We start from the raw sequence: 54249 nt of genomic DNA, 5'->3' as shown, positions 1-54249 counted from the left end.
AGATCGAGACGATCGGCATCATCGGCGCGGGCCAGATGGGTGGCGGCATCGCCCATGTGTCGGCGCTGGCGGGCTATAAGGTGCTGGTTTACGATATTTCGCCCGACCGCATCGAAAAGGGCATCGCTACGATCAGCGGCAACATGGCCCGTCAGGTCGGCTCCGGCAAACTCGAGGAAAAGCTGCGCAATGAGGCGATGGCGCGCATTTCGGCGGCACCGGTCATGGCCGACCTTGCGGGCGCCGATCTGGTGATCGAAGCAGCGACCGAGGACGAGACGGTCAAGCGCAAGATCTATGCCCAGCTCTGCCCGCAGCTCAACCCCGAGGCCATCCTGGCGACGAACACATCATCGATCTCGATCACACGGCTGGCTTCGCAGACCGACCGGCCGGAACGCTTCATCGGCATACATTTCATGAATCCGGTTCCGGTGATGAAACTGGTCGAACTGGTGCGCGGCATCGCCACCGAGGACCAGACCTTCGAGGCGGCAAAAACCTACGTGAAGCAGCTCGACAAGACGATCACCGTCTCGGAGGATTTCCCGGCCTTCATCGTCAACCGCATCCTGCTGCCGATGATCAACGAGGCGATCTACACGCTCTATGAAGGTGTCGGCTCGGTCGACGCCATCGATACCGCCATGAAGCTCGGCGCCAACCATCCGATGGGGCCGCTGCAGCTTGCCGATTTCATCGGGCTCGATACCTGCCTGTCGATCATGCAGGTGCTGCATGACGGGCTGTCGGATTCGAAATACCGCCCCTGCCCGCTGCTGGTCAAATATGTCGAGGCCGGCTGGCTCGGCCGCAAGACCGGGCGCGGCTTCTACGACTATCGCGGCGAGCATCCCGTTCCGACACGCTGATCGCCTCGCTACCAGCGCACATAAAGTCGTCCGCCGAGCGCCCCGAGCACGGCAAGGATGGCGACCGCGATCGTATACCAGGTGCCGACGAAAAGCGGCGAATCGTCGAAGCAATGCGCCGCATAGAAGGTCGCCGCCAGCCCGCCGGCAAGCAGGCCCGCGGCCGCACCGGCAAGCACCGGCCTTGTCGGCGCGCCATGGCGCAGCACCGCGAGAAAGACGGCAAGCGGGCCGATCCCGATCAACGGAATGAAGGTCATGCAGATGACCATGTTCGTGCCGACCAGGCGCGTGCCCCAGTCGGACGCAGGCACGGCGAAGAGTTCGAGAATCACAGCCACAATCACCAGCAGCGGCGCGGCGACCATCCAGCTCACCGCCCGGCCGGTCGATGCACCGGGCGTCGACAGCCCACGCACCAGGACAAAGGCGCTGGCGGCAAGAGCAATCGTGAAGACGAATTTGGACAGGAACCGCATCGTGTGCATGGCGATCGCAATGTCGGGGCGCGGGCCGATCGTCAGCCAGAAAACCGCGGCCGCGATCACGATGGCCGCGCCGGTGGCAAGCCACCAGGTGGTGCCTAGCGGCAGCGCCTTGCTGCGGGCATCGGCGTCGAGCGCCTTGATGAGATCTTCGGTCCTCATGTTATTCCCGCCCCGCCCTGAACCGTTTGGCAATGGCGGCAAGCCCGCGGTGCAGTGACACCCGCACAGCCGTCTCGCTGATGCCGAATTTGGCCGCGGTCTCACCGATTGACCGGCCTTCGACCGATACGGCCGAGACGACGGAACGCTGTGCCGGCGACAGGCTGTCGAGCGCCCGGTTGATGTCGCGCTCGCTCACCGTCTCCGATTCCGGCTCGGCAAAGGTCTCGGCGATTTCGTCGATCTCGATCTCGATCCGCCGACCGCGCCGCCGGAACGCATCGATCAGCTTGAAGCGGGCTATTGCATAGACCCAAGGCAGCACCGGCGCATCATGGCGCCAGGTGTGTCGTTTCACATGAATGGCCAGCAAGGTTTCCTGCACGACATCCTCGGGATCCACCCCGCCCTGCACGATCTTGCGCCGGGCAAAGCCACGAACGAGCGCGGCGATCCGGTGCAGAAAGTCGGCATAGGCCCTTTCGTCTCCGGCGATCGCGGCCCGCAGCAGGCGTGAAAGCTCGGCTTCGTCCTTGCCGCTCACAAGAGTTCACTCCCCGATATTCGCGTCTCGGCGCTGATTTGTTACGGGGCCGGCGAAATAATGTCCAAGGCAAATTAGCTGAGCATCACGAAAGTTTGCTCCTTTTGAGCGATTGAGTGGGCCAGCAATGTTGACTGCACCAGTCAGGTATTGGTAGGTGCAGCGTGCCAAGCCAAAGACCATCGAAATCGAGGACGACGCCATGAAATATGCTCTTTCCGCCCTTGCCGGTGCGACAGCACTTGCAATCAGCCTGATCGCCGGCCCGGCAATAGCAGAGGACGAGGGCATCGTCGTCTACAACGCCCAGCACGAAAACCTGACCAAGGCCTGGGCGGAGGGATTCACCAAGGAAACCGGCATCAAGGTTACCGTCCGCAATGGCGGCGACAGCGATTTCTCCAATCAGATCGTTGCGGAAGGCACCGCTTCGCCCGCCGATGTATTCCTGACGGAGAATTCGCCGGCCATGGCATTAGTCGAGGCGGCCGGCCTGTTCGCACCGGTCGGCACCGAGACGCTGGCCCAGGTTCCGCAGGAGTACCAGCCGGCGAGCGGCAAATGGGTCGGCGTCGCCGCGCGCAGCACCGTCTTTGCCTACAACAAGACCAAGCTGAGCGCCGACCAGCTGCCCAAATCGCTGCTCGATCTCGCCGATCCGAGCTGGAAGGGCCGCTGGGCCGCTTCGCCCTCCGGCGCCGATTTCCAGGCGATCGTCAGCGCGCTTCTGCAGCTCAAGGGTGAGGCGGCGACGGCCGAATGGCTGAAGGCGATGAAGGAGAATTTTACCGCCTATAAGGGCAACAGCACGGTGATGAAGGCGGTCAATGCCGGCGAGGTCGAAGGCGGCGTGATCTATCACTATTACTACTACGGCGATCAGGCCAAGACCGGCGAGAACAGCAAGAACGTCGAGTTGCACTATTTCAAGCATCAGGATCCCGGTGCTTTCGTCTCGATTTCCGGCGGCGGCGTGCTGGCCTCGAGCAAGCACCCGAAGGAAGCGCAGGCTTTCCTGAAATGGGTCACCGGCAATGGCGGCCAGGACGTGCTGAAAACAGGCGATTCGTTCGAATACGCAGTCGGCAAGGGCGCCGAGTCCAATCCGAAGCTGGTGCCGCTGGCCGATCTGCAGGCGCCGAAAGTCGACCCGACGACGCTGAACTCGAAAAAGGTGACCGACCTGATGACGGCGGCCGGCTTGCTTTAGCCGGCGTTCGTCCTAAAAGGGCAACCGACTGCGCTCCTGTGGGAATTCGCTTTCCACAGGAGCGCTCTGTTTTCAAGATGGCATTTGCCTATGACCACAAGCTACCCGCGAGATTATCCGCCGCCGATCGTTTCCGCCTCCGGGCGGAGCTGGCGCAACGTCTGATCTGATGCAATCCGCGATCGATCTCGCACGCCCAGGCTTGCCGGCCGACGCCAAGGCCGTGCGGGCACGTCGTTGGTCGGTCTCATGGATTGCGTTGGCTGCCGTCTTTGTCTCGCTTTTCGCGCTGCTGCCGCTTGCCTTCATCGTCTGGGTGGCGGTGCAGACCGGCTGGGAAACGGTGGCGGCGCTGGTGTTCAGGCCGCGCGTCGGCGAACTTCTGGTCAACACCAGCCTGCTTGTGGTGTTGGCGGTGCCGATCTCGATCGTGCTGTCGGTCATGCTGGCCTGGCTGACCGAGCGCAGCGATCTGCCGGGTGCCCGCCTATGGGCCTGGCTGTCGGTGGCGCCGCTCGCCATTCCGGCCTTCGTCCACAGTTACGCCTGGGTCACCATGGTGCCCAGACTGCACGGGCTGTGGGCCGGCGTGCTTGTGTCGGTCATCGCCTATTTCCCCTTCCTTTATCTGCCGGTGGCGGCGGCATTGCGCCGGCTCGATCCCGCTCTCGAGGATGCAGCGGCAGCCCTTGGTCTCGGCCCGTGGCGTGTGTTCAGGCGTGTCGTGCTGCCGCAGCTCCGGCTCGCCATTTGCGGCGGCTCCCTGCTGGTCGGCCTGCATCTCCTGGCCGAATACGGGCTCTATGTCTTCATCCGCTTCGACACCTTCACCACCGCGATCGTCGACCAGTTTCAGTCGACCTTCAACGGTCCCGCCGCCAACATGCTGGCCGGCGTGCTGGTGACCTGCTGCCTTGTGCTGCTCGGGCTGGAGGTGCTGGTGCGCGGCGAGGAGCGCTATGCCCGCGTCGGTTCGGGTGCTGCGCGCCAGCAGCAGCGCACGGGCCTTGGGCGCGCCACCATTCCTTGCCTGCTGCTGCCTGCCATTACCACGCTGCTGGCGCTCGGCGTGCCGTTCGCCACTATCGGCCGCTGGCTCATGGCCGGCGGCGCCGATGTCTGGCGGCTCGACGAGATCGGCCTGGCGCTTGGCCAAACGCTGTTCCTAGCAATTGCCGGCGCGCTGCTCGCCACCGTCGCGGCAATGCCGATGGCGTGGATTTCGATCCGCGCGCCGGGGCGGCTGCAACGCGTCCTGGAGGGCTGCAACTATATCGTCGGCGCGTTGCCCGGCGTTGTCATCGCCCTGGCGCTGGTCACCATCGCCGTGCGTATCGCCATGCCGCTCTACCAGACCCTGTTCACCATCCTGGTCGCCTATGCGCTGATGTTCCTGCCGCGCGCCCTGATTAGCCTCAGGGCGTCGATCGCACAGGCGCCGGTCGAGCTCGAACGCGCCGCCTCCAGCCTCGGCCGGTCGCCGCTCAAGGCGCTGTGGTCGACGACCATCCGCCTGTCGGCGCCGGGCGCCGCAGCCGGCATGGCGTTGGTCGCGCTGGGTATCATGAACGAATTGACCGCAACCCAGATGCTGGCGCCCAACGGCACCCGCACGCTGGCCATGGCGTTCTGGTCCTATAGCGGCGAGATCGACTATGCGTCGGCGGCGCCTTATGCCCTGATCATGGTGGCGATGTCGCTGCCTTTGACCTGGTTGCTCTACGTCCAGTCGAAGCGGATGGCCGGGCGATGAGCTTTCTCGAGCTGAGCGGCATCCACAAGCACTACGGGCCGGTCGCAGCACTTGCCGGCGTCGACCTCAGCGTGGCCAGCGGCAGCCGTACGGCTGTCGTCGGGCCGTCCGGTTGCGGCAAGACCACCTTGCTGCGGCTGATCGCCGGCTTCGAGGCGCCGGACCAGGGCCGCATCGTGCTTGATGGCGAGGTGCTGGCCGAAGGCGACACGGCCGTGCCGGCGCATCGCCGCGGCATCGGGCTGGTGGCGCAGGACGGCGCTCTATTCCCGCATCTGAGCATCGCCGCCAATATCGGCTTCGGCATGGGGCGTCACGAGGAAAAGCGCAGTGAGCGCATCGCCGAGCTCGCCTATGTCGTCGGGCTGGACAAAGGTATCCTGAAGCGCCGTCCGCACGAACTCTCCGGTGGCCAGCAGCAGCGCGTCGCGCTCGCCCGCGCCATGGCCATGAAGCCGCGGCTGATGCTGCTCGACGAGCCGTTCTCGGCGCTCGACACCGGCCTGCGCGCCTCGATGCGCAAGGCCGTGGCCGAGCTCCTTGAAACCGCCGGCATCACCACCATCCTGGTCACCCACGACCAGGCCGAGGCGCTGTCATTCGCCAGCCAGGTCGCGGTGATGCGCGACGGCAAATTCTCGCAGGTCGGCACGCCGCGCGAGCTCTATTTCAAGCCGAAGGACAGGATGGTCGCCGAGTTCCTTGGCGACGCCATCGTCCTGCCGGCAAGGATCGCCGATGGCTTCGCCATCTCGCCGCTCGGCCGCATCGCTGTCGACAGCTCGGAGCGGCGCGACGTCGCCCGCATCATGCTGCGGCCGGAGCAGGTGTTGCTGAAACGCACATCGCGTGAAGGCATGTCCGGCACGCCGGACATGCTGTTCGGCGAGGTGACGGAATCGGAGTTCGCCGGCTCGATGTGCACCATCGCGGTGCGTCTGTTGAACAGCCCCGATCCGCCCGACGCCGCCGCCATCGGCAATACGCCGTTGATCCTGCGCAAGCCGGGCATGGACGCGCCGGCGATCGGCGAGATCGTCCGGCTGACCGTGTCGGGCAAGGCGCATGTGTTTGCCTGAACGGTTTTGCGCAAGGCCGACTTCAATCGACCCGTTTGCCCGCCTGATCGAACCAATGCAGCTTTTCGGACCTAGCCACGACGCGCAATTGGTCGCCTGGCTTGGCGCTGGCGCGGCCTGAGACGCGCACCACGATGCGGCTGCCGGCTGCCACGCAATGGAGAAAGCTTTCGGCACCGACCGGTTCGACCGCTTCCACTGTTGCCGGCAGCGCGAGCGCGCCGGCCGGCGCCTCTGCCGCGAAGGTGATATCGGCGTCCTCCGGACGAAAGCCTAGTGTCACTGCCTTGCCCTGTCGAGGCGCCAAGCCAATCACAGTACCGTCCGCCAATACCGAGCTTGGGGAGGCCCCTGTGAGCGCCAGCAGATTCATCGGCGGTGCGCCTATGAACGAAGCGACGAAGGTCGAGGCCGGTTTCTCGTACACATCAAGCGGCGCGCCGGTCTGCTCGACCAGGCCGGCGTTCATGACGACGAGGATGTCGGCCAGCGTCATCGCCTCAAGCTGGTCGTGCGTGACATAAACCGAGGTGACGCCAAGCGAGCGCTGCAGATTCTTGATCTCGATGCGCATCTGCCCGCGCAATTTCGCATCGAGGTTGGACAGCGGTTCGTCGAACAGGAAGACCTTCGGGTTGCGCACGATGGCGCGACCCATGGCGACGCGCTGGCGCTGACCGCCGGAAAGCTCGCGCGGGCGCCGGTCGAGCAGCGCCGAAAGCTCCAGCACCTTGGCAGTCGAGCGTACCCTGCTGTCGATCTCGTCATTCGGCGTGCCGCGGTTGCGCAGGCCATAGGCCATGTTGTCATAGACCTTCATATGTGGGTAGAGCGCGTAGTTCTGGAACACCATGGCGATGTCGCGCTCGGTCGGGCCAATGGCGTTGACCACCTTGCCGTCGATGGCGACTGTACCGGCAGAAATCGTCTCCAGCCCGGCGATCATCCTCAGCAGCGTAGACTTGCCGCAGCCGGAGGGGCCGACCAGCACGCAAAGCTCCTTGTCGGGAATGGCGATGGAAACGCCCTTCACGGCCTCGACGCCGCTGGGATAGATTTTCCTGACATCCTTCAGATCCACGGTCGCCATCGGCTTCTCACTTTTCGGATTCGACCAGACCGCGCACGAACCAGCGTTGCATCAGCACGACCACCAGGATCGGCGGCACGATGGCCAGCATTGCCGTGACCATCACCAGGTGCCATTGGGTGTCGGCATCGGCGAAGGAAACCATCTTTCTCAGCGCGATGACGATGGTATTCATGTCGTTGCTGTTGGTGACGAGCAGCGGCCAAAGATACTGCGTCCAGCCATAGATGAAGAGGATCACGAACAGCGCGGCGATGTTTGTCCGCGACAGCGGCACCAGAATATCGAAAAAGAAGCGCCATGGCCCGGCACCGTCGACACGCGCCGCCTCGACCAATTCGCCCGGTATGGTCATGAAGAACTGGCGAAACAGCAGCGTTGCGGTGGCTGAGGCGATCAGCGGGACGATCAGGCCGGCATAGGTGTCGATCATGCCGAGATCGACCATCACCTTGTAGGTCGGCAGGATGCGCACCTCGACTGGAAGCATCAAGGTGATGAAGATCAGCCAGAAGAAGGTCATGCGCAGCGGAAAGCGAAAGAACACGATCGCGTAGGCCGACAGGATCGAGATGAAGATCTTTCCCACCGCAACGCCGAGCGCCATGATCGTGGTGTTGAGGAGCAGCCTGCCGACGCTGACCCCGCCGATACGACCGATGCCGCCGAACAGCGCCTCGCTGTAATTGTTCCATAGCTGGCCGCCGGGCAAGAGCGGCAGGGGCGGCCTGAGGATCGTTTGCAGCGTGTGCGTCGAGGCAACGAAGGTGTAGTAGATCGGAAAAGCCACGATCAATATGCCGAGGATGAGCACGGCATGGGCGATGAAGGTGCGGAGCGGGGACTGGCCGATCATCGCTACCCTCAGCCGTAATGGACTTTGCGTTCCACATAGCGGAACTGGATCGCTGTGAGCGCAATGACGATGGCCATCAGGATGACCGACTGCGCCGCCGAATCGCCCAGGATCAGATTGACGAAGCCGTCATTGTAGACCTTGTAGACCAGCGTCTCGGTCGTCTTGCCCGGCCCGCCGCCGGTGACGGCATGAACGATGCCGAACGTGTCGAACAGGGCATAGACGGTGTTGACGACCAGCAGGAAAAAGGTTGTCGGCGCAAGCAGCGGGAAGACGATGGTCCAGAAGCGCTTGGTTTCGCCGGCGCCGTCCATGGCCGCCGCTTCGATCAGCGTTTTCGGCACCGCCTGCAGGCCGGCGACGAAGAACAGGAAGTTGTAGCTGATCTGCTTCCAGGCAGCAGCCGACACCAGCAGGATCATGGCGTGGGTGCCGTTGAGCAGCGGGTCCCATACGATGCCGAGGCTTCTCAGCAAATAGGCCAACGAGCCGATCGAGGGATTGAACAGGAAAAGCCAAAGCATGCCGGCAATCGCCGGCGCCACGGCGTAAGGCCATATCAGCAGTGTGCGGTAGAGGCCTTTGCCGCGCACGGCCTTCTCGGCCATGACCGCGAGCAGCAGGGCCACAACCATGGCAACGATCGCGGTCGCAAGAGAGAACACTACTGTGACCTTGATCGAGTTGAGGTAGGCCGGATCGGCCAGCACCTTCCGGAAATTGGCAAACCAGACGAACCTGCTCTTCAGCCCGAACGGGTCTTGCCTGAGCATCGACTGGTAAAGCGCCTGACCGGCCGGCCAGTAGAAGAAAACCAGGGTGATGGCGAGTTGTGGCGCCACCAGCAGGTAGGGCAGGATCTTGTTGGGAAAGACGACGCGTGGAGACAGGCTGATTTCCCTCGCTATCCAGGTATCGCCCACGCGAGCTCGCGTGGGCGATATTCCAACCGACTAACCGAGATAATCCCGTCAGTTCTCCAGCGCTTCCTTGATCGCCGCGTTGCCGCGCGCAACCGCATTGTCGAGTGCCTGCTGGGCGGTTTGCTGGCCGGCCAGCATCTTCTCCAGCTCCTCGTTCTGGATATCGCGCACCTGCGGCAGATTCGGCAGGCGCACGCCCTTCGAATTGTCGGTCGGCGACTTGCCGATCATCTGCAGGATGGGTGTCTCGCGGCCGGGGTTCTTGTCATAGAAGCCTGATTTCTTCGTCGCCTCATACGCGGCGAGCGTCACAGGCAGGTATCCCGACTTCTGGTGCAGATATTCCTGCACATCGGTCTTGGACAGATAGGCAAAGAAGGCGGCGACACCCTTGTATTCCTCGTCCGACTTGTTGCCGAACACCCAGAGGCTGGCACCGCCCGGCGTCGTGTTCTGCGGGGCACCCTTGGCGTCACTGTCGTAAGGAAGCTGGCCGATGCCATAGTTCATGCCGGACTTGACGATATCGCCGAGGCCGCCCGACGATTCGGTGAAGATGCCGCATTCGCCGGCGAGGAATATCTGCTTGGCTTCGGAGGTGCGTCCGCCATATTTGAATGTGCCGTCCTTGGCCAGGTCAGCGAGCGCCTGGAAGTGGTTGACGAAAATCGGCGCATTGATCTTGAGTTCGACATCACCGCCGGCCAGGCCATTCTGCTGGGTGGCCCAAGGCACGTCATTCCACCCCGCGAAATTCTCCAGGTGGATCCAGGTCAGCCAGGTCGAGGTATAGCCGCAAGGGGAGGCGCCGCTCGTCTTGATCTTCTTGGCAGCTTCCCACACCTCGTTCCACGTCTTGGGCGGATTGTTCACGTCGAGGCCTGCCTTCTGGAAGATGTCCTTGTTGTAGTAGAGGATCGGCGAGGAAGAGTTGTAGGGGAACGATAGCATGGTGCCGTCCGGCTTCGAATAATAGCCGACGATGCCGGGCAGATACTGGCTCTTGTCGAAAGTCATCCCGGCGCCGGTCATCACATCGGCCACCGGCTTTATCGCACCCTCGGCCGCCATCATCACGCCGGTGCCGACGTCGAACACCTGGAGGATATCGGGCGCTTGCCCGGCACGAAAGGCAGCGATGCCGGCATTCAGCGTCTCCGGATAGGTGCCCTTGAACACCGGAACGAGCTCATAGTCGCTCTGGCTGGCGTTGAAATCCTTGGAGATCTTGGCGACGACCTCGGCGTTGGCGCCGGTCATGGCGTGCCACCAGCTGATCTGCGTGACGGCGAAGGCGGAGGTGGTGGAAAGCAGGGTCACGGTCGCGGCGATACCGGCCGCAAAGCCGAAGAACTTCATGTTTCATCTCCCGTTTGTCATTGGCGAAAGGGGCACTTCCGCAAAGCCAATATGTGGCGCTGATGACAATCGGACAACGGTTTTATTGCGGATCAATGAACATCATTCCTTCCTAAAGTGCACTCGCTACCGAAACCGGGCGCCAGAAATCACATCACCGTCTTTTCGGCGCAGCGGCGCGTCGGTTTTCCCCCGAAAAGACCCGCCTCATGGCCCGCGGGTTAACCATTCGTTAAAATCTCCAAGAGCTAATCAGTCACACCTCCCCTGTTAGTTTTGGCAGACCGAGTGAACCAGGATGCTGACGGTCTATAATTGTATTGTAAGTCAGCACGATCCGAGACTGGTTGCGCTCGCCGCACTCGTCTGTGGAATTTCTTGCTTCTCAGCGGTTAATCTCCTTAAGCATGTCGGCCGATCGACCGAGCGAAACCGGCTTGTCTGGCTGATGATCGCCGCGGCCTCGACCGGGTTCGGCATATGGGCGACGCATTTCATCGCCATGACCGCGTTTACGCCGGGAATCCCGAACGCATACAATCCGGGATTATCCGCCTTTTCGCTTGCCGCCGCCGTTATCATGACCGCGCTTGGGATGTGGGTCGCCACCTTGCGCCGCGGCATCGACCATTTCCTCGTCGGTGGCGCCATTCTGGGCGGCGCCATCGCGACGATGCACTACATCGGCATGGCAGCTTTCGAGGTCGAAGGCCGGGTCGTATGGAACCTGCTCCTTGTCGCGATATCGCTTCTGGCCGGCGTGACCCTCGCGGCACTGGCGCTCCTTGTCGTCTTGCGCCGTCCGTCAGCGCTCGCGACTTTCGGCGGCGCCGCGCTTTTGACGCTGGCGATTTGCAGCTTGCATTTCATCGCGATGGCCGCGGTGTCGATCATTCCGGACTCCTCGATTGAAATATCCGAACATTCCATCGAGCCCATTTCCCAGGCCTTTGCCGCAGCGGTCGCCAGCCTGATAATCCTTGTGCTATCGGGTGCCGCGCTATGGATCGACCTGCGCTTTCGCCGCCAGAAGCTCGAGGCCGATCGCATGCACGATCTCGCCAATGCGGCGGTGGAAGGTCTGATCGTTTGCGATGGCACCCGCATTGTCAGCGCCAATGACAGTATGGCGAAGCTGACCGGAACAGCGACAGCCACCCTGAACACGATGCAATTCGGCGAGCTTTTCGACGGACAGAGCGCAGCCGATATGTCCGGCTTCGGCGAACAGGCGCAGGAAGCGAAGTTAAGAGGCAGCGACGGGGCGAGAATTCCTGTCGAGCTGATCGCCAGGAAAATAACCTACTGCGGCAGGCCTCATACGGTGCTTGCCGTTCGCGACATCCGTGAGCGCAAGAAGGCAGAACAAGAGATCCTCCGCCTCGCGCATTTCGATCCGCTTACCGGGCTTGCCAATCGGCGGAGCTTTTCTTCCCGGCTGGAAGCAGAATTCGCCTCGATGGATCGTGGCGGCAAGGATGGACATCTGGCGCTCCTGCTGCTTGACCTTGACCGGTTCAAGCAAGTCAACGACCTCTATGGCCACGGGGCCGGCGATGCTATGCTGCAGAAGCTGGCGCACTGCATTTCCGGCATCCCGCGCCACGGACAGATGCTCGCGCGTCTCGGCGGCGATGAATTTGCCATCATAGCTCCGAACCTCCCCGACCCCCTGGCCGCAGGCCGGATAGCCGAGGACTTGCTGGCGGCGATCCGGGAGGAAAACAGGGTTTCGGTCGGCTCCGGCCTCGTCTCGGCCAGCATCGGCATCGCCTTCTTTCCGCTGGATGCCGAAGACCAGGCCGGCCTGATCAGCCATGCCGACACGGCACTCCATCGCGCCAAAACCGAAGGCAGGGACACTTATCGGTTTTTCGAGATAGCCATGGGCACCGCGGCCCGCGACAAGCGCGTGATGGAGCATGAATTGCGCCAGGCGATCGCCCGCAAGGAGTTCCACCTCGTCTATCAGCCGCAGAAGGAGATCCGCGGCGGCAGGATGATCGGCTTCGAAGCCCTGGTCCGTTGGCAGCACCCTGAGCGGGGTGACATTTCTCCGGCCGTTTTCATCCCCGTGGCCGAGGACAGTGGCGCTATCGCGCAGATAGGCGACTGGGTGCTGACGACGGCTTGTAACGATGCTGCTCGCTGGACAAACCCGCTGATGGTCGCCGTCAACGTCTCCGCCGTGCAACTTCACAATCCGAACTTCAGCCGCAAGGTGCACGACGCATTGACGAGATCCGGCCTGGCCCCCGGCAGGCTCGAACTGGAGATCACCGAAACGGCCCTGGTGAAGGACATGCCGCGCGCGCTGGCAACCTTGAGGCAGGTCAAGGCGCTTGGCGTGCATGTGGCGATGGACGATTTTGGCACCGGCTATTCTTCGCTGTCCAACCTCAGCGCCTTTCCCTTCGACAAGATCAAGATCGACGGGTCGTTCATCAAATCGGTCGACAAGAACGCCCAGTTCGCGGCGATCGTTCGCGCCGTGCTGGGGCTTGGACGCGGTCTCGGCCTACCGGTTCTGGCAGAAGGTATCGAGACGCCGGGTGAATTGCAGTTCCTGGACGCCGAGGCTTGCGAGATCGGGCAAGGCTACTACCTCGGCAAACCGGCTCCGATCGAGACATTCGGGGAACTGACGGGCGTGGCCTCTCCGGCAATCCGCACCGCCAGCCGACGCGGCGCAAGCATTGCCGTGCTCAAGCCGCGCCTGCGCACGGTCTGAGCCTATCCCGGCTGAAGCGCCGCCTCGACCAGACGCTTGGCATCCGGCCCCGACCATTCGGCCGGGCCATTCATATGGGCGATCAGGCAGCCTTGCCCATCGATCAGCATGGTGACCGGCAGACCGAGCGCCAGGCCGCGCGTCTTGACGTCGTTGAACAGCGCCATCGTGGCATCGCGATAGTAGCCGAGCGACTTGACGCCGGTGTCCTCCAGGAACTTCTTCGGTTTGGCATCGTCGCCGGCATCGACGTTGACGGCAACAACCTGAAACGCATCGCTGCCCATCTCCTTCTGCAGCGCATCGAGCGCCGGCATTTCGGCGCGGCAAGGTGCGCACCATGTCGCCCACAGATTGAGCAGCACCGTCTTGCCGGCATGATCGGCGATCGTCGTCGGCTTGCCGTCGGGGCCGTTGAAGGCAAGGCTTTTCAGCGATTGCGGCGGATCCGCCGGCAAAAGCGCGGCAACTTGGCCGGTGGCAGCGGCGGCGATCTTCTTGGCACGGTCGGTCTTGGCGGCGCAGGCGACGTCGTCCTTGCCGCCGCCGGCGGCCACTTGCGCGGGCGCCTTGTTGCCAGAACTGCTTTCCCTGACATATACCGCGACCGCGCCGGCCAGCACGCCCGCAACCAAAGCGGCGAGGATGAGACGCAAAGCCGGGAAAAATCTATTGCCGTCTGCCATTTTGCAAAAACTGCTCCGGAGCACGGGTTATAGCGATGAACGACAAGAAGGCCAGCAACCAGATGTGGGGCGGACGTTTTGCCTCGGGTCCGGCCGCAATCATGGAAGCGATCAACGCGTCGATCTCGTTCGACCGCAAACTCTATGCGCAGGATATTCGCGGCTCGATCGCCCATAGCCAGATGCTGGCGCAAACGGGCATTATTTCGGCGGCCGATCAAGAAAAAATCGCTCACGGGCTGAACACGATCCTGGCAGAGATCGAGGCCGGCACCTTCGAGTTCTCGACCAGGCTGGAAGACATCCACATGAATGTCGAGGCCCGTCTGGCCGATTTGATCGGCCCCGCCGCCGGCCGCCTGCATACCGCCCGCTCGCGCAACGACCAGGTGGCGGTCGACCTCAGGCTGTGGGTCAAGGACGAATGCTTTCGTGTCGCCGAGGCGCTGAAGGGCCTGATCACGGCGTTCCTGGATCGGGCCGAGGAGCATGCGGCAACGGTGATGCCGGGCTTCACCCACATGCAGGCGGCGCAGCCGGTGACCTTCGGCCACCACTGCATGGCTTATGTCGAGATGTTTGCACGCGACCTGTCGCGCGTCCGCGATGCGATTGAGCGGATGGATGAAAGCCCGCTCGGCGCCGCCGCCCTTGCCGGCACCAGCTTTTCCATCGACCGGCACCAGACGGCGAAGGCGCTTGGCTTCCGCGAGCCGATGCGCAATTCGCTCGACAGTGTTTCGGACCGCGATTTCGCGCTCGAGTTCCTGGGCTTGGCGGCGATCTGCGCGACGCATCTGTCGCGGCTGGCCGAAGAGATCATCATCTGGTCGACGCCGCAATTCGGCTTCGTCAGGCTATCGGATAGTTTCTCGACGGGTTCGTCGATCATGCCGCAGAAGAAGAACCCGGACGCTGCCGAACTGGTGCGCGGCAAGACCGGCCGCGTCACCGGCCATCTCGTCGGCCTGCTGACGGTGATGAAGGGCATGCCGCTGACCTATGGCAAGGACATGCAGGAAGACAAGGAATCCGTCTTCGACGCGGCCGAGACGCTCGACCTGATGCTGGCGGCAATGACCGGCATGGTGCGCGACATGATGGTGAACACTGCTGCGATGAAAAAGGCGGCCGGCGCCGGCTATTCGACTGCGACCGACCTCGCCGACTGGCTGGTGCGCACGCTCGGCCTGCCGTTCCGCGAGGCGCACCATATCACTGGCCGGGCGGTGGCGCTGGCCGAGGACAGGAAGATCGGGCTCGACAGGCTTTCGCTGGAGGATCTGCAGTCCATTCACCCCGGTATCAGCGCCGACGTGTTTTCGGTTCTTGCCGTGCAGAATTCTGTAAAGAGCCGCACGAGCTTCGGCGGCACCGCGCCGTCCGAGGTGCGCAAGCAGATCCGCTACTGGAAAAAGCGGCTCGCCAAGGCGTAAGACGCGGGGTGCAATGGCCGCAAAACTCGGCTAGAAGCGGCTGCGGGCAACAGTTTCGGACGGATGGCACGATGACCGGAAGCAGGATTTTGGTGACGCTGACGCTGCTGGCGGCAATGGCCACCGTTGCGGCCTGCGGCAGGAAGGCTGCGCTCGACACGCCGTACGCGGCAGCCGTGCAGGCCCGCAAGGACGCCGAGAAGGCCAAGCAACCTTTGCCGCCGGAGCCGGAAAAACCTGTCGAGGACAAGAAATTCATCCTCGACCCGCTGCTCTGATTTCGGACCAATCTCGTGAACCATTTCGACTACCGCGACGGCGCGCTGCATGCCGAGGACGTGGCGATATCAGACATCGCCGCCAGCGTCGGCACGCCGTTCTACTGTTATTCGACGGCGACGCTGACCAGGCATTTTCGCGTCTTCACCGAGGCCTTTGCCGGGCTCGATGCTCTCGTCTGCTATGCCATGAAGGCGAATTCCAACCAGGCCGTGCTGAGGGTGCTGGCAAGGCTCGGCGCCGGCGCCGACGTGGTCTCGGAGGGCGAATTGCGCCGCGCTTTGGCGGCCGGCATCCCGGCAAGCAAGATCTTGTTTTCGGGCGTCGGCAAGACCGCGCGCGAAATGGATTTCGCACTCTCGGCCGGCATTCTCTGCTTCAACGTCGAATCCGAACCGGAGCTGGAGCTGCTGTCGGCCCGCGCCACCGCGCTGGGCAAGGTCGCGCCGATCTCGCTGCGCATCAATCCGGATGTCGACGCCAGGACGCACAAGAAGATTTCGACTGGGAAGGCCGAGAACAAGTTCGGCATTCCGTGGCAGCATGCGCGGAAGGTCTATGCGCGCGCGGCTGAGCTGCCGGGCATCAAGGTCACCGGCATAGACACCCATATCGGCAGCCAGATCACCGAATTGCAGCCCTTCGACGACGCCTTTGCGCTGCTGGTGGAGTTGGTCGGCGCCTTGCGCTCCGACGGTCATGCCATCGAGCACATCGATGTCGGCGGCGGCCTTGGCATTCCCTACCGCGTCAACAACAACCCGCCGCCTTTGCCCGATGCCTATGCCCAGATCGTCAGGAAGCATGTTGCCAAACTTGGGCTGAAAGTGATGTTCGAGCCAGGCCGGCTGATCGTCGGCAATGCCGGCATCCTGGTCTCGCAGGTGATCTTCGTGAAGGAGGGCGACGCCAAGAACTTCCTCGTCGTAGACGCCGCGATGAACGACCTGATCCGGCCGACGCTTTACGACGCTTTCCACGACATCAGGCCGGTGTCGCAGCAGCCGGCCGCTGCACCACGCATGAAGGTCGACGTCGTTGGCCCGGTTTGTGAGACCGGCGACTATCTCGGGCTCGACCGTGACCTGCCCCGGCTGAAATCCGGCGACCTGATCGCTGTCTCCACCGCCGGCGCCTATGGCGCCGTTCAGGCCGGCACCTACAATACCAGGCTGCTGGTACCGGAAGTGCTGGTCGACGGCGACCGCTTCCACGTTGTGCGCCCGCGCCAGACCTATGACGAGCTGATCGGACTGGACTCGGTGCCGGACTGGTTGGAGTAGAACTCTGCAGCTACAGCCGGTGCTGAATGAGCGCCCTGGTCTCGGCGATTCTGTCCTCATTCCGGCGATAGAATATCCACTGCTTGATGCGCTTGCTGCGCAAAAGCCCTGCCTGGGTGAGCACGCGCATATGCTCGCTGAGCGTTGCCTGGGTGATCCCCAGCTTTTCCGCGATCAGCAGCGCGCAGACGCCGTCCTCGACCAGATCGCCGTCCGTCTGCGACGGAAAATGCGCTCGCGGGTCCTTCAGCCAATCGAGGATCTGCAGCCTGCGCTCGTTGGCGATTGCTTTGAAGACATCGATCTCTTGCATTTAGGCACTTTGCCAAGTTACTAAGTTATGTCAACTCTGAATGTCAACTCTGGGAGTGAAAGCATGCTGCACGGCCACACGATCACACGCGAGCGCATTGCGGCGATAGAACCCCGCATCCGGCCCTTCGTGCGCCACACGCCGGTGCTGCGCGTCGACATGGCCGATTTCGGCCGCCCGCCTCTGCCTGTCGACCTGAAGCTTGAGTGCTTGCAGCATTCCGGCTCGTTCAACGCACGTGGTGCGTTCACCAATCTCCTCGAACGGCCGGTTCCTGCGGCCGGCGTCGTCGCCGCATCGGGCGGCAACCACGGTGCCGCCGTCGCCTATGCCGCCATGCGGCTCGGCCACAAGGCGACCATCTTTGTTCCCGAAGTGAGCCCGCAGGCCAAGCTGGACCGCATCCGCGGCTACGGCGCCGAGTTGATCGTCGGCGGCGCCCGTTATGCCGAGGCGCTGGCCGCCAGCGAGAGCTTCGCCGAAAAATCCGGCGCGCTGCAGATCCACGCCTTCAACCAGGAGGAGACGCTGGTCGGGCAAGGCACGCTCGGCCTCGAGATCGAGGCCGACCTGCCGAAGCTCAACACCCTGCTGGTCGCCGTCGGCGGCGGCGGGCTGATCGGCGGCATCGCTGCCTGGTTTTCCGGCCGCATCAGGATAATCGCGGTCGAGCCGGAGGGTGCGCCGACGCTTCATCGCGCCTTCGAGGCGGGCCGACCCGTCGACGCGCCGGCTGAGGGCATCGCCGCCGATTCGCTCGCGCCAAAGCGTGTCGGCGAAATGATGTTTCCTATCGCCGAGGCATTCGTCGAGCGCTCGATCCTGGTCGGCGACGACGACATTATCGCCGCCCAGGCGGCGCTGTGGGACCGCGTGCGAATCATCTCCGAGCCGGGCGGTGCGGCCGCCTTCGCGGCGCTCCTGTCCGGCCGCTACGCACCGGCTGCAGGCGAGCGCGTTGCCGTACTGGTCTGCGGCGCAAACGCCAATCCGGCGAAATTCTGACAATATCCGGGGCATTATTGTTCACGTTTTGGGGAACCGCCTCGCCTTCGCCGTGTTTGTTGGTATCCTTAGGGCGATGTGCATCCGCTTGGACGCACGGAGTGCGCTAAGATTTTAGGTCTTCGCATCGTGCTTCCCGAAAATCGACTTTTCGGGCCCATGCGATAGACTCGTGAGGCCTGGGCTATCCCGCCCGGCCAGGAAGGGCCGATGACACAACGACCCATTTTCACCAGCGATCGCAGTCTGGCCAGGCGCCTTGCCTTGAGCCGGCTGGGGACGCAGGTCTCGATAATCGTCGAACGCGGCTGGCCATTGCTGCTGCCACTGATCATCGTCGCCAGCCTGTTCCTCAGCATTTCGTGGCTCGGCCTGTTCCCATTTTTGCCCGATCTGGCGCGGATCGGTCTTATCACGGCATTCGGCGTCGCAGCGCTTGCCGCACTCTATCCACTGCGTTTCTTCCGCACGCCATCCAGTGCCGAGGTCGACCGCCGCATCGAGGCGGCCAACCGATTGCTGCACAGCCCGGTGCAGGTCCAGACCGATCGCCCGAGCGGCAAGGAAAGCATTTTTTCGCAAGCCCTGTGGCGCGAGCATCAGCGGCGCATGGCGGACCGGCTGGGCGAGCTTGGCGGCGACGTGCCGCGCACACGCGTGCCGGAACGCGACCCGTGGGCGCTGCGCGCCGTTGCCGCGCTTTTGTTGGTCACTGCCTTTGCCTTCTCCTTCGGGCCATCGGGCGGCAGGCTGAGCGACGGTTTTGTTGCCCGTGCCGCCCGCGACGTCGTGCCGCCGCGCATTGATGCCTGGGTGACGCCGCCGGCCTATACCGGCAGGCCGCCGGTATTCCTGAACGCCCCGGTCCTGGCCAACAACGCGACTCAAGCGCTGCCGACCTTCACGGTTCCGGAGGGCAGCGATGTGTCGCTGCGCGTCACCGGCGGTTCGGGCGAGGAAACGCTGAGCTACGCCGACACCGGCGGCAACACCCGCGCCATCGATCCGACCGGGCCGCAAGCCGCCAAGACTGAGGCAAGTCCGGCAACGCCTTCCACCGTGCGCCAGTTCAGCGGCAAGTTAACGGCCGACGGCACGCTGACGCTGCAGTCCAGCGACGGCGAGCTCGGCCGCTGGGCCTTCGCCATAATTCCCGACAAGCCGCCGCAGATCCGCTTTGTCGGCGAACCGAAGCGCGCCGTCAACGGCGCCTTCGAACTCAACTACCAGATCGACGACGACTATGGCGCGGCCTCCGCCAAGGCGGTTTTCGCATTGGCCGACCCGCAAGTGCCCAACGCGCATCCGCTCTATGGCCCGCCGGAAATGCCGCTGACGTTGCCGCGCCGCGGCGGCAAGGCCAATGCCGCTAAGTCGACGAAGGATCTGACCGACCATGTCTGGGCAGGTGGCAACGTCAAGCTGTCGCTTGTCGCCACCGACGGTGCCGGACACACGGCGACCAGCGAAACCAAGACGCTGGTGATGCCGGAGCGGCAATTCTCCAACCCGTTGGCGCGGGCTGTGGTCGAGCAGCGCCGCATACTGGCGCTCGACGCCTATGCCAAGGACCGCGTGCTCGACCTGATGGATGCAATCACGCTCAGGCCGGAAGACACGTTCGACAACATGGCGCACTACCTCGCCATCATGAGCGCCCGCACCCGGCTGAAGATGGCAGACAGCGACGACCAGTTGCGCGACGAGGTCGCTTACCTCTGGGAGATCGCGCTCGGCATTGAGGAAGGCAATCTGTCGGCGGCCGAGAAGCGGCTGCGCCAAGCGCAGCAGGCGCTGCAGGATGCGATCAAGAACGGCGCCAGCGACCAAGAGATCGAGAAGGCGATGAAGGAACTGCGCGAGGCGATGAACCAGTTCCTGCAGGAATTCGCGGCGCGGGCGCAGCAGAATCCGAATGCGCCACAGATGCAGCAGAACGGCCAGGAACTGCGCCAGAGCGACATCGACCGCATGATGGACCAGATCGAGAACCTGGCGAAATCCGGCAATCGCGACCAGGCGCAGCAATTGCTGTCGGAGCTGCAGGACATGATGAACAATCTGCAGGCAGGCCGCCAGCAACAGGGCGGTCAGCAGGACAGCGAGATGCGCCAGCAGATGGACAAGCTGGGCGAAATCATGCGGCGCCAGCAGGAGATGATGAACGACACTTTCCGCATGGACCAGATGCAGCGCGGCCAGCAACAGCGCGGGCAGAACCGCGACGAGCAGCTCGGCGAGAACGGTGAGCCAGGCCCGATGGGCGAAGAGGGCAAGCCCGTCCCGGGTGACGACCGCGATCCGCTCGGCCGGCCGAAGCCGATGACGCCGCAGGAATTTGCTGACGCGCTGAAGCAATTGCAGGAAGGCCAGGGCAAGCTGCAGAGCGAGCTCGATCAATTGAGGAAGAGCCTCGAAGGCATGGGCCTTGACCCCAATGAGGGGTTTGGCGAGGCCGGCAAATCCATGGGCAATGCCGAACAGGCGCTCGGCGAGGGCGAAGGCGATCAGGCCGTCGGTCACCAGGGCCGCGCATTGGAAGCCTTGCGCAGGGGCGCCAAGGACATGATGAAGCAACTGCAGGCGATGCAAGGCGACCAGGGCGGCAACGGGCAGGGCGGACGCCAGCAGAATGCCGACCGTGACCCGCTCGGGCGGCCCCGCACCAGCGAGGGTCCCGATGACGGAAGTTCGGTGAGAGTGCCTGACGAGATCGATGTGCAGCGTGCCCGCCAGATCCTCGAAGCGATCCGCAAGCGGCTCGGCAACGCACTCAGCCCCGATATCGAGCGCAGCTATCTGGAGCGGTTGCTGGAGCTGAAGTAAGGCTGCCCCCCAATATTCGGAAGATCGCCGTGCGGTCCGTGGAGGCCGCCACCGCCGGACTGAGCGGCACTTTTAACGGTTGGTGAACGCCTCGCGGATCGCCTCTTCCATGCCGTCGATGGCCTCGCCGGAAGCGTTCGGATTGCGCCGCAGCACCACGTTCGAGGAATCGATGTCGCCGAACCCGTCGGCGGCCGTAAGCTCGCGGCAGCCGGCCGGGATGTTGCTGCGCGAGATCGGCGCAATCGCCAACCCGGAGGTGACGGCGAGCCGCAGGCCGCCATTGGTATCGCTGGTGTAGGCGACACGATAGGCGAGACCGCGCTGTTCCAGCGACTTTATAGCGAAATCCTTGCACCAACCGGCACGGTTGTAGAGCGCGATCGGCACCGGCCGCTCCTCATGCATGTGATGCAGCTCCGACGTCACCCATACGGTCGGGTCATGCATCAGCACCTCACCGCCGGACAGATCCTGCCATTCGAACACCACCGCCAGATCGAGCTCGCCGGCAGCGAGCGCCGCGATCTGCGCACCGGAATGCGCGTAGCGGACGGTGATGTCGACCTGAGGATGGCGCTTGGCAAAGGCGCCGAGTGCCCGCGACAGGATCGCGTGGCCATATTCCTCCGGGATACCGATGCGCACCGGCCCGCCAAGCGGCGCCGCGACCATCGATGCCGCCGTCTCGTCGAGCAGTGAAACGATGCGCCTGGCGTTGGCTATGAGTTCGCCGCCGCGCTGCGTCAACGCTACACCGCGCGACCCGCGCTCGAACAGGCTGTCGCCGATCATGCCTTCGAGCCTCTTCATCTGCATCGAGACCGCCGACTGGGTGCGGCCGGCCCGCTCCGCCGCTTTGGTGAAATTGCCGGTGTCGGCGACCGCCACGAAGGTGCGCAACAGGTCGCTGTCGAGATTGGGTCGCATGTGCCCGCCATAAGAAAATCTGATTGCTGGCATCATTCCAATTCGTTTGCAACATGTCAAACGGCGGACGATAGTCGCCTTACCCATTGGATATGCGGCCGGGAAATCGGCTGCGGACCAATCAAAAGTCCTCACTCGTACCCGCTGCCCGAAACGGTGGCGGGTTCTTTTTACCCGGATGCAGGCCTGCTTTCGGCCGCGCACGCGGGAGACAGGAGCGCCTATGCAGAATCGGCTTGTGCTCGGCATCCTCAGCCTCTGTCTCGGCGTGCTGGTCTTTTCGCTGCAGGACCCGCTGGTCAAGGCGGTGTCGAGCCACTATCCGGTCACCGAGGTGATGGCGATCCGCTCGATCGTCGCCCTGCCGATCCTGGTTTTCCTTGTCCACGCCGATGTCGGATTCCAGGCGATCCTGTCGAAGCGGTTCGGCATGCTGACGATGCGCGCCTTCATCCAGTTCACCTCCTACACGGCCTACTACCTGGCAATCGCCGCCCTGCCGCTGGCTGACGCGGTGGCGCTCTATTTCATGGCGCCGCTGTTCATCATGGCGTTGGCCGGCCCCTATCTCGGCGAACGCGTGTCCTGGCAGGCGCTCGCCACCGTCCTGGTCGGCATGCTCGGCGTGCTGGTGATGATGCGCCCGGGCGCCGGCTTGTTCGACTGGGCAGCGCTGCTGTCGCTAGGTTCGGCTTTGCTCTACGGTTTCTCGCAGCTGATGGCACGCAAGATCGGCGACACCGAATCCTCGACTGTCATGGCTTTCTATCAGAACGGCGCCTATCTGGTCGGCGCCGCCTTGGCGGCGGCATTGTTTTGGCTGGCAGGCATTGACCACGCCGTGCATCCGAGCCTCGAATTCCTCGTCCGGCCATGGGTCTGGCCGGCGACGCCGGATCTCCTCAAGATGGGGGCATGCGGCTTCGTTGCCTCGGCCGGCATGATCCTGTTGTCGCAGGCCTACCGGCTGGCGCCCGCCAACAGCGTCGCCACCTTCGAATACACCGGTATCATCTGGTCGCCGCTATGGGGTTTTCTGTTCTTTGCCGAAGTGCCGCGACCAGCGACGGCGGCGGGCGCAGCCCTCATCATCGGCGCCGGCCTGTTTGCGCTCAATGCCAGCCGGCGCCTGAGCGGCGCGCCAGCCATTACGGCGACCTGCGACCCTGCCTGAGGCGGTCGGCCTTGGGCTTTAGGCGAAGCAGGCGAGCGCCTGTTCGACGCGGGCGCGGATTTCAGCCAGCGTGAACGGCTTTTGCACGACGTCGAGAATAATGCCGTCCAATTCCTCGGCGCGCTCGCGCTGGTCGGCATAGCCGGTCATCAGCATGATCTTCATCGCCGGGAACAGCGCCGCTGCCGCCTTGGCCATCTCGATGCCGTCCATCTCCGGCATGCGGATGTCGGACAGCACAAGGTCGTAGCTCCCTTGCGCCGTCCGGATCAGAGAAAGGCCATGTGCGCCGTCCGCGGCAACAGTGACATTATGCCCGGCGCGTTCGAGCGCGCGAGCGGCGAGAGTGCGGACGGATTCATCGTCCTCGACGATCAGGAGCTTTGCCATGGGCAGGATATTTGGCGGGGAAAAGTTGATGTTTCCTGAAGGCGCTGAAGGTCGATGCGGCCTTTTCAGAATTCGCTCCGCCGAGTCAGATGGCGTGGTTTTCGAGAACCGGAGCGGAGCGGACGTTCGAGTCCGAGAGCACCGGCAGGTGGCCGCCGGAGTAGAATTATCAAAAGGCCTCAAGCGTCGCCCTTGACGATGCCGACGAAGGGCAATTCGCGAAACGCGTGGGCGACGTCCATGCCATAACCGACGACGAAATAATCGGGGCAGTCGAAGCCGACATAGTCGGCGTTGAGCGTGGTCTGGCGGCGCATGCGCTTGTCGAGCAGCACGGCGATGGCACAGCTCCTCGCGCCGCGCGACAGCATGAGGTCGCGGGTGAAACTCAGCGTCTTGCCGGATTCCAGAATGTCATCGATCAAAAGCACATCGCGACCGGCGACCTCGTTGTCGATGTCGCGCAGCACCCTCACCTCACCGCTGGTCGTGCCGGCGCCATAGCTGGAGATGAAGATGAACTCGACCTCCGGCGACAGGCCGACATCGTGCATGGCACGGATAAGATCGGCGGCGAAGATGAATGATCCCTTCAGCACCGAGATTACCAGAAGGTCGTGGTAGTCGTGCCCGGCGATCTCCTTGGCAAGTTCCAGGTTTCGCCGCGCGATGGCGGACGCCGAAAACAGGACTTCGATGTCCTTGCCGCGCACAACTGGCATTGGCTGCCCTTCCAGAAATGATCGCCTTGTAGGCGAAGCCGACCGAAAACGGTCTTCAACCTGTTTCTAGGCATGTCGTGCCGTCTGGCAAGGCCAAATCTTCGCAGGGCGCCCGCGAACGGTCGGATGTCCCAGCGCGTCGCGAATCGTTTATCTGGTGACCTGTTGATTTTCTGGCGCCGCTCTAACGAACCAGCGCATGGCCGCCCGAAATCCAGAAGGCGGCAAAGGCGGCACCGACGCCGACAATCCAGAAGATCGGCCCACCATGCACCCACAACGGGCGTTCGGCGGCGGTTTCGGGCTTGCGCAACATGTCCATGCCTTCGATCGAAGGCATGGACATCATGCGCGCAGGCGGCGGCGCAAAGTCTGGACGTGTAAAATGGCGGGGCAGCACCTCATAATCGGCATCGATGACCTCGGCGGTCACGTCGCGCATGATGCGTTCCGGCTCGGCGGCCGGATCGGTCATGATTTCGCCGGAACCGGGCGCGCGGTTCGATCCTCAGCCATCATGGCCCAACACTACCGCACCTGTTCGCTGTTCGTTTCTTTTGGGTAAACGGAAATGGTTAACGCTTCCCCACCGGAACCCCTGTGACTCGCTCGAAAAGCCCCCAAATTAACCGTCGGTTAACCATGCCGGCCGATGGTCTTTCCACAGAAAGGGCTGGCATCTTGCCGCCGAGAATTTCAGGTCGTCGAAAGTGATCCGCTTCGAAAATGTCGGCCTCCGCTATGGCATGGGTCCGGAGATTCTCCGCGACATCTCCTTGCACATTCCGAAGCGCTCCTTTCAGTTCCTGAGCGGACCTTCAGGCGCCGGCAAGACGACGTTGCTGCGGCTTTTGTTCATGTCGCTGAAGCCGACGCGCGGCCTGATCACCATTTTCGGCAAGGACCGCTCGCGCATCTCGCGTACCGAATTGCCGCATCTGAGACGACGCATCGGCGTGGTGTTCCAGGATTTTCGCCTGCTCGACCATATGACCACCTACGAGAACGTGGCGTTGCCGCTGCGCGTGCGCGGCCGCGAGGAGGCGACCTATCGCACCGACGTCACCGAGCTGCTGAAATGGGTCGGCCTCGGCGAGCGCATGCATGTGCTGCCGCCGGTGCTGTCTGGCGGCGAGAAGCAGCGCGCCGCCATCGCCCGGGCGTTGATCGAGCAGCCCGAGATCCTGCTCGCCGACGAGCCGACCGGCAATGTCGACCCGCCGCTGGCACGACGCTTGCTGCGGTTGTTCATCGAGCTCAACCGGCTGGGCACCGCCGTGGTGATCGCCACACACGACCTCGGCCTGATGGAACAGGTCGACGCACGGCGAATGATCCTGGCCGGCGGAAGGCTGGACATCTATGACTGAGCTCTCCGTCGAACATTTCGAGGGTCAGGACGCCGCGGCGGCAAAGCCCCGCGTCCAGCGCAAAATGGCGCCGATCGTGCCGGCGCAGAACATCGCCGGCCGGGCGCTGGTGCTGGTCATCGCCATCATGACGTTTCTGTCCTGCCTGACGTTTGGCGCCGTCACGCTGGTGCGTGACACCGCCTCCGTCTGGGAGAACCAGATCTCGCGCGAAGCGACAATCCAGATCAAGCCGGTCGACGGCCTCGACATGGAGGCCGCACTTGCGCTGGCCTCGCAGATCGCCGGCGAATTCCCTGGCGTGAAAAGCGCCCGGATCGTCGACCGCGAAGCGACGGCCCGGCTGCTCGAGCCTTGGCTGGGCTCGGGCCTGAACATCGATGAGCTGCCGGTGCCGCGCTTGATCATCATCACCATCGACGAGAATAGTCCGCCCGATTTCGCCGCACTGCGCGCGGCGATCACGCCGAAGCTGCCGAGTGCCTCGCTCGACGATCATCGCACCTGGGTCGACCGGCTGGTTGCCATGGCCCGCACCACGGTAACGATCGGTGTCGCAGTGCTGGCGCTGATGCTGTCGGCGACGGTGCTGACCGTTGTGTTCGCAACGCGCGGCGCCATGGCCGGCAATGGCCACATCATCGAGGTGCTGCATTTTGTCGGCGCCGAGGCGCGCTTCATCGCGCGCGAATTCCGCCGGCATTTTCTGGTCACCGGCATGAAGGGCGCCGCGGCAGGCGGCGGCGCGGCGATCCTGGTCTTCATCGTCTTCTCCTGGTGGTCGTCACGCAACATGGCAACGCCGCAGGCCGACCAGGCGACCGCCCTGTTCGGCAATTTCGCCATCGGCTCGGCGGGTTATCTCGGGGTCGCTGTCATGGTGCTGGTGATCGGCGCGCTGACGGCGGCAACCTCCCATTTCACCGTGGTTACCTATCTCAGCGACATCGACATTCGCCAGCCGGACGCCGGCTAAAGGAAAGATCGATCACGGATGAAAACGCATCGTCACGAAAATTGCATTTTTTTCCTACCAAAGGCCGTATTTCGGGATTAACCATTTCATGATGGACGTTCGGGACTCGACCGATACCGCTGGATGCATGCCAGTGCTGGTTGCGCGCCCGCCTGTATTCGCCGAGCCTGATGAATTTGCCAAGCCGGGTCAGTTCGCCAAACATGGGCGGCTGCTGGCAGCCCGCTCTTTGCGCATCTCGGCTCTCCTTCTGCTCGCCTTTATGGCGCTGTTTGTCGCCGGCTTCGGCTGGTTCGCCAATACCGTCAGCCGCCTGACTACGCCCGCCAATCCGGCAAGGGCCGACGCTATCATCGTGCTGACCGGCGGCCAGTCGCGCCTCGACGCTGCGATGGGCCTGCTTGCGTTAGGCAAGGGCGAGCGGCTGCTGATCAGCGGCGTCCATCCCTCCGCCAGCCGCCGCCAGCTTCAGGCCGCGACCGGCGGCGACAAGAGGCTGTTTTCCTGCTGCGTCGACATCGACCGCGCCGCGCTCGACACGATCGGCAATGCCGAGGAAAGTGCCAAATGGGTCGAGGACCATGCCTACGGCACGGTCATTCTCGTCACCAACAATTATCACATGCCGCGCAGCCTGCTGGAAATGGGCCGGCTGCTGCACGGCGCCAGGCTCGAACCCTATCCGGTGGTCAACACCAACCTCGAGAATGGCGGCTGGCTGACCAAGCCAGAAGCGCTACGCGTGCTGTTCACCGAATATAACAAATACCTGCTGGCGCTGGCGCGCGGCATCATGCCGGTGAAGCAATCGCCCAACGGCGTCACGCTGGCCGACGCCGCGGGCGGAAGCTGAACGGCACCGGCACTTTTATTCCCTAGCTGCTGCACCCGAGCGCAAGCGTGCGATCTCCTGTTCGAGCCGTTCGATGCGCTTGTCGCGTTCGCCCAGCGCCGCCGCCACGTCGGCCGCTTCGAAACGCTGCGGGATGTGCTGCGAGCAATTTGAATCCCAAGCCGAAACCGTAAACAGGATGACCTGCTCGGGTCGCGCCTTATAGTCTTGCGGCATCAGCTTTGCCGTCAGCTCGGCATCGCCCTCGACGACTTGCGCTTTGCCCCAGATCTTGATGCGCTGCCGGTGCGCATAATCGATCAGGAATAGGAAAGCCTGTCGGTTGTCGCTGAGGTTGCCCTGGGTGATGAACTGCCTGTTGCCGGAAAAATCGGCAAAGCCGATCGTCCGTTCGTCGAGCACCTTGAGGAAACCGGCAGGCCCGCCGCGATGCTGGATGTAAGGCTGCCCGTCCGCATTGGCGGTCGACAGAAAGACGCTGGTCTGCGCCTCGATGAAGGCGGCGAGATCGGGCGTGATTGCCGCCTGCCAGCCGCCACGCTCCTCGACACGGGCATAGGCCTGGCGCGAGCCCTTGCGCGCCTGAATCGCCTTCACCGTCGGGGTGAAAGCAACATCGCTGGTGTGAGCGTTCATGGAAGCCTCCTCAAGCGCCGAGCTGCGCTGCATTGCTAGTCAGGAAATAGGTCCTTCCATCTTCGAGATGCAGATGCCATATCTGCAATCTATCCTTCCGTTTTTCGGGAGGGCAACTTTTCGGGAGAGCTATGGATCGCCTCCAGTCCATGTCGCTTTTCGTTGCCGCGGCAGAGACAGGCAGCCTCTCGGCTGCCGGGCGCCGCTTCGGCATTCCGCTGACGACGGTCAGCCGCAAGGTTTCGGACCTGGAAAAGCACCTGAAGACACGGCTGTTGAACCGCTCGGCGCGGCAGCTGTCGCTGACCGATGCAGGCCACGCCTATCTCGCCGCCTGTCGTCGCATTCTCGATGAGGTCGGCGAGGCCGAGCGAATAGCCGCCGGCGAATACAATGCCCCGACCGGCGAACTGATCGTCACTGCGCCGATCGTCTTCGGCCGCCTGCATGTGCTGCCGGTCGTCACCAGCTTCCTCTCCGTCTATCCTGAGGTAGGTGTGCGGCTGACACTCGCCGACCGGATAACCCAGTTGGTCGAAGAGCACATCGACCTCGCCATCCGCATCGGCGAGCTTGCCGATTCGAGCCTGATCGCCACCCGCCTGGGTTCAATCCGCCGCGTCGTTTGCGCGAGCCCGGCCTATCTCGCCGAGCACGGCACGCCGAAAACGCCGCAAGAGCTTGCAGCGCACAGTGCCATCACCTTTGAAGGGCTCACCGCTGCCAGTTGGACCTTCGCCACCGGCAAGGCCGAATTCGCCGTGCCGGTCCGCTCCAGGCTACGGGTCAACACCGCTGAGGCAGCGATCGATGCGGCGATTGCCGGCGTCGGCGTGACGAGGCTGCTTTCCTACCAGATCGCCGCCGCAGTCCGGTCGGGTACGCTGCGCCCGGTGCTGCAAGAGTTTGAGCCCGACCCATGGCCGGTGAGCCTCGTCCATGCCGGCCAAGGGCTACTGCCGGTGAAGCTGCGCGCATTCCTCGACTTCGCCGCCCCGCGCCTGAGACAGCGCCTGCTGCAGGCCGCGTGGCAAACGTGAAGAAGACGGCCCATCGCAAGGCCGGGCCGATCGCCCGCCTCGCAGCGTTTCCTTTTTGCCGGCGCTTGGTGTAACCAACGCACACCTCCTCACCGGGCACATGCTGTATGCTGTATTTCCGCTCGCTGGCGTTCAATCTCGCCTTTTACCTCAATTTGATCGTCCAGATGATCCTCTGGACCCCGTATTATTTCCTGTCGCCACGCCATCGCGCCTGGTTCGTGCCGAAATTCTGGTCGCGCACCAGCATGTGGCTCTACGACAAGATCGCCGGCACCAGAAGTGAGATCACCGGCCAGGAAAACCTGCCTGAAGGCTCCTTCATCCTGGCGCCGAAGCACCAGTCCTTCTGGGACACGATCGCTTTCCTGCCGTATCTCGACGATCCCGTTTACATATTGAAACGGGAGCTGACCTGGATCCCGTTCTTCGGCTGGTACATTTTGAAGATGCGGATGATTCCTGTCGACCGCGGCAGCCGCTCGAAGGCATTGAAGACGGTGATCGCCGCGACCAAACAGGAATTGGCGCGCAATCCGCGCCAGCTGATCATCTATCCCGAGGGCACCCGCCGGGCGCCGGGCGACGAACCGGTCTACAAATACGGCATCGTCGAACTCTACGCGCAACTTGGCATTCCGGTGGTGCCGGTCGCTCACGTCGCCGGCCTCTATTGGCCGCGCCGCAAGTTCCTGCGCTATCCCGGCACGATCAAGGCGCGCTTCCTGCCACCGATCCCGCCCGGCCTCGGCAAGGACGAATTTATGCAACGGCTGATCGGCGAGACGGAGGCCGCCTGCGACCAGCTTCTCGTCGAGGCGGCGCAGACGCCGAACCCGCCGCCGATGCCGCCGACGGCAATGAAACGGCTTGGTGAGCTGGATGCGAAACCTGAATTGAAAGGCTGAAACAACGGCCTCAGATGCCACAAAGACTTATGGCAGGGCAGCCAGCGCGGCCGTCGCAACCAGCGTCACGGCAAACACCAGATTGATGATCCGCGACGCCAAGGGTTTGCGCAACAAACGTGCAAAAGCCGCGCCGGCGAGAAGCCACAAGAGATGAATGGCAACAATCATCAAGGCGAGGACCGCCAGCTTGGCTGAAATAGCAAGACCGCCGGTGCCGGAAGACGCGCCGGCAAACACGGCGGCAATCGCCACATAGGCTTTCGGATTGGCAACGGCCAGAAGGAACCCGCCCAGGAAAGTGGGAAGCGCCGCCCCACCAATGCGTGCCGCCAGTGGCGGCGTCGTCGCTATCTTGAACGCCAGATAGAGGATGTAGGCTGCTGACGCGACCGCCAACAGCGCTGCGAGCTTCGGCAGCGCGGTGAGAACGGCCATGATGCCCGTCGCCACCACCAAAAGCACGAGGACCGTCCCGACAACGATTCCCGAGGCATAACGGAGCGAATCGCGCAGGCCGAATGCGGCGCCGATCGCGGTGACACTTATCGTCGCCGGCCCCGGGCTGCCCATAACGATGGCCGATGCCAGCACAAGCGCCAGCAATTGCTGCCATAGCTGCTGATCGAGAAGACCCTGTCCGGCCATGCGACGTCCCTGCATCCTGCGACGATGCAGGGACGGTAGGGCAAGGCAGCGGCGCCGGTCTTGAACGATCGTGCGCGGCTATGCGCTGGCCTTGTCGAGCTCGGCGATATCGTCCGGGCTGAGCTGCAACGACGCGGCACGCACCAGGCTGTCGAGCTGGTCGAGCGTCGTCGCGCTGGCGATCGGAGCGGTGACGCCGGGCCGTGCCATGACCCAGGCAAGCGCCACTTCCGCTGGCTTGGCCGAATGTCTGGCTGAAACGGCATCGAGCGCTGAGAGAATGCGCATGCCGCGGGTGTTGAGATAGCCTTTCACACCGCCACCGCGCAGGCTTTTGCCGAGGTCGGCCTCGCTGCGGTACTTGCCGCTCAGAAACCCCTTGGCGAGGCTGAAATAGGTGATGACGCCGATGTCCTCGGCCGCGCACAGATCACGCAGCGGACCATCGAAGGACGAGCGGTCGTAAAGGTTGTATTCCGGCTGCAGCACCTCGTAGCGCGGCAGGCCGCGCAGGCTTGCTACGTCGAGTGCGGCCCGCAACTGGGCGGCGTCGAGGTTGGAAGCGCCGGCATAACGGATTTTGCCCTTGTCGAGCAGTTTCTGGTAGGCGCCGAGCGTTTCCTCATAGGGAGTGGCCGGATCAGGCCAGTGCGACAGATAGAGATCGATTGTATCGACCTGCAGCCGCTTCAGCGTGGCGTCGATGGCCTTTTCGATGTAGGCGGCGGACAGATCCCTCTTGCCCTGCCCCATATCCGAACCGACCTTGGTGATAACGACAACCTTGTCGCGGTTGCCGCGGCTTTTCATCCATTTGCCGATAATGGTTTCGGATTCGCCGCCCTCGTGGCCGGGAATCCAGCGCGAATAGGAATCGGCCGTGTCGATGGCGTTGAGGCCAGCGTCGACAAAGCGGTCGAGCAGGTCGAACGAGGTTTTCTCATCGGCGGTCCAGCCGAACACATTGCCGCCCAGAACCAATGGCGCGATGGATAGGTCGGTGCGACCGAGACGACGTTTCTGCAAGGCTGATCTCCATGGTGATTCATGCTGGGGCGGGTGGGAGCCGCCGACCGAGCTAACCTATGTCGCACCGTGGCAACGTCAAACGCATAGCCTCTTTTCCAGCCCGCCGGCGCTTCACAAAACCGCGACCCGCCGCGCCGTGTCGGGCTTCAAGACGCTGTCCCGAATTTCCAAACCAGTACCCTCTGAGGAAACAATCTGGCAAGTTTAGCACATAGATTGTCAAATCTGCCAATTCAGACCTTTGCCGGCCGGCCATAGGTTCCGCGGCGCCGACGCAAATCTCGGCACGGTCTGGCCAAGCCCGGACTGTTTGCCCCGGATCGTTTGTTGTGGAGACCGGAATGAAAGCAATTGTATTTGACGCCATCGGCTCGCCGCGCGACGTGCTCTATGTGGACGACCTGCCGATGCCGCGGATCGGCGACGGCGAAGTGCTGGTCAGGATGGTCTCGGCCTCGATCAATCCGGGCGACTTCCTGTTTATCCAGAACCTCTATCCCGAACCGAAGAAGCCGCATTTTCCCCGGCAGATCGCGGGAAACCATGGCGCCGGCATCGTCGAAGCCGTTGGCGCGGACGTTTTGCTGGAACCGGGCACGCTTGTCGCATTCAGCTATTATGGCAGTTGGGCCGAGTACGCGGCGATTCCCGCCGAATGGCTGATCCCGTTGCCTGCCGGCTATCCGGTCGAACGCGCCGGGCAGATGGTGAACCCCATTACCGCGTGGGATCTGCTGGTGGATTCCCGTGTGCGGCCTGGCCAGTGGCTGGCTGTCACGGCCGGCTATTCGTCGATTTCGACAATGGTGATGCAGTTCGCCCAACGACGCGGCATCAACGTCATCGCGCTTGTGCGGCGCTCGCACCAAAGCTTCGACCTGAAGACGCTTGGCGTCGGCGCCATTCTTGACCTTTCGGACTTGAAGACAAGTATCCGGGAAGCGGTGATGGATATCACCGGTGGCGCCGGATTGAACGGGATTATCGACAATGTCGGCGGACCTGTCAGCGGCGAATTGATCCGCACCCTGGCGCTCGGCGGGCAGATGGTGATCAATGGCGGCATGAGTGCCGAGCGCTTCGAGCTGCACAATTTCGATGTCTTGCTGAGCGGCGTCGAGATCAGGGCGAATATCTATCGCTATTTCTTTTCGCCGCTGGCCGAAGCCGACCGGCCTGTGCTACGCGAGATTATCGACACCTTCGGCCAGCCCGGCTTCCACGTTCCTGTCGGCGGTCTCCACCCGCTGACCGAGTTCAAGCTTGCCGTGGCAAACAGCCTGGATCGCGCCGATCTTGGAAAACAGATTTTCAGGATGTAGCCCGCTCACGACACCGAAGCTACGTCGCGACCCGTCTTGTCACGTCTTCCAGCCAGTGGTCGCTTATACCCAGTGCTTCGAGGTGCTCCAGCGTGCTGAGCACGTAATCCTCATTCCTCCCCGACTGGCCGACGGCGCCGCGGACGACGGCCGCCGCCTCGGCTGCGTCGAGCGCACCGGCATATTGCTCATGGCTGCGGTCCACGACATAGGCGACGGCGTCGACCGTCTCGCCCCCATCCGTTTTACCCTTGTCGAGGCGAACGCTGAGCACACGTTCGAGATAGACGTTGGTGACCAGCTCGCGTTCGCGCAGATAGGTAATGACCTCGTTGCGCAGCTCGCCTGGAACCCGGAACGCGAGCCCGATGCAGGAGCCGCCGCGGTCGAGGCCGAGCACCAGGCCCGGCCGTTCGCGCGTGCCGCGATGCACGAAAGAATAGACGCACAGCGAACGGCGGTAGCCATGCAGGCGGGCGCGCCGCGTCTCGACATGCGCGAATCCCGGTCGCCAGATCAGTGAGCCGTAGCCAAAAACCCAAAAATCGCCCATATCGCCAAGCCTGATTGTGACGAACCACCCACCGGTGGTGTTTCAGTCCGTCTACCTGTTGTTGCCGCAAGCGACAGCCCGCCCGTGCCACCCGCGTTAACGAAAGCCGCAGCATGACGTCAAGTGACGAGCGCCCGCCGCCCAGCCAACGTCGCCGCCTGTTGTGGCTTGCCGCTTTCATTCTCGTGCTGTTCGGCATCTACAGCGCGGGCTGGTTCTACCTGGCGGACCTGGTCGAGAGCGCGACCGACAAGGCGGTCGCCGATCTCGACGACAAAGGCATCAGGGCCGACTGCGCCAATCTCGCGGTCAGCGGCTATCCCTTCAGCTTCACCGTTTCCTGCGACAGCCTGGCTTACGAGGACGACAGCCGCAACGTCGCGGCATCGACAGGCAAGATCAACGCCGCCACGCAGATCACGCGGCTTCTGTCGCCTGCCGCCGAGCTCAGGGGGCCGCTCAGGACCTCAGTTCCCGGCATGACCCCGCTCTGGATCGACTGGGATGATCTGCGGGCCGACATGAAGCTGTCCTGGCCGCTGCCGAGGCGCCTCTCGCTGCAGACAGAAGGCCTGTCCGGCCAGACCGATCCGGCAGACGACACCGATCCCGTCTCGCTGTTCAGCGCCGGAACCGCCACGGGACAATTGCGCCCAAACGGCCCGGACATCGACTATGCCGGCAATTTCACCGATCTTGAAATCGACGCGGCGGCCATCGACGGGCGCGTCTTGCCGCCGCTGGACGGCAGCGGCGACCTGACGCTGAAGAACGGCGTGACACTGATCAAGGCAAATCCGAAGAGCCTTCGCGGCCAGGCCGCCGAAATCCACAAGCTCGATCTGTCGTCCGGAACCGCGCGCATCACCGTTTCCGGACCGCTGTCGGTCGATGACGACGGTCTCATAAATGCCGACCTGACAATCAGGCTCAATGATCCGAAGGCCGTGGCGGCAATCCTCGCCACCGCCATCCCCGAGCAGAAGAAACAGATCCAAACCGGCTTTGCCGGACTGGCGCTGCTCGGCAACCAGCCGTCGATGCCGCTGAAGATCGTCAGGGGCAAGGCCTCGCTCGGCTTCATCCCGCTCGGCAAGATCAAGCCGCTCGACTAGAGCAACTCCAGGAAAAGTGTGAAACGGTTTTCCGTCCGGAATTGCGCAAAAACAAAGAGATAGAGCGGTTCGGCGTTTCTGTGAAACGATGAACCGCTGTAAGCCAGGCTGGCCTGCGATCGGCCTGCCGCGGCTTATCCCTTCGGCGGGTGTTCGACTGCCTGGCGGCCGAAATCCGGTACGTCGATATCCTGGCCGGCCTCGATGATCGAGCGGCGGACGGCGCGGGTGCGGGTGAACAGGTCGAACAGTTTTTCGCCGTCGCCCCAGCGGATCGCCCGCTGCAGCGAGGACAGATCCTCGGAAAACCGCGCCAGCATTTCGAGAATGGCGTCCTTGTTGTGCAGGCAGACGTCGCGCCACATGGTCGGGTCGGACGCCGCGAGACGGGTGAAGTCGCGAAAGCCGGAAGCCGAGTATTTGATGACCTCGGACTTGGTCACCGACTCCAGATCGTCGGCGGTACCGACGATGTTGTAAGCGATGATATGCGGCAGGTGCGAAACGATGGCCAGCGTCATGTCGTGATGCTGCGGGTCCATCGTGTCGATGTTGGAGCCGCAGCGGCGCCAGAATTCCGAGAGCTTTTCCAGTGCTGCGGGATCGGTACCGGGCAGAGGCGTGAAAATGCACCAGCGGTTCTCGAACAGTTCGGCAAAACCGGCGTCCGGTCCCGATTTTTCGGTGCCGGCCAAAGGATGGCCGGGGATGAAGTGCACGCCATCAGGCACATGCGGCTGCATCTGCGCGATCACCGATGCCTTGGTCGAGCCGACATCGGTGAGGATGGCGCCCTTCTTCAGCGCCGGCGCGATCTCTGCGGCGACCGTGCCTGAAGAGCCGACCGGCACCGAAACGATAACCAGATCAGCATCGCGAACCGCCTCTTTCGCATCCGTCGTATAGGTGTCGCCAAGGCCGAGTTGGCTCGCCCGTGCCAGCGTCGCGTCGCTGCGCGTCGAAATCGCGACTTGGCCGGCGAGTCCCTCGCGGCGGATGACGCGGGCCAGCGACGAGCCGATCAGGCCGATGCCGACCAGCGCGATCTTTTCGAACATCGGTGAGGTCATGGTGTTCTAGCTTTTCAGGAATGTCGCGAGTGCTGCGACAACGCCGCGATTGGCCTCTTCGGTGCCGATGCTCATGCGCAGCGCGTTCGGAAAACCGTAGCCGGAAACGCGCCGCAATATGTAGCCGCGCGCACTGAGGTAGTCGTCGGCGGCCGCCGCCGAATGCTTTTTGTCCTCGGGAAAGTGGATGAGGATGAAATTGCCGACGCTCGGCGTCACCCGCAGCCCGAGCCCGCTTAATTGCTCGCTCAGCCAGGCCAGCCAGGTCTCGTTGTGCGCGACGCTGCGTTCGATGTGGGCACGGTCGCGGATCGCCGCGATGCCGGCCTCGATTGCCGTCGCATTGACGTTGAAGGGTCCCCGCACGCGGTTGATCGCGTCGATGACGTGCATTGGCGCATACATCCAGCCGATCCGCGCCCCGCCCAGGCCCAATTTGGAGAAAGTGCGGGTCATGACCACGTTTTCCGCGCTGCCCACCAACTCGACGCCGGCTTCATAATCGTTGCGCCGGACATATTCGGCGTAAGCTGCATCCAGCACCAGAAGCACGTTTCGCGGCAGGCCGGCATGCAGGCGGCGGACCTCCTGGAACGGCACGTAGGTGCCGGTTGGATTGTTTGGATTGGCAAGGAAGATGATCCGGGTAGCCGGCGTCACCGCGGCGAGGATCGCATCGATATCGGCGCGTTCATCGGTCTCCTTGACCGTCACCGGGACGGCACCGGCCGACTGTATGTAGATCTTGTAGACCATGAAGCCGTGTTCGGTGATGATGGCTTCGTCGCCGGGCGCGAGGTAGGTCTGCGCCAGCAGGCCCAGAATCTCGTCGGAGCCGTTGGAGCAGACGATGTTCGCCGGGTTGAGCCCGTGCACCTCGGCGATCGCTTCCCTCAGGCGCCTGGCGCTGCCGTCGGGATAGACCGCGAGCTTGTCGGCGACCGCGCGCGCGGCCTCTATCGCCTTTGGCGAAGGACCGAGCGGGTTCTCGTTCGCCGACAATTTATGGACCTTGGCGACACCTTCAGGCGCCGCGCTCTTGCCGGGCACATAGGCTTCGATGTCCATGATGCCGGCGCGGGGCCTTGGACGTGTCTGATCCGGTGTCTGGCTCATTTCATGAAATCCGTCGAGAGTGCCTCCATCCGGAAGCCGCAGCGGAAATACAAGCCGTGGCCCGGAATGTCGAGGGGCCGGCAATTCGGGATCAAGAACTTGCCGTTGACGAAGCCATGCGCGAGTCATAGAAGAACGGCTACAGTTCCGTGGTGATTTGGCCGGTCGGCTTGCAGCCACGTTAAACAACTTGCTAAAGGGCCGTTTGCATCTTGTAACCGGCTTTGCGAAGGCATGGCCGGTTTTTTGTTGCCCAGACCGGTGGACAACTGAAGGCCGGGCAAGGAGATGTGATGGTCGCTTTGCGCGCGCGAAAAACCAACAACGAGGCCGACCAGCCGTCGAGCCCGGTGTTGCGTTTCGGCGCCGACAAGCCGCTCAAGCTCGACGCCGGCACGCTGCTGTCGCCGTTCCAGATCGCCTACCAGACCTATGGCACGCTCAACGACGCGCGCTCCAACGCCATCCTCGTCTGCCATGCGCTGACCGGCGACCAGCATGTCGCCAACACCAATCCGGTGACCGGCAAGCCGGGCTGGTGGGAAGTGCTGATCGGTCCCGGCAAGATCATCGATACCGACCGTTTCTTCGTCATCTCGTCAAACGTCATCGGCGGCTGTCTCGGCTCCACCGGCCCCGCCTCGACCAATCCCGCCACCGCCAAGCCCTACGGGCTCGACCTGCCGATCATCACCATCCGCGACATGGTGCGGGCGCAGCTGATGCTGGTCGAGCATTTCGGCATCGAACAGCTGTTCAGCGTGCTTGGCGGCTCGATGGGCGGCATGCAGGTGCTGCAATGGGCCTCCAGCTATCCGGAGCGCGTCTTCTCGGCGCTGCCGATCGCCACCGGCGCCCGCCATTCCTCGCAGAACATCGCTTTCCACGAGGTCGGCAGGCAGGCGGTGATGGCCGACCCGGACTGGCATGGCGGCAAGTATTTCGAGCACAGCAAGCGGCCGGAAAAGGGGCTGGCGGTGGCGCGCATGGCCGCCCACATCACCTATCTGTCGGAAGCAGCGCTGCACCGCAAGTTCGGCCGCAACCTGCAGGACCGCGAAGCCCTGACCTTTGGTTTCGATGCCGACTTCCAGATCGAGAGCTATCTGCGCCATCAGGGCATGACCTTCGTCGATCGCTTCGATGCCAACTCCTATCTCTACATGACCCGGGCGATGGACTATTTCGATCTCGCCGCCGACCATGGCGGCCGGTTGGCCGATGCCTTCGCCGGCACCAAGACGCGCTTCTGCCTGGTTTCGTTCACCAGCGACTGGCTGTTCCCGACCGAGGAGAGCCGCTCGGTCGTGCACGCGCTGAACGCGGCCGGCGCTTCGGTCTCGTTCGTCGAGATCGAGACCGACCGCGGCCACGACGCCTTCCTGCTCGACGAACCGGAACTGTTCGCCGCCATCAAGGGCTTCATCGCCTCGGCCGCGCGGGCGAGAGGGCTCGGCGCATGACCCCGAAAAGTTGCGGATTGTTCGGATCAGGACCATGTGCCAGGCATCAGCGCATGACCCCGAAAAGTTGCAGGCTTTTCGGATCAGGGTCATGCGTCAGGCAAGAGGCGAACGCATGAGCGTCAACCGCGCCCAGCGCGTCGACCTCGAAGTCGTCGCCGATCTCATCCCGCCGCAGTCGCGGGTGCTGGATGTCGGTTCCGGCGACGGCCTGCTGCTCGAATTGCTGCAGGCGACCAAGAAGGTCGACGGTCGCGGCCTGGAACTGTCGCAGCGCGGCGTCAACGAATGCGTGGCGCGCGGCCTGTCGGTTATTCAAGGCGATGCCGACAAGGATCTCCAATTCTATCCCGACAAGGGTTTCGACTTCGTCGTTCTGTCGCAGACCTTGCAGGCGACCCGCAATCCGAAGCTGGTGCTCGACGAACTGCTCCGGATCGGCAACCGCGCCATCGTCTCATTCCCGAATTTCGGCCACTGGCGGGTGCGCCTTTCGCTGCTCTTCAACGGCCGCATGCCGGTGACCAAGGACCTGCCCTATTCCTGGTACGACACGCCCAACATCCATTTCTGCACCATTCGCGACTTCGTCAATCTGTGCGACGAGCTTGGCGCGACGGTGGAAAAGGCAACCGCGCTCGACGCCAACGGCCAGCGGATCGGCTTCTCCATGCCTTGGTGGTTCTGGAACTTTTTCGGCCAGCAAGCGGTATTCCTGCTGAAACGATAGGTTTGACAGGCAGAAGCAACGAACCTCAGACCTGCGCAAGAAACCATATTTTCAATTTTCAATCCAATGAAGTTGCCCGGCATTCTTTGTTGCTTTAACAGGTCTCAAACGGGTTGGTTTGGGGGAAGCAATGAAGACGTTAGTATTAGCAACAGCTTTGATGTCGGCCACTTTGATTTCCGGATGCACGACGTCGAAGACCGATTTCCAGAATGGACAAGTCGCGTTGAGCGGCAGCCCGGCGCTGAAACGGCAGGCGATCCAGCGGTGCATGACCAAATTCAAGATGCGGTTCGGCAAGGTTGAAAGGGCAAACCTCGCCGCGCTCATGAACGTCCCGGATGCCGGATTGGAACACACGTTCTGCACGCGATTGATGAACGGCTTCGCGAACGGGAGGATCAACTACTCGGATTACCTGGCTGCATTGTCGCATGGCGACATGTCCAACGCGATCAAGGTGCTGCAGGGGCGGTGAAGCTGCCGATGCAGACGCGATCCAAATTCGGTGCCGCCAGATAGATGGCGGCACCATAGACGCCGGTTGTACCCGATCATTCCCCCTATTCAGGCACGTCCGTGGCCTTGTGGGGGTGCTGGACGCCGTCGACGAAGACCACGTCGGACTGGGAATTGCCGGTGCGCAGCGGCAATATCTCCTGATAGGCGGGCGAGTCGTACCATGCACGTGCCTGCTGCCGGTTGGGAAACTCGATGACTATGAGATAGCCCGGCCAGGTGTTTTCAACGATTTCCACCTCGCCTCCGTGCACCACGAAGCGGCCGCCAAACGGTTCCAGCGTGGCATCGATCTTGTGCAGGTACTCGACGATCTGCGGCCCCGGCGTGACCTGGCGCATATGGGCGACGGCGTAGGCGGTCATGGCGTGTCTCCTTGTGGTCGAAGGCCGGACAACCGGCTTGATGGGAGCATTTTGCCGAGACGTAGTGCGCTGGTCGATTACCCCAGAGGTAATGACACTGAATACAAAAGCGACGCGCGGCTGCCGTCACCTGAAAGATATTTCCGCCTGGCACCGATGATTTCCACCCGCCTGCGCTGTCCTTATCGATGAGCGCGTCTGGATGGTCCGGCGGCCGGGAACGAGAGGTGATCCATGGGATCGTTGCAAAATCAGAATGTCGTCGTCGTCGGAGGCAGCCGTGGTGTCGGCCGCTCGATCGCGGAGGCCGCTCTCAAGGAGAAAGCGACGGTGCTGGCCGTCGCCCGCGGAAAACAGGCCCTGGCGCAATTTGCCTGGGAGGTCTCGGGCGTGAAGACGCTCGCGGTCGATGCTACGGTGGACTCCGCCCCGGATAAGGTCTTCGCCGCGCTTGAGCCGGACGTACTGGTGATCTGCGCAGGTGCGCTGGCCCCTTCTGCGCCGGTGCATGAACAGAACTGGAAGGCGTTCTCGGCAAATTGGGACACGGACGTCAAGGCGTCGTTCCTGTTTTGCCGGGCCGCTCTGCGGCGTCCGCTCAAACCGGGGACCCGGATCGTTCTGATCTCCAGCGGCGCGGCTTTGACCGGCGGACCACCGAACGCCGGCGGCTATGCCGGCGCAAAACGCATGCAGATGTTCCTGGCCGGTCATAGCCAGAAGGAGGCCGACCGGCTTGGCCTCGGCCTGCGCTTCATGGCGCTCGCGCCGATGCGCATCATGCCGGAAACCGGCGTGGGCAAAGCCGGCGTCGACAGCATAGCGGCCTATATGGGCATCCAGCCGGCGGACTTCATCGCCGCCATGACCGACATGCAAACGCCGGCCGATGTCGGACGGGCGGTGGTCGCACTCGCCACCGGCCAGCCGCAAGGCAGTTCCTTCATGGTGAGCGGTAGCGGGCTTGCCCCGGCCGCCTGAGGGGCGCGTAATGCAACGCTCGCTCGTAACCGCACAAGCCACATGACAGACGCTCAACCACCTCTGGAACCATCACGCCAGCCGATCCTCGATCGGCTGGCCTTCGAGAAGGTCACGGCCGCGCATCGCCGCGAGCTCAAGCTGCATTGTTATCGCATGATGGGTTCGCTGCACGAGGCCGACGACCTCGTCCAGGACGCGTTGCTTCGCGCCTGGCGCGCAAGATCGGAGTTCGACGGGCGAGGTTCGGTTCGCGGTTGGCTCTACATGATCGCGACCAACGCTTGCCTCAACGCCATCAAGGCGAGGTCGAGGGCGCGTCGCATTCTCCGGGAACCCGGACGGCAGCCCTCGCACGGGGCGGCCATAGGCGGGCCTGTAGCCGACATCGCCTGGCTGGAGCCCTACCCCGACGCCGAGCTTCCAGACGTTGCCGGCAGCGAGCCAGGTCCGGAAGCCCGTTACGAGAGCCGCGAGGCCGTCCAGCTCGCCTTCGTCGCGGCGATCCAGGATCTGCCGCCCAGGCAGCGCGCCGCGCTGCTGCTTGCCGACGTCCTCGGATGGTCGGCTGTCGAGACGGCGCGTTTGCTGGGCGGATCGACGGCTTCGATCAACAGCGCGTTGCAACGGGCCCGCGCAACGCTGGCGGCGCGCTATCCTCAGGGACGGCCGGCCAGCCGATCACGGCCCAGCCCCGAAGAAGGCCTGCTGCTCGAACGCTACATGCAGGCCTGGCAGGCCGCCAATCTCGACAGCTTGATCGAGCTGCTGCGTGAGGACGCCATCTACACCATGCCGCCTTGGCGTGAATGGTATCAAGGCCGCGAAGCGATCCGCGGTTTCTTCGAGACCGTCTGGCCTAAGTTTGGCGGCTTCCGCACACTGGCCAGCCGCGCCAATGCCCAGCCGGCGGTCGGGGTTTATTCCCGCAGCCACGACGGCCCTGAATGGCGGGCCCATTCCCTGCATGTGTTCGACGCAGCCGAGGGCGGGATCGCTTCCTTGACGATCTTCATAGGGCCGCTCGGGCCATCTCTGTTCCCGGCCTTCGGCCTGCCACCAGCCTAGCTTACCCCTGGGCCAGCCTTATCGGTCGAGTTCCGGGAAATATGGGTCCGAGAAAAACCTTCGGTCGCGCTCGCCTTGCAGGCAGTCGATCGGTGCGTCGATGCGGATCGTCCTCGGATCCACCTTGGGATACTCGATGCCGCTGACCTCGAGGATCAGTTTGCGGCGAGTGGCGGTGGCGAATTCGGAAGCAGCATAGATCGGCAGCACGAACGAGCCCGGCCCGCCGGTAACGCATTCGGCATAATACCGGTCGAGATGGCTGAAGGTGGGTGACGGGCTGACCAGGATCGGCAGCCCGTTGATGACGATGCCCTTCGCCAGTGCCGCATCGCGTGCCGTTGTGACCGGCAAGCCGGTGTTGTTTGGGCCGTCCCCCGAGACGTCGATGACGCGGCGTTTGCCGGTGAAGGCCGTGCCGTCGAAAAGCTCGGCGCCGAAAGCCACAGCACCGGAAATCGAGGTGCCGCGAAAGCTCCTGAACGGGCGGGCCGCGATCTTGTCGGCGAAAGCGTTGGCGCTCTCCTTGCTGTCGACGACCTGCCAGGCAATGACCGCATCGTCGCGGATGGTGCCGGCCCATTCAAAATAGGCGATGGCGATGCGGCCGAAGGTGCCGGCGCGCACGGCGTTGATGAAGTCGGGGTGGCGCAGCGCCGCGACATAGCCGGCGCGCTGCAGGGCAAACTCCCTTTCATCCATCGACTGCGAGATGTCGACCGCCAGCACCAGCTCGACATCGACGGCAATTGCATTGGCCGGCGCGGCCGCAGGTGCCGCCGGGGTGCAGGCAAGGCAGGCGAGCAGGGCGAGAGCGTCAAGCATGGCCGATCGGAACGTTCCCATCTGAAACGATCGCGACAGTTTTTCGCCGCGATCGCGGCGAAATAAAGCTTGCCTTCTATTTCTTTCGGCCGGTCGAGGCGATCGCCGGGGGCGGTTCGATGGCACCTGCCCTGATACGGGCCGGCTTGAGTGGCGGCTGGCCGGCATCCTTGACGATGGTCAACGCCCGCCGGAAGAAGCGGCCATTGTGCTGGCCGCGGCCGATATTGAGGATCGCGGCGTCGGGAAGGCGCTTCTCCAGCATCGACAGCACTTGCCTCAGCGTTGGGCCGTCGAACGCGTCCAGCGCCTCGTCGATGATCACCCATTTCGGCCGTCGCAAGGCCAGCCTGGCAAAGGCCAGCAGACGCTGCTCGTCGTCGCTGAGCTCACGCTCCCAGCGCGCCGAGCGATCGAGCGAGGACGACAGGCGTTGCAGCCCGACATCGGCCAGCACCTCCGAGATCTCGGCATCGCTCGCCTCCGCCGCGCCGTCTGAATGGTTGAGCACCTCGCGCAGCTTGCCGAGCGGGAAATAGGGGGTACGCGGAACAAAGATCGGCGCTTCTCCGGCCGGCATGCCGATCCGTCCGCTGCCCCATGGCCACAGACCGGCAATGGCCCGGAAGAACAGCGTCTTGCCGGCGCCCGGATCTCCGGTGATCATGACCCGGTCGCCGGCGCGGATTTCGACATGCGGCTCGGCAAGCTTGGTGCATCCCTCCGGCGAGGCGATCTCGAGTTTCTCGAATGTCAGGCTGCCGTCCGGGTTTTCGCCGAACGAAATGCGCCTTTCCGTATCGTGCAGCGCGTCGGTGTCGCCAAGCGCGATGCGGAAGTCGGCGACCCGCATCAGCGTAGCGCGCCAATCGGCGATGCCGCCGATATTGTTGATGAACCAGCGCAGCGACGAATGGACCTGGTTGAAAGCGCCGACTGCCATCATCAAGCCGCCAAAGCTGATATCGCCGGCGAAATAGACCGGTGAGGCGACCAGGATCGGCGCGACGACAGTGATCCAGCCATAGGTGTCGGTAACCCAGGAAAGATTGATCTGGGCGCTGTAGATGCGCCGCATGGCGCCCAGCACCGTGCCGAGATCGAATTCGAGCCGGCGCCTGGCATCGGCCTCGCCATGCGCCAGCGCGATGGCATCGACATTCTCGTTGACGCGAACCACCGAGGAGCGCAGTTCCGCCTCACGCGTATAGCGATCGTTGTTGAAGCGGATCAACGGTCGCCCGACCAGCCAGCTCAACCAGGAGGCGGTGCCAGCATAAAGGATCGCCGCCCAGACCATGTAGCCGGGTATGGCCAGCGAATGGCCGCCTATGTGGAAGACGAAGCCGGAAGACAGCGACCACAGGACCCCAACGAACGAGGCAAGCAGGATGCAGGACTGCAGCAGGCCGATGCCAAGACCGGTGGAAAGATCGGAGAGATGCCCGGCATCCTGCTGCAGGCGCTGGTCGGGATTGACGCCGATGGCGCCGGCATGGGTCAGCCGGAAGGCACGCGCCGGCCGCATCCATTCGTCGATCAGGTCGAGCGTCAGCGCCTCGCGCAGCTTCAGGCGGAGCATCTGGTCGAGCCAGGTCTGGCCGACATTGAGCACCACAAGCCCGCCGGCGATGCCGGCAAAGACCAGAAGCTGATGCAGGAAAGCCGGCATGTCGCGCCGCGCCAGCGCGTCGTAGAAAGGCTGGTTCCAGCGATTGAGCAGAACCTGCCCGATCGAGCTCGCCACGATGACGGCGACGATGCCGATCGATGCCCAAAGCAATTGTTTTCGCACCGGCGAGGTGGTCAGCGCTATCTTGATTGTTGCCAGCTGCTCACGCAGGCTGCTGGCTTCGATCGACGTGGCAAGCTTCTGGGCGCTGGCCTCGACATCCGGACGATCATCCATCGGTTAAATCCTTGCATTCGGAGCAATGCCAAACCGGTCATAGGGATCGGCCGCACGGCCTTCAATCGGACAGCAAACCTGATATCGTCAGATAGGCGTGAAAAAGCACGTCTCGGATCACGAACGCGTCATCCTGGCGGTGCCGGGTGTTCGGCCCGCGACAGCCCGGCCAAGCGTCGGCGCGCCATGCGGCGAGAGAACCGGCACGAAGACGCGGCGGGACGCGCGCTGGGCAACCGGCACGCCTTGATAGAGCCGCTTCTGCGCCTCGACGACGATAACGCCGGAGAAGATCGGCCAGAAGCGCCGGCCGGCGCGTTCCAGCACATTATGGAACTGCATCATGAAACGTCGCGGCGACGGCGGGAAGAACAGCGCATCGGACCACGCCGCCGGCGTGAAATTCGCTTCGCGCAGCAATTCGGTCAGCTGGCCGCGCGAGAACGGCCGGCCATTGCCGAAAGGCGTATGCTCGAAGCGTGCCCAGACGCCGCGCCGGTTGGGCACCACGATGACGACACGGCCGGCCGGCGACAGCACCCGCCAGATCTCGTTCAGCGTCTCGCGTGGGTTCTCGACATGTTCGAGCGAATGGACGAGCAGCATGCGGTCGATGCAGGAATCGACCAGCGGCAGTTCCTCATCGAAGACCAGGGCGGTCGCCGTCGGCCCCGTCGCCGGCCAGACCACTGCGCCCTGTGTCGCCGGCATGAAGGCAAAGACGCGCTCGGCATCGCTGCCGAAGCGCTCCAGCCACGGCAAGGTGTAGCCGAGGCCGACCAGCCGCTCGTTGGGCACGACGGCCCATATCGAGGACAGCGCCATGGTGATCGAGCGTTCGGCCAGGCGGCCGAGCGTGGTCGAATAAAACGAACGGAGATCGACAATGTCTGAATGCATGCGCGGAACGGTAGCTTCGAAGCAGTCCAAGTTCAACAAAGGCAGATGACATCGGCTGGCAGGCGCCCTATGTCTGCGGCAATAAAGGGAGAGATGCGATGCCGGTCGAGATCGAACAATTCATGTGCCGCAGCGACAATTTCGGCGTGCTGGTGCATGACCCGAAAAGCGGTCAGACGGCGCTCATCGATGCGCCCGAGGAGGCGCCGATCCTGGCAGCGATCAAGCGCACCGGCTGGACGCCAACGATGATCCTGACCACCCACCACCATCTCGACCATGTCGAGGCCAATCTGGCGCTGAAGGAGCGCTTCAAGCTGCGCATTGTCGGGCCGGAAGCCGAAAAGGCAAAGATTCCCGGCATCGACGAACCCGTCGAGCAAGGCTCGGTCGTCCACCTCGGCGATGAGCGGATCGAGGTCATCGCCACACCCGGCCATACCGCCGGCCATGTCACCTATCATCTGCCGGCGTCGAAAGTGGCTTTCGCCGCCGACACGCTGTTTGCGCTCGGCTGTGGGCGGCTGCTCGAATGCAAGCCGCCGGTGATGTACGAATCCCTGAAGAAGCTCGCGGCGCTGCCGGCCGAGACGGTCGTCTATTGCGGCCATGAGTATACGCTGGCCAATGCCCGTTTCGCGCTCACCGTCGACCCGACCAATTCGGCGCTGAAAGAGCGCGCCGCCAAGGTCGAGGCGCTGCGCGCCGACGGCAAACCGACGCTGCCGACGACCATCGGCGAGGAACTGTCGACCAATCCGTTCCTGCGCTGGCACGATCCGGCGATCCGCAGGCATCTCGGCCTGGAGAACGCCTCCGACGCCGAAGTGTTCGCCGAGATCCGCAAGCGCAAGGACAATTTCTGAGCGCAACAGCGATGACCAGTTCCGCCGAAATCATCGCCCTGCTCGGCCTGAAGCCGCATCCGGAAGGCGGCTGGTATGCCGAGACCTTTCGCGACGGCGCGGAAGGCGCCCGCGGCCATTCGACGGCGATCTATTTCCTCCTAGAGAAGGACCAATTGTCGGCCTGGCACCGAGTCAGGGACGCGGCGGAGGTCTGGCACTTCTATGACGGCGCGCCGCTGGCGCTGTCGATACACCGAGAAGGCGGTCCCGTCATCGAGCAGGTCCTCGGTACGGCACTTGCCGCGGGCGAGCGGCCGCAGATCGTCGTGCCGGCAGGCTGGTGGCAGTCGGCACGCAGCCTCGGCGAATGGACCCTGGTCGGCTGCACCGTGGCGCCGGGTTTCGATTTCTCCGCCTTCGAACTCGCCGAACCAGGCTGGCTGCCGGGCACGCCCTAGGCACCTAGCCCAGCAGAAAACCCAGCGTGATCGCCAGCTGGCCGACGTAATACAGCGCCCAGACCGCATGGCGCACCCAAATGCGGTGTGGCGAGATGGCGGGCAGCAGGAACTTTTCCGCGGCGTGCAGCCCGTCGGACAGCATGAGCAGGACGACGCCGCCGACGACCCCGACGCTGTTCAGGGTGAGCGCCGCAATGCCCATGGCAAGCAGTGCCGCGGCATGCACACCGATCGGCAAACGCAAGGCCGGGCCGATGCGGCGCCGGAGCGCGAAAAGCATGGCCAGCACCGACACGATCATCGCCAGCACGATCGCTGCCCGCCACGGCTCGGCCGAAAGCAGCCCGAGGCCGCCGCCGGCACGCAGGAACAGCACGACGTAAAGCACGTGCGCGGCAAGAAAACTGGCCGTGCCGCCAAGAAATGCCTTCTCGCCGTCGCGCGACAGGAAGGCGTCGCCGATGGCACTGACGCCCAGCGCGGCGACGAGCAGCCATGGGCCGCCCTGCTGCGCGACCAGCACCGCCAGCATCGCCACCGCCAATGTCCTTGCCGCCGACCGCGAAAGGCGCGGCGGCATGCCGAGGCTGAACGCGTAAATCACCGCCGCCGCCAGCGAAAATACCAGCGTCGCATTGGCATTGGCATCGATGCCACCGGGAAACGGCATCAAGCGTTTGCCTCGCTTGTAGCCCTCTTGCGCAGGAACAGCGATTTCGCCGCCAGTGCCGCGCCGCCGGTGATCAGCACGCAGGCGGCGAGGATGCGCCATGACGGCTCGGCGAAGCCGGCTGATATCAGCACCAGGGTGGACAGCAGCGGCGCGGCATAGCTCGCCGCCCCCAGCACCTGGATGTTGCCGCGCTTGACGCCGATGTCCCAGGCATAGAACGCCGCCCCCACCGGCATCAGACCGAGGCCGAGCACGGCCAGCCACTGGCCGGCGCCGGCGGGCAGCACCGTCTGCTCAAGCAACAGATGGCAGACCAGCGAAAGCGCCGCGGTGGCGGCGCAGAACCAGGTGACGATGCTGGTCGGCACCGACGGGAAGCGCCGCGACAACAGCGAATAGGACGACCACAGCACCGCGCAGACGCCGGCCATGGCGTAGCCGAAGGCATAACGCGCGTCGAAGGCAAGCCCGCCGCCCTTGGTGACGATCAGGACCGTGCCGGCAAGGCCGAGCAGCGCGCCGGCGACGTGGTTCCAGGCCAGCCGCTCGCCAGGCATCAGCGCCGATCCGAGCACGATCAGCAGCGGCCACAGATAGGCGATCAGGCTGGCCTCGACGGCCGGCGCATTGCGCAGCGCGGTGAAGTAGAAGAAGTGGTAGCCGAACAGGCCGGCAATGCCGATCACCCAGACCTGGCGCGGTATCTTCGCGGCGCCGCCGGCTGCCGGCATGAACAGCCGGGCAACCAGCCCGACGCAAGTGCCGATCGTGAAGGTGATTGCGGAAAGCAGGAACGGCGGAACGGCGCCCGAAGCATCCGTAAGCAGCGCCAGCAGCGCCCACATGGCGACCGCGGAGAAGCCGATCAGTGTTGCGCGCGCCATATCCGTCGCCCCCGTGCCCCGTTGGCGGCGCACCATCACGCCTATTCGTTCGCTTCGAACCGCTCCGCGCTGATCGTCAACGGGCCGATTTGCGTGCTGACCGTGGCGCGGATCGGCGCATATACGCCGCTTTGGCCGACCGGTGCAAACGTCACCATGATGCGGCTGCGTTTCTTCAGGTAGTTCAGCGCCTTGCGATTCTTGCGGTAGCCGGCCACCGGCTCGAAGCCCAGCCTGCAGGTGACCGTATCGCCCTTGTAGCCGGTCACCGAGATCGACCCTTTGGACTCGTAGCTCAGTTTCAGATCGGCACGCATTTCGCCGTCATAGAGCTTCACCGTGCGCCCGCAGACCTGGTCGAGGCTGTCGGCATGGATGACGGTGGCGGCCATCGGATCGAGGACCGATACGAGATGGCTGCCGACCAGCGGTATCCAATTCTCGGGATTGCGCTTCTTCGGCTCAGGCACGACCTTGGTCGAGGTGACGACGCCGTTGGCAAACTGGATGTCGATCATCGATGCCTTCTTGCCGGACGTGTAGTCGGCGTGGAACGCTTGCGGCTGCAACTGCTTGCCCGAAATCTTGCCCTTCGACGAGATCGTGCCTCTCGTATCGTCGAACAAAGTGGCGAGCCCGGCGGCGGAAACGCTGCCCTCGATCGAATAGGTGTCACCCTCGTAATGGCTGGAGAATTTCGCCTTGGCCACGGAGAGGCCGAGGAACGACACCGAATATTCGCCCGTGAAGGATTGCGGCTCAGCGGCCGAAACCGTCGTCGAAAGCGCGACGGCCATCAGCACGACCAGGGCATGGAGGAAAGAACGAGGCATGGCGGGTCCTTGATTGTCGACCGGACGGGCGGCTCCGGTCTGGCATGTCCCTGTGCGACCGCTTATAGGCTGAATTCCGGCCTTAATGTGAAAGGCGCCGTCGGCAGGCAACGTTGGGGCTGGTCGACGGCCAAAATAAAAAACCCGCCTCGGCGGGCGGGTCGTTGGAGCCAATTAGCACCATACCGAAATTAGTAGCATAGCTGCCGGCACAAAGCAAGAACAAAATGTGGCCACCTGGAAAATCGCGACAGGTTTGCGCAGCCCCTCATCGCCCTGCCGGGCACTTCTCCCCGTATAGGGACGGGGAGAAGGTCGCCTTGCAAAGGGTTTCGCCAATTTGCGGAGTTGCAGAAAGCGCCGAGCCTGCGGCCCAGCCCCTTCTCCCCGTCACTATACGGGGAGAAGGTGCCGGCAGGCGGATGAGGGGCAGCGCCGGCATCGGTCATCTTTTGATTGATTCCCTTGGAACTAACCAACCCCAAGCTTGACGCCTCGGCGAAATGCAACTATGGAACGCCAACTTTTTCCATGAGGCCGCCTGACCGAAACCGCGCGCCACCCGGCGCGGGTCGAATGTTTGGCCAGGACCGAGAACCGAAGGTTAGAACCATGTCCCGCACCTGCGAACTCACTGCCAAGGCAGTCATGTCCGGCAACAATGTGAGCCACGCCAACAACAAGACCAAGCGTCGCTTCCTGCCCAATCTCGTCAATGTGACGCTGATCTCGGAAGCGCTGAACCAGAATGTGCGCCTGCGCATTTCGGCCAACGCATTGCGTTCGGTTGAGCATCGCGGCGGCCTCGACGCCTTCCTGGCCAAGGCCGATGCCAAGGAATTGTCGCAGCGCGCCCGGCTGTTGAAGAAGCAGATCGCCAAGAAGCTCGCCGAGCAGCCGGCCGCCTGAGTTTTTCGGCGGCAGCCGCCTTCCAGGGCGTGATCCGGTTCCGGATCGCTTTCCGCTGGTTCCATTACCCAGGATAAAAAAATGACTTTCCTCTCGCGGTACCTGCCCTTCGTGGCGGCCATGGCGCTCGTCGTCGTGGCCTCGAACATCCTCGTGCAGTTCCCGATGCAAGGCGCAATCGGCGGGCTGTCGCTGGCCGACATCCTGACCTGGGGCGCCTTCACCTATCCGTTCTCCTTCCTGGTCACCGATCTCGCCAATCGCCGTTATGGGCCGGCGGTGGCGCGCAGGATCGTCTTTGTCGGCTTCATGACAGCGGTGGTCTGCTCGATCGTCATCCCACCGCTGCTGTTTCGCCACGGCCTGATCGAATTCGAGACCGCCGCCGACCGGCTGGTGCGCATTGCCGCGGCGTCGGGTGCCGCCTTCCTCACCGCGCAGTTGCTCGACGTCACCGTGTTCAACCGGCTGCGCCGGCAGAGCTGGTGGCGCGCACCGATCGTCGGCACGCTGGTCGGCTCCGTTTTCGATACGGTGGTGTTTTTCACCGTCGCCTTCGCGGCGGCGTTCGCCTTCGCCGGGCCCAACGACGGCTTTGCGCTGGAAACCGCACCGCTGATGGGCGTGCTGCCGGTCGAGACGATGCGCTGGGTCTCCTGGGCGCTCGGCGATCTCAGCGTCAAGCTGATCATAGCGGTGGTGGCGCTGATCCCCTACCGGCTGCTTGCCGCCCGCTGGAGCCAGCCGGCACTGGCGGCATAGAGCATGATCCCGAAAAGTGGGAACCGGTTTTCGGACAAGATCATGCTCAAAGACTATCGAGCATGATCCCCTGGCTTCAACTGAACTCGGCAAAAACGCCTGACGGCGGACAGGAACTCCGCCTGAAACGGCGCGGCGGCGAATTCTCGATCATGCTTGGCGCGAACGAGCTGATGAACAGCCGGCTCAGCGGTTCCGAAGAAGCGCTGGCGAAACTGTCCTGTCAAAGGATTGCCGGCCGCCGGACCCCAAACATCCTGATCGGCGGCCTCGGCATGGGCTTTACGCTGCGCGCGGCGCTGGCCGAGCTCGGCGACGATGCGCAGGTCGCCGTTGCCGAACTGGTGCCGGCCATCGTGATTTGGGCGCGCGGCCCGATGGCCGAGCTGTTCGGCGGCTGCCTTGATGACCGGCGCGTCAGCATTCGTGAGGCCGATGTCGGTCAGCTCATCCGATCGCAAGCTTCGGCCTGGGACGCGATCCTGCTCGATGTCGACAACGGCCCCGAGGGCATCGTCTACAAGGCCAACGATGCGCTCTACAGCGCAGCCGGCCTGATCAGCGCGAGAGCAGCTCTCAAGCCCGGCGGTGTGCTAGCGGTCTGGTCGCAGGGCCCTGACGCAGGTTTCACCCGAAGGCTCAAGCAGGCCGGCTTCACGGTCGAGGAGGTCAAGGTGCGGGCTCACGGCAAGCGCGGCGCCCGTCACATCGTCTGGCTCGCGAGCAAGGGGCAATAGGCCACCTCGCAATCCGGGCGGGCCTTGTTGGACGCCGCCCGGTACGCCGGCGAACCTCTACTTCGCCTTCTGAAGCTCGGCGGCAAGCGCCTGCAGCAGCCCGCGTGTGCCCTCCTCGCGCCCTTGCGCTGAATCGACGCCATCGAAGAACGCACCCTGTTCGGTATAGGTCAGGCGGGTGCCCTCGCCGGAAGGTGCAAGCTCGACCGTGGTGAGCGACGCCGACAGCGGCTGCGCCCCGACCGCCATCCGGTATGAAAATACGATGCGCCGGTCAGGGACGATGTCCTGGAACTGCGCATCGAGCCTGATCTCCGGGCCGCCCTGGTAGCTGAACCGCGAAACCTCGCCGCCGCCGACACGGAAATCGAAGGTGAATTCGGCGATGGTGAAGCCGTCGCCTTCGACGCGCCAGCGCCGCACCGTCGCCTTGTCGGCAAAGGCGAAGAAGACGCGCTCGGGCGATTGCGGATAGGTCCGCTCGATCGTGAAGGTCGAATGGATGACGGAGTGCTCGTCGTTAACAGGGGCAATCTGGTTCATTTCTTTTCGTCCTTTTCCTGCTCGTGGATTGTTGCTTTCGATTGGTCAGTCTCCGCCAGGATCTGGCCGAGACGGTCGAGCTGGCGTTCGGCCGGCGTACGGCGCGCGGCGATCCAGTCGGCAAGCGGGGCTAGCCCGCCGGGCTCGATCCGGCAGGTGCGCACGCGCCCGATCTTTTCGCTGCGGATCAGCCCGCACGCTTCAAGCACCTGGAGGTGCTGGAGCACGGCGGCGAAGGTCATGCCGAACGGCTCCGCCAACTGGCTGACGGTGGCCGGCCCGCGGCTCAGCCTTTCCAGGATTGCCCGGCGCGTCGGCTCGGCAAGAGCCCGCAGGATGCTGTCGATCTCGGAATACTTAAGCATGGACTTGAGTATTTCGCCGATGACACAAATTGTCAAGTCACGGCTAAAGTATTTTTGCTGATGGTGAGAGCCGGCTGGAAAACCCGCGACGCGGGTCATTGCCAGGGGAAATTAAGGGAAATTGCCTGCGTTGCAAAACGGCGCGGAAACGCCAGCGATGCTGTCAGCCAGCAGGCCGGTCGCGCGTCAATCCTCGTGCAGCACAAATTCCAGGTAAAGATTGCGCTGCAGGATCGAGTGGTTGTCGTCGGACATCAGCGACACGATCAGCGCGCCATCGTCGCGGGTCCAGACGTCGAGCGCTTCCATGTTGTCGATCTGGTAGCCCATGTCGGCTTCGAGCAGCACCGGCCCGTCGGCGACGGCGCCCTTCTCGACGCTTTCGCCATATATGCGCCGCAGCCGCATCTTGACGCCGCCGGCCATCGAAAAACTGCGCTCCAGAAGCAACAGGTCGCCGTCCGGCAGGAAGGCGCCGTCGGTGATGTCGAAATCGCCATTGCGCTTGATGGTGAAGACGCCCTTGCGCGGCCCTTCGATGATCGCGGCAAAGATGTTGCCGGTCTTGTCGAGGCTCTTTTCCGACACCACGACCAGCCCGCCCGCGTGCTGCCCGTAAGGATGGGCGCGGGTGACGGTCTCGAAGCCGCGATTGCGGCGGAGTTCCCAGGCCGGGATCAGGAAGTCCAATTGCCTGAACGGCGCCTTCATGTCGTCCGGATCGATCTTGAACTCGGCGATACGGTGATCGCGCTCGAAACCGACCGTGGCAATGCCGTCCTTGACCGCGAGGCCTTCGGCATCGACCGCCCATTTCTCGTCGATCGGCTGGCCGGCCGCATCGACCATCTGCTGCATGCGAAAATTCTGGATGCCGGAAGGCCGCTTGTCGGCATCGTGGACGAGGGTGCCGAAGAACCAGAAGCCGGTGTCGGCGACGCCGATGAAATCGCTGCCTGGCTTGAGGAACCGAAGCGCCGACAGCGCGCCGAAATCGCGCGTCGACGAGGTCATTTCGAGCCCGCCGACGAATTCGAGCGGCCCGAACTGTTTTTCGTCATTGCCGATGCGAAACTGGGTTATGGGCCGGGCCGAGATTTCGGCCGGCTCGACCGAGGCCGGCCCGGCAGCGACAGCCGGGGCCAAAGTGATGCCGAACAACGCGATGGCGGCCAAAAGCTTCTGCCAAAAGCCGCCGCGGGAAAAAATCATCCGGCGCGCCGCATGCCGCCGCGCCGCGTGTCGCGCACGGTTTCCTCGGCGAACAGCGAGGCCAGCTGCTCGGTCATGGCGCCGGCCAGTTCTTCGGCATCGACGATGGTGACGGCGCGGCGATAGTAGCGGGTGACGTCGTGGCCGATGCCGATGGCCAAAAGCTCGACCGGCGAGCGCGTCTCGATGAGCTCGATGATGGCGCGCAGATGCCGCTCGAGATAATTGCCCGGATTGACCGACAGCGTCGAATCGTCGACCGGCGCGCCGTCCGAGATCATCATTAGGATCTTGCGCTGCTCCGGCCGCGCGATCAGCCGGTTGTGCGCCCACAGCAGCGCCTCGCCATCGATGTTTTCCTTGAGCAGGCCCTCGCGCATCATCAGGCCGAGGTTGCGGCGCGCCCGCCGCCACGGATGGTCGGCGGATTTGTAGATGATGTGGCGCAGATCGTTGAGCCGGCCGGGGTTCGGCGGCTTGCCTTCCTTCAGCCATTTCTCGCGCGCCTGCCCGCC

The 54249-nt window shown here is 63.5% G+C and carries 57 protein-coding genes and 1 riboswitch (2 of these 58 only partly in view); of the genes, 28 read left to right on the top strand and 29 right to left on the bottom strand.

Going from position 1 to position 54249, the window contains the following annotated elements; genetic code table 11:
- A protein-coding gene (locus tag NKI29_RS19580; RefSeq protein WP_352570549.1) for a 3-hydroxybutyryl-CoA dehydrogenase crosses the window boundary here: on the top strand, positions 1–872 show its 3' portion. It extends 7 nt beyond the left edge of the window; 872 of the gene's 879 nt are visible here — the last part of the coding sequence; its start codon lies beyond the left edge, outside the window; its stop codon occupies positions 870–872.
- Between the two features lie 8 nt (positions 873–880).
- On the opposite strand, the gene NKI29_RS19575 is transcribed toward NKI29_RS19580, so the two are convergent.
- Entirely contained in the window at positions 881–1519 is a 639-nt protein-coding gene (locus NKI29_RS19575) for an NrsF family protein (protein ID WP_352570550.1), read from the bottom strand.
- A 1-nt stretch (position 1520) separates the two neighbouring features.
- Positions 1521–2063: a sigma-70 family RNA polymerase sigma factor gene (locus NKI29_RS19570; RefSeq protein WP_352570551.1), complete on the bottom strand. Its 543-nt coding sequence runs from the start codon at positions 2061–2063 to the stop codon at positions 1521–1523.
- A gap of 202 nt (positions 2064–2265) precedes the next feature.
- On the opposite strand from NKI29_RS19570, the gene NKI29_RS19565 reads away from it, so the two are divergent.
- From NKI29_RS19565 to NKI29_RS19555, 3 genes are all read left to right on the top strand, one after another.
- Positions 2266–3273 (top strand): iron ABC transporter substrate-binding protein, encoded by a 1008-nt coding sequence (locus tag NKI29_RS19565; protein ID WP_352577252.1) that lies wholly within the window; start codon positions 2266–2268, stop codon positions 3271–3273.
- Positions 3274–3442: 169 nt separating this feature from the next.
- Positions 3443–5026, top strand: coding sequence for an ABC transporter permease (locus tag NKI29_RS19560; RefSeq protein ID WP_352570552.1), 1584 nt, complete (start codon positions 3443–3445; stop codon positions 5024–5026).
- A complete protein-coding gene (locus NKI29_RS19555; protein ID WP_352570553.1) occupies positions 5023–6105 on the top strand; it encodes an ABC transporter ATP-binding protein in 1083 nt (360 codons plus the stop codon). The genes NKI29_RS19560 and NKI29_RS19555 overlap by 4 nt, the downstream gene beginning before the upstream one ends.
- A gap of 22 nt (positions 6106–6127) precedes the next feature.
- On the opposite strand, the gene ugpC is transcribed toward NKI29_RS19555, so the two are convergent.
- From ugpC to ugpB, 4 genes are all read right to left on the bottom strand, one after another.
- Positions 6128–7195 (bottom strand): sn-glycerol-3-phosphate ABC transporter ATP-binding protein UgpC, encoded by a 1068-nt coding sequence (gene ugpC / locus NKI29_RS19550; protein ID WP_352452447.1) that lies wholly within the window; start codon positions 7193–7195, stop codon positions 6128–6130.
- Positions 7196–7202: 7 nt separating this feature from the next.
- The gene (gene ugpE / locus NKI29_RS19545; protein WP_352570555.1) at positions 7203–8051 is read right to left on the bottom strand and encodes a sn-glycerol-3-phosphate ABC transporter permease UgpE; all 849 of its coding nucleotides are present in this window, start codon (positions 8049–8051) and stop codon (positions 7203–7205) included.
- Positions 8052–8059: 8 nt separating this feature from the next.
- Positions 8060–8944 carry a sn-glycerol-3-phosphate ABC transporter permease UgpA gene (ugpA, locus tag NKI29_RS19540; RefSeq protein WP_023677936.1) on the bottom strand — a complete coding sequence of 295 codons (885 nt, stop codon included), beginning with the start codon at positions 8942–8944 and terminating at the stop codon, positions 8060–8062.
- A gap of 81 nt (positions 8945–9025) precedes the next feature.
- Positions 9026–10336, bottom strand: a complete 1311-nt coding sequence (gene ugpB / locus NKI29_RS19535) for a sn-glycerol-3-phosphate ABC transporter substrate-binding protein UgpB (RefSeq protein ID WP_352570556.1) — start codon at positions 10334–10336, stop codon at positions 9026–9028.
- Between the two features lie 298 nt (positions 10337–10634).
- Here ugpB and NKI29_RS19530 point away from each other — a divergent pair, with 298 nt between their 5' ends.
- The gene (locus NKI29_RS19530) at positions 10635–13067 is read left to right on the top strand and encodes a bifunctional diguanylate cyclase/phosphodiesterase (RefSeq protein ID WP_352646656.1); all 2433 of its coding nucleotides are present in this window, start codon (positions 10635–10637) and stop codon (positions 13065–13067) included.
- Between the two features lie 2 nt (positions 13068–13069).
- Here the strand turns inward: NKI29_RS19530 and tlpA are convergent, their stop codons facing one another.
- Positions 13070–13753: a thiol:disulfide interchange protein TlpA gene (gene tlpA, locus NKI29_RS19525; protein ID WP_023677933.1), complete on the bottom strand. Its 684-nt coding sequence runs from the start codon at positions 13751–13753 to the stop codon at positions 13070–13072.
- Positions 13754–13788: 35 nt separating this feature from the next.
- Here tlpA and argH point away from each other — a divergent pair, with 35 nt between their 5' ends.
- The 3 genes from argH (at position 13789) to lysA (ending at position 16751) form a co-directional block, all read left to right on the top strand.
- Positions 13789–15189 carry an argininosuccinate lyase gene (gene argH / locus NKI29_RS19520; RefSeq protein WP_352570557.1) on the top strand — a complete coding sequence of 467 codons (1401 nt, stop codon included), beginning with the start codon at positions 13789–13791 and terminating at the stop codon, positions 15187–15189.
- A 71-nt stretch (positions 15190–15260) separates the two neighbouring features.
- Positions 15261–15467 carry a hypothetical protein gene (locus NKI29_RS19515; protein WP_023677931.1) on the top strand — a complete coding sequence of 69 codons (207 nt, stop codon included), beginning with the start codon at positions 15261–15263 and terminating at the stop codon, positions 15465–15467.
- Between the two features lie 15 nt (positions 15468–15482).
- Positions 15483–16751: a diaminopimelate decarboxylase gene (gene lysA / locus NKI29_RS19510; protein WP_352797023.1), complete on the top strand. Its 1269-nt coding sequence runs from the start codon at positions 15483–15485 to the stop codon at positions 16749–16751.
- Between the two features lie 10 nt (positions 16752–16761).
- Here the strand turns inward: lysA and NKI29_RS19505 are convergent, their stop codons facing one another.
- Complete coding sequence (locus NKI29_RS19505) at positions 16762–17064, bottom strand: ArsR/SmtB family transcription factor (RefSeq protein ID WP_352646661.1); 303 nt, start codon at positions 17062–17064, stop codon at positions 16762–16764.
- A 63-nt stretch (positions 17065–17127) separates the two neighbouring features.
- Between NKI29_RS19505 and NKI29_RS19500 the strand changes: the two genes are divergently transcribed.
- Both NKI29_RS19500 and NKI29_RS19495 read left to right on the top strand, forming a co-directional pair.
- A complete protein-coding gene (locus NKI29_RS19500) occupies positions 17128–18069 on the top strand; it encodes a threonine/serine dehydratase (protein ID WP_352797021.1) in 942 nt (313 codons plus the stop codon).
- Between the two features lie 210 nt (positions 18070–18279).
- A complete protein-coding gene (locus NKI29_RS19495) occupies positions 18280–20895 on the top strand; it encodes a TIGR02302 family protein (RefSeq protein ID WP_352797018.1) in 2616 nt (871 codons plus the stop codon).
- 72 nt (positions 20896–20967) lie between these two features.
- On the opposite strand, the gene NKI29_RS19490 is transcribed toward NKI29_RS19495, so the two are convergent.
- Positions 20968–21825 carry a LysR substrate-binding domain-containing protein gene (locus NKI29_RS19490; protein WP_023677927.1) on the bottom strand — a complete coding sequence of 286 codons (858 nt, stop codon included), beginning with the start codon at positions 21823–21825 and terminating at the stop codon, positions 20968–20970.
- A 223-nt stretch (positions 21826–22048) separates the two neighbouring features.
- On the opposite strand from NKI29_RS19490, the gene NKI29_RS19485 reads away from it, so the two are divergent.
- A complete protein-coding gene (locus tag NKI29_RS19485) occupies positions 22049–22999 on the top strand; it encodes a DMT family transporter (protein WP_352570562.1) in 951 nt (316 codons plus the stop codon).
- Positions 23000–23017: 18 nt separating this feature from the next.
- Here NKI29_RS19485 and NKI29_RS19480 read toward each other — a convergent pair whose 3' ends face one another.
- The 3 genes from NKI29_RS19480 to NKI29_RS19470 form a co-directional block, all read right to left on the bottom strand.
- A complete protein-coding gene (locus NKI29_RS19480) occupies positions 23018–23389 on the bottom strand; it encodes a response regulator (RefSeq protein ID WP_352570563.1) in 372 nt (123 codons plus the stop codon).
- 179 nt (positions 23390–23568) lie between these two features.
- On the bottom strand, positions 23569–24111 hold the full coding sequence (hpt, locus tag NKI29_RS19475; RefSeq protein ID WP_254816654.1) for a hypoxanthine phosphoribosyltransferase: 543 nt from the start codon (positions 24109–24111) through the stop codon (positions 23569–23571).
- 184 nt (positions 24112–24295) lie between these two features.
- On the bottom strand, positions 24296–24586 hold the full coding sequence (locus NKI29_RS19470; RefSeq protein WP_352570564.1) for a hypothetical protein: 291 nt from the start codon (positions 24584–24586) through the stop codon (positions 24296–24298).
- Between the two features lie 235 nt (positions 24587–24821).
- Between NKI29_RS19470 and ftsE the strand changes: the two genes are divergently transcribed.
- From ftsE to NKI29_RS19455, 3 genes are all read left to right on the top strand, one after another.
- A complete protein-coding gene (gene ftsE, locus NKI29_RS19465) occupies positions 24822–25481 on the top strand; it encodes a cell division ATP-binding protein FtsE (protein WP_352570565.1) in 660 nt (219 codons plus the stop codon).
- Positions 25474–26457 (top strand): cell division protein FtsX, encoded by a 984-nt coding sequence (locus NKI29_RS19460; RefSeq protein ID WP_352570566.1) that lies wholly within the window; start codon positions 25474–25476, stop codon positions 26455–26457. Before ftsE ends, NKI29_RS19460 begins: the two co-directional genes overlap by 8 nt.
- Positions 26458–26545: 88 nt before the next feature.
- The gene (locus NKI29_RS19455) at positions 26546–27310 is read left to right on the top strand and encodes a YdcF family protein (RefSeq protein ID WP_352570567.1); all 765 of its coding nucleotides are present in this window, start codon (positions 26546–26548) and stop codon (positions 27308–27310) included.
- Positions 27311–27325: 15 nt separating this feature from the next.
- On the opposite strand, the gene NKI29_RS19450 is transcribed toward NKI29_RS19455, so the two are convergent.
- Complete coding sequence (locus NKI29_RS19450; RefSeq protein ID WP_352797016.1) at positions 27326–27946, bottom strand: pyridoxamine 5'-phosphate oxidase family protein; 621 nt, start codon at positions 27944–27946, stop codon at positions 27326–27328.
- A gap of 131 nt (positions 27947–28077) precedes the next feature.
- Here NKI29_RS19450 and NKI29_RS19445 point away from each other — a divergent pair, with 131 nt between their 5' ends.
- Both NKI29_RS19445 and NKI29_RS19440 read left to right on the top strand, forming a co-directional pair.
- On the top strand, positions 28078–28986 hold the full coding sequence (locus NKI29_RS19445; RefSeq protein WP_352570569.1) for a LysR family transcriptional regulator: 909 nt from the start codon (positions 28078–28080) through the stop codon (positions 28984–28986).
- 107 nt (positions 28987–29093) lie between these two features.
- Positions 29094–29894 carry a lysophospholipid acyltransferase family protein gene (locus tag NKI29_RS19440; RefSeq protein WP_352456697.1) on the top strand — a complete coding sequence of 267 codons (801 nt, stop codon included), beginning with the start codon at positions 29094–29096 and terminating at the stop codon, positions 29892–29894.
- Between the two features lie 27 nt (positions 29895–29921).
- Here NKI29_RS19440 and NKI29_RS19435 read toward each other — a convergent pair whose 3' ends face one another.
- Entirely contained in the window at positions 29922–30542 is a 621-nt protein-coding gene (locus NKI29_RS19435; protein ID WP_352570570.1) for a LysE family transporter, read from the bottom strand.
- Between the two features lie 78 nt (positions 30543–30620).
- On the bottom strand, positions 30621–31568 hold the full coding sequence (locus tag NKI29_RS19430) for an aldo/keto reductase (RefSeq protein WP_352570571.1): 948 nt from the start codon (positions 31566–31568) through the stop codon (positions 30621–30623).
- Between the two features lie 344 nt (positions 31569–31912).
- Between NKI29_RS19430 and NKI29_RS19425 the strand changes: the two genes are divergently transcribed.
- Complete coding sequence (locus NKI29_RS19425) at positions 31913–32893, top strand: quinone oxidoreductase family protein (protein WP_352456700.1); 981 nt, start codon at positions 31913–31915, stop codon at positions 32891–32893.
- Positions 32894–32912: 19 nt separating this feature from the next.
- Here the strand turns inward: NKI29_RS19425 and NKI29_RS19420 are convergent, their stop codons facing one another.
- On the bottom strand, positions 32913–33446 hold the full coding sequence (locus NKI29_RS19420) for a gamma-glutamylcyclotransferase (protein ID WP_023677914.1): 534 nt from the start codon (positions 33444–33446) through the stop codon (positions 32913–32915).
- Positions 33447–33559: 113 nt separating this feature from the next.
- Here NKI29_RS19420 and NKI29_RS19415 point away from each other — a divergent pair, with 113 nt between their 5' ends.
- Positions 33560–34561, top strand: a complete 1002-nt coding sequence (locus tag NKI29_RS19415) for a DUF2125 domain-containing protein (RefSeq protein ID WP_352570572.1) — start codon at positions 33560–33562, stop codon at positions 34559–34561.
- 134 nt (positions 34562–34695) lie between these two features.
- Here the strand turns inward: NKI29_RS19415 and NKI29_RS19410 are convergent, their stop codons facing one another.
- Together NKI29_RS19410 and hisC are read right to left on the bottom strand one after the other, a co-directional pair.
- Positions 34696–35631, bottom strand: coding sequence for a prephenate/arogenate dehydrogenase family protein (locus tag NKI29_RS19410; protein WP_023677912.1), 936 nt, complete (start codon positions 35629–35631; stop codon positions 34696–34698).
- Between the two features lie 6 nt (positions 35632–35637).
- Positions 35638–36747, bottom strand: coding sequence for a histidinol-phosphate transaminase (gene hisC, locus NKI29_RS19405; RefSeq protein ID WP_352570573.1), 1110 nt, complete (start codon positions 36745–36747; stop codon positions 35638–35640).
- 139 nt (positions 36748–36886) lie between these two features.
- Positions 36887–36964: riboswitch (SAM riboswitch) on the top strand.
- A gap of 76 nt (positions 36965–37040) precedes the next feature.
- Here hisC and metX point away from each other — a divergent pair.
- From metX to NKI29_RS19390, 3 genes are all read left to right on the top strand, one after another.
- Complete coding sequence (metX, locus tag NKI29_RS19400; RefSeq protein WP_352570574.1) at positions 37041–38210, top strand: homoserine O-acetyltransferase MetX; 1170 nt, start codon at positions 37041–37043, stop codon at positions 38208–38210.
- Between the two features lie 115 nt (positions 38211–38325).
- Positions 38326–38940, top strand: a complete 615-nt coding sequence (gene metW / locus NKI29_RS19395) for a methionine biosynthesis protein MetW (RefSeq protein ID WP_352570637.1) — start codon at positions 38326–38328, stop codon at positions 38938–38940.
- 130 nt (positions 38941–39070) lie between these two features.
- A complete protein-coding gene (locus NKI29_RS19390; protein ID WP_352471436.1) occupies positions 39071–39418 on the top strand; it encodes a hypothetical protein in 348 nt (115 codons plus the stop codon).
- Between the two features lie 85 nt (positions 39419–39503).
- On the opposite strand, the gene NKI29_RS19385 is transcribed toward NKI29_RS19390, so the two are convergent.
- Complete coding sequence (locus NKI29_RS19385) at positions 39504–39824, bottom strand: DUF1330 domain-containing protein (RefSeq protein ID WP_352570575.1); 321 nt, start codon at positions 39822–39824, stop codon at positions 39504–39506.
- A gap of 234 nt (positions 39825–40058) precedes the next feature.
- Here NKI29_RS19385 and NKI29_RS19380 point away from each other — a divergent pair, with 234 nt between their 5' ends.
- Positions 40059–40805 (top strand): SDR family NAD(P)-dependent oxidoreductase, encoded by a 747-nt coding sequence (locus NKI29_RS19380; protein ID WP_352452472.1) that lies wholly within the window; start codon positions 40059–40061, stop codon positions 40803–40805.
- Between the two features lie 42 nt (positions 40806–40847).
- A complete protein-coding gene (locus tag NKI29_RS19375) occupies positions 40848–41873 on the top strand; it encodes an RNA polymerase subunit sigma-70 (protein ID WP_352797012.1) in 1026 nt (341 codons plus the stop codon).
- Positions 41874–41891: 18 nt separating this feature from the next.
- Here NKI29_RS19375 and NKI29_RS19370 read toward each other — a convergent pair whose 3' ends face one another.
- The 3 genes from NKI29_RS19370 to NKI29_RS19360 form a co-directional block, all read right to left on the bottom strand.
- Complete coding sequence (locus NKI29_RS19370) at positions 41892–42698, bottom strand: DUF1194 domain-containing protein (protein ID WP_352616064.1); 807 nt, start codon at positions 42696–42698, stop codon at positions 41892–41894.
- Positions 42699–42774: 76 nt separating this feature from the next.
- Positions 42775–44607 (bottom strand): ABC transporter ATP-binding protein/permease, encoded by a 1833-nt coding sequence (locus tag NKI29_RS19365; RefSeq protein WP_352797010.1) that lies wholly within the window; start codon positions 44605–44607, stop codon positions 42775–42777.
- A 117-nt stretch (positions 44608–44724) separates the two neighbouring features.
- Complete coding sequence (locus NKI29_RS19360) at positions 44725–45507, bottom strand: class I SAM-dependent methyltransferase (protein ID WP_352646682.1); 783 nt, start codon at positions 45505–45507, stop codon at positions 44725–44727.
- A 98-nt stretch (positions 45508–45605) separates the two neighbouring features.
- Here NKI29_RS19360 and gloB point away from each other — a divergent pair, with 98 nt between their 5' ends.
- Positions 45606–46373: a hydroxyacylglutathione hydrolase gene (gene gloB / locus NKI29_RS19355; protein WP_352797008.1), complete on the top strand. Its 768-nt coding sequence runs from the start codon at positions 45606–45608 to the stop codon at positions 46371–46373.
- Positions 46374–46384: 11 nt separating this feature from the next.
- Positions 46385–46813, top strand: a complete 429-nt coding sequence (locus NKI29_RS19350; protein WP_352797006.1) for a cupin domain-containing protein — start codon at positions 46385–46387, stop codon at positions 46811–46813.
- Positions 46814–46817: 4 nt separating this feature from the next.
- On the opposite strand, the gene NKI29_RS19345 is transcribed toward NKI29_RS19350, so the two are convergent.
- From NKI29_RS19345 to NKI29_RS19335, 3 genes are read right to left on the bottom strand one after another with little or no spacing between them, the layout of a single operon-like run.
- Positions 46818–47486 carry a lysoplasmalogenase family protein gene (locus tag NKI29_RS19345; RefSeq protein WP_352797004.1) on the bottom strand — a complete coding sequence of 223 codons (669 nt, stop codon included), beginning with the start codon at positions 47484–47486 and terminating at the stop codon, positions 46818–46820.
- The gene (yddG, locus tag NKI29_RS19340; protein WP_023677898.1) at positions 47486–48373 is read right to left on the bottom strand and encodes an aromatic amino acid exporter YddG; all 888 of its coding nucleotides are present in this window, start codon (positions 48371–48373) and stop codon (positions 47486–47488) included. The genes NKI29_RS19345 and yddG overlap by 1 nt, the downstream gene beginning before the upstream one ends.
- 41 nt (positions 48374–48414) lie before the next feature.
- Positions 48415–49206 carry a DUF3108 domain-containing protein gene (locus tag NKI29_RS19335; RefSeq protein WP_352457610.1) on the bottom strand — a complete coding sequence of 264 codons (792 nt, stop codon included), beginning with the start codon at positions 49204–49206 and terminating at the stop codon, positions 48415–48417.
- Positions 49207–49818: 612 nt separating this feature from the next.
- On the opposite strand from NKI29_RS19335, the gene rpmB reads away from it, so the two are divergent.
- The 3 genes from rpmB to NKI29_RS19320 all read left to right on the top strand — a co-directional run bounded on the left by rpmB (position 49819) and on the right by NKI29_RS19320 (position 51614).
- Positions 49819–50115, top strand: coding sequence for a 50S ribosomal protein L28 (rpmB, locus tag NKI29_RS19330; RefSeq protein ID WP_006328411.1), 297 nt, complete (start codon positions 49819–49821; stop codon positions 50113–50115).
- An 81-nt stretch (positions 50116–50196) separates the two neighbouring features.
- Positions 50197–50877, top strand: a complete 681-nt coding sequence (locus NKI29_RS19325; protein WP_352797001.1) for a queuosine precursor transporter — start codon at positions 50197–50199, stop codon at positions 50875–50877.
- A gap of 62 nt (positions 50878–50939) precedes the next feature.
- Positions 50940–51614, top strand: a complete 675-nt coding sequence (locus NKI29_RS19320; protein WP_352796999.1) for a spermidine synthase — start codon at positions 50940–50942, stop codon at positions 51612–51614.
- 57 nt (positions 51615–51671) lie between these two features.
- Here NKI29_RS19320 and NKI29_RS19315 read toward each other — a convergent pair whose 3' ends face one another.
- The 4 genes from NKI29_RS19315 to cobT all read right to left on the bottom strand — a co-directional run.
- On the bottom strand, positions 51672–52157 hold the full coding sequence (locus tag NKI29_RS19315) for an SRPBCC family protein (protein ID WP_352570584.1): 486 nt from the start codon (positions 52155–52157) through the stop codon (positions 51672–51674).
- Positions 52154–52522, bottom strand: a complete 369-nt coding sequence (locus NKI29_RS19310) for an ArsR/SmtB family transcription factor (protein ID WP_352570585.1) — start codon at positions 52520–52522, stop codon at positions 52154–52156. Before NKI29_RS19310 ends, NKI29_RS19315 begins: the two co-directional genes overlap by 4 nt.
- A 186-nt stretch (positions 52523–52708) precedes the next feature.
- On the bottom strand, positions 52709–53734 hold the full coding sequence (locus NKI29_RS19305) for an esterase-like activity of phytase family protein (protein WP_352570587.1): 1026 nt from the start codon (positions 53732–53734) through the stop codon (positions 52709–52711).
- On the bottom strand, positions 53731–54249 hold the final stretch of the coding sequence (gene cobT / locus NKI29_RS19300; RefSeq protein ID WP_023677891.1) for a cobaltochelatase subunit CobT. The gene runs 1380 nt beyond the window's last position; the window shows 519 of its 1899 coding nt (coding positions 1381–1899); the start codon falls outside the window, past its right edge; it ends in the stop codon at positions 53731–53733. Before cobT ends, NKI29_RS19305 begins: the two co-directional genes overlap by 4 nt.

The sequence above is a fragment of the Mesorhizobium sp. M0678 genome, assembly GCF_040320505.1.
Classification (GTDB): Bacteria; Pseudomonadota; Alphaproteobacteria; order Rhizobiales; family Rhizobiaceae; genus Mesorhizobium.
Note: the sequence above shows the minus strand (reverse complement) of the source record. Positions and strands in the feature narration are given on the sequence as shown.

What these genes read in the sequence shown, in the direction of transcription:
- NKI29_RS19345 (WP_352797004.1), bottom strand. Translation starts at nt 47,486, where the DNA reads ATGCCGTTTCCCGGTGGCATCGATGCCAATGCCAATGCGACGCTGGTA.
- tlpA (WP_023677933.1), bottom strand. Translation starts at nt 13,753, where the DNA reads ATGGCAGACGGCAATAGATTTTTCCCGGCTTTGCGTCTCATCCTCGCC.
- NKI29_RS19440 (WP_352456697.1), top strand. Translation starts at nt 29,094, where the DNA reads ATGCTGTATTTCCGCTCGCTGGCGTTCAATCTCGCCTTTTACCTCAAT.
- metW (WP_352570637.1), top strand. Translation starts at nt 38,326, where the DNA reads ATGAGCGTCAACCGCGCCCAGCGCGTCGACCTCGAAGTCGTCGCCGAT.
- NKI29_RS19335 (WP_352457610.1), bottom strand. Translation starts at nt 49,206, where the DNA reads ATGCCTCGTTCTTTCCTCCATGCCCTGGTCGTGCTGATGGCCGTCGCG.
- NKI29_RS19445 (WP_352570569.1), top strand. Translation starts at nt 28,078, where the DNA reads ATGGATCGCCTCCAGTCCATGTCGCTTTTCGTTGCCGCGGCAGAGACA.
- NKI29_RS19375 (WP_352797012.1), top strand. Translation starts at nt 40,848, where the DNA reads ATGACAGACGCTCAACCACCTCTGGAACCATCACGCCAGCCGATCCTC.
- NKI29_RS19480 (WP_352570563.1), bottom strand. Translation starts at nt 23,389, where the DNA reads ATGGCAAAGCTCCTGATCGTCGAGGACGATGAATCCGTCCGCACTCTC.
- NKI29_RS19305 (WP_352570587.1), bottom strand. Translation starts at nt 53,734, where the DNA reads ATGATTTTTTCCCGCGGCGGCTTTTGGCAGAAGCTTTTGGCCGCCATC.
- NKI29_RS19420 (WP_023677914.1), bottom strand. Translation starts at nt 33,446, where the DNA reads ATGGGCGATTTTTGGGTTTTTGGCTACGGCTCACTGATCTGGCGACCG.
- gloB (WP_352797008.1), top strand. Translation starts at nt 45,606, where the DNA reads ATGCCGGTCGAGATCGAACAATTCATGTGCCGCAGCGACAATTTCGGC.
- NKI29_RS19385 (WP_352570575.1), bottom strand. Translation starts at nt 39,824, where the DNA reads ATGACCGCCTACGCCGTCGCCCATATGCGCCAGGTCACGCCGGGGCCG.
- NKI29_RS19310 (WP_352570585.1), bottom strand. Translation starts at nt 52,522, where the DNA reads ATGCTTAAGTATTCCGAGATCGACAGCATCCTGCGGGCTCTTGCCGAG.
- NKI29_RS19450 (WP_352797016.1), bottom strand. Translation starts at nt 27,946, where the DNA reads ATGAACGCTCACACCAGCGATGTTGCTTTCACCCCGACGGTGAAGGCG.
- NKI29_RS19380 (WP_352452472.1), top strand. Translation starts at nt 40,059, where the DNA reads ATGGGATCGTTGCAAAATCAGAATGTCGTCGTCGTCGGAGGCAGCCGT.
- hisC (WP_352570573.1), bottom strand. Translation starts at nt 36,747, where the DNA reads ATGAGCCAGACACCGGATCAGACACGTCCAAGGCCCCGCGCCGGCATC.
- NKI29_RS19470 (WP_352570564.1), bottom strand. Translation starts at nt 24,586, where the DNA reads ATGACCGATCCGGCCGCCGAGCCGGAACGCATCATGCGCGACGTGACC.
- NKI29_RS19555 (WP_352570553.1), top strand. Translation starts at nt 5,023, where the DNA reads ATGAGCTTTCTCGAGCTGAGCGGCATCCACAAGCACTACGGGCCGGTC.
- NKI29_RS19350 (WP_352797006.1), top strand. Translation starts at nt 46,385, where the DNA reads ATGACCAGTTCCGCCGAAATCATCGCCCTGCTCGGCCTGAAGCCGCAT.
- NKI29_RS19485 (WP_352570562.1), top strand. Translation starts at nt 22,049, where the DNA reads ATGCAGAATCGGCTTGTGCTCGGCATCCTCAGCCTCTGTCTCGGCGTG.
- ugpC (WP_352452447.1), bottom strand. Translation starts at nt 7,195, where the DNA reads ATGGCGACCGTGGATCTGAAGGATGTCAGGAAAATCTATCCCAGCGGC.
- NKI29_RS19320 (WP_352796999.1), top strand. Translation starts at nt 50,940, where the DNA reads ATGATCCCCTGGCTTCAACTGAACTCGGCAAAAACGCCTGACGGCGGA.
- ugpB (WP_352570556.1), bottom strand. Translation starts at nt 10,336, where the DNA reads ATGAAGTTCTTCGGCTTTGCGGCCGGTATCGCCGCGACCGTGACCCTG.
- NKI29_RS19455 (WP_352570567.1), top strand. Translation starts at nt 26,546, where the DNA reads ATGATGGACGTTCGGGACTCGACCGATACCGCTGGATGCATGCCAGTG.
- NKI29_RS19435 (WP_352570570.1), bottom strand. Translation starts at nt 30,542, where the DNA reads ATGGCCGGACAGGGTCTTCTCGATCAGCAGCTATGGCAGCAATTGCTG.
- NKI29_RS19560 (WP_352570552.1), top strand. Translation starts at nt 3,443, where the DNA reads ATGCAATCCGCGATCGATCTCGCACGCCCAGGCTTGCCGGCCGACGCC.
- NKI29_RS19370 (WP_352616064.1), bottom strand. Translation starts at nt 42,698, where the DNA reads ATGCTTGACGCTCTCGCCCTGCTCGCCTGCCTTGCCTGCACCCCGGCG.
- NKI29_RS19565 (WP_352577252.1), top strand. Translation starts at nt 2,266, where the DNA reads ATGAAATATGCTCTTTCCGCCCTTGCCGGTGCGACAGCACTTGCAATC.
- hpt (WP_254816654.1), bottom strand. Translation starts at nt 24,111, where the DNA reads ATGCCAGTTGTGCGCGGCAAGGACATCGAAGTCCTGTTTTCGGCGTCC.
- NKI29_RS19495 (WP_352797018.1), top strand. Translation starts at nt 18,280, where the DNA reads ATGACACAACGACCCATTTTCACCAGCGATCGCAGTCTGGCCAGGCGC.
- NKI29_RS19575 (WP_352570550.1), bottom strand. Translation starts at nt 1,519, where the DNA reads ATGAGGACCGAAGATCTCATCAAGGCGCTCGACGCCGATGCCCGCAGC.
- NKI29_RS19415 (WP_352570572.1), top strand. Translation starts at nt 33,560, where the DNA reads ATGACGTCAAGTGACGAGCGCCCGCCGCCCAGCCAACGTCGCCGCCTG.
- rpmB (WP_006328411.1), top strand. Translation starts at nt 49,819, where the DNA reads ATGTCCCGCACCTGCGAACTCACTGCCAAGGCAGTCATGTCCGGCAAC.
- NKI29_RS19325 (WP_352797001.1), top strand. Translation starts at nt 50,197, where the DNA reads ATGACTTTCCTCTCGCGGTACCTGCCCTTCGTGGCGGCCATGGCGCTC.
- NKI29_RS19410 (WP_023677912.1), bottom strand. Translation starts at nt 35,631, where the DNA reads ATGACCTCACCGATGTTCGAAAAGATCGCGCTGGTCGGCATCGGCCTG.
- NKI29_RS19505 (WP_352646661.1), bottom strand. Translation starts at nt 17,064, where the DNA reads ATGCAAGAGATCGATGTCTTCAAAGCAATCGCCAACGAGCGCAGGCTG.
- yddG (WP_023677898.1), bottom strand. Translation starts at nt 48,373, where the DNA reads ATGGCGCGCGCAACACTGATCGGCTTCTCCGCGGTCGCCATGTGGGCG.
- NKI29_RS19530 (WP_352646656.1), top strand. Translation starts at nt 10,635, where the DNA reads ATGCTGACGGTCTATAATTGTATTGTAAGTCAGCACGATCCGAGACTG.
- NKI29_RS19500 (WP_352797021.1), top strand. Translation starts at nt 17,128, where the DNA reads ATGCTGCACGGCCACACGATCACACGCGAGCGCATTGCGGCGATAGAA.
- NKI29_RS19360 (WP_352646682.1), bottom strand. Translation starts at nt 45,507, where the DNA reads ATGCATTCAGACATTGTCGATCTCCGTTCGTTTTATTCGACCACGCTC.
- metX (WP_352570574.1), top strand. Translation starts at nt 37,041, where the DNA reads ATGGTCGCTTTGCGCGCGCGAAAAACCAACAACGAGGCCGACCAGCCG.
- NKI29_RS19390 (WP_352471436.1), top strand. Translation starts at nt 39,071, where the DNA reads ATGAAGACGTTAGTATTAGCAACAGCTTTGATGTCGGCCACTTTGATT.
- argH (WP_352570557.1), top strand. Translation starts at nt 13,789, where the DNA reads ATGAACGACAAGAAGGCCAGCAACCAGATGTGGGGCGGACGTTTTGCC.
- NKI29_RS19425 (WP_352456700.1), top strand. Translation starts at nt 31,913, where the DNA reads ATGAAAGCAATTGTATTTGACGCCATCGGCTCGCCGCGCGACGTGCTC.
- NKI29_RS19515 (WP_023677931.1), top strand. Translation starts at nt 15,261, where the DNA reads ATGACCGGAAGCAGGATTTTGGTGACGCTGACGCTGCTGGCGGCAATG.
- NKI29_RS19315 (WP_352570584.1), bottom strand. Translation starts at nt 52,157, where the DNA reads ATGAACCAGATTGCCCCTGTTAACGACGAGCACTCCGTCATCCATTCG.
- NKI29_RS19365 (WP_352797010.1), bottom strand. Translation starts at nt 44,607, where the DNA reads ATGGATGATCGTCCGGATGTCGAGGCCAGCGCCCAGAAGCTTGCCACG.
- NKI29_RS19460 (WP_352570566.1), top strand. Translation starts at nt 25,474, where the DNA reads ATGACTGAGCTCTCCGTCGAACATTTCGAGGGTCAGGACGCCGCGGCG.
- ugpE (WP_352570555.1), bottom strand. Translation starts at nt 8,051, where the DNA reads ATGATCGGCCAGTCCCCGCTCCGCACCTTCATCGCCCATGCCGTGCTC.
- NKI29_RS19490 (WP_023677927.1), bottom strand. Translation starts at nt 21,825, where the DNA reads ATGCGACCCAATCTCGACAGCGACCTGTTGCGCACCTTCGTGGCGGTC.